Here is a 56,614-nt window from a genome sequence, read left to right as displayed (position 1 = left end):
GTATTCCGAGGTTGATCCGGACCAAATCAGTGGTCACCAGATTTCCATCAACAACGACGCCGGGAGTCACGAACATCTTCCGGCCCCAGTCAGTCATGTCCTTGTACTCAAAATTGCAGACATCAGGATCCTGGAAGGCGCCCCAGCAGCCGAGCAGGGTGCGGCGCAGGCCCACTTGCTCGTAACCCGGCAGGGCCTCGTAGAAAAAGTCGAAGAGGTCATCATGCATCGGCACAACCTTCTTCATAAACTCCACGTAGCGCATCAATCGGGTGATGTAGTCGGTCATGAGCTGGATGGTCGCCACTGTGCCGACGCCACCGGGGTACAGCGTTGACGGGTGGACGTGGCGTCCCTCCATCAGGCAGAACATCTCACGCGTGAGGCGACTGACCTGCAAGGCCTCCCGGTAGAACTCGCCGGTGAACGGGTTCAGCGAGCGCATGATGTCCGCGATCGTCCGGTAGCCGTGGTCAGGTTCGTGCGGGGCGCGGGTGTTCTCCGCCTTCGCCAATACGCCGGGGTTGGTTTCGGAGACCATCTTTTCGCAGTAGTCCACGCCGACGAGGTTCTCCTGGAAGATGTTGTGGTCGAACATGTACTCGGCCGCTTCGCCCAGGTTCACAATCCACTCGCCCAAATTCGGGGGTTTCACGCCGTAGGCCATGTTCTGGGCATAGCAGGAGCAGGTGGCATGGTTGTCGCCGCAGATGCCGCAGATCCGGCTGGTAATGAAGTGGGCATCGCGAGGATCCTTGCCCTTCATGAACAAGGAGTAGCCGCGGAAGATCGAAGACGTGCTGCGGCACTCAACAACCTGGTTGTTTTCGAAATCAATCTTGGTGTAGATGCCGAGGCTGCCGACGATCCGGGTGATCGGGTCCCACGCCATCTCCACAAGGTTTTCGCCTGTGCTGCTCTGGGAAGGCGTTGGAATAGTGGAGGTCATTTTCTTCGCCTTGTCTGGAAGGGTCCGGTCGGTTACCAAGTGCGCCGGGCACCGGTCAAGAGTTCACGTCCGGGCGCGCGCCACTTGGGTTCCTTGTCCAGTGTGTTGGCCGTGATGCCGCGCAGCGCCTTGATCGCCGCACCGTAGGGACGCACGGCATTGGTTGAAAGCTTGCCGCCGGGCGGCTCGTCCATGAACGGCATGAACTTGTCCGGGAATCCCGGCATCGTGCATCCGATACAGATACCGCCGACGTTCGGGCAGCCGCCGAGACCGTTCATCCACCCTCGTTTGGGGACATTGCACTTGACCACGGGCCCCCAGCAGCCGAGCTTGACGATGCACTTCGGCGACCCGTACTCCGTGGCGAAGTCGGCCTGCTCGTAGTAGCCGGCGCGGTCGCAGCCTTCATGGACCGTCTTGCCGAACAACCACGTGGGGCGCAGCGCCTCGTCCAACGGAATCGGCGGTGCCTGTCCGGTAGCTTGGTAAAGCAGATACGTGATGGTTTCCGAGAGGTTGTCCGGCTGGATGGGGCAACCCGGGACGCAGACGATCGGAATATCTGCCTTGGATTTCCAGTCGTACCCCAGATAGTCAGGCACGCCCATGGCCCCGGTCGGATTGCCGGCCATCGCATGGATACCGCCGTAGGTGGCGCAGGTACCGGCCGCGATGATCGCGGTGGCTTTCGGTGCAAGCCGGTCCAGCCATTCGCTGGTGGTGATCGGCTGCCCGGTCTCCAAATCGTTGCCGAAGCCGCACCAGTAGCCTCCGGGATCGTGGAGCTGCTCGTTCGGGATGGAGCCTTCGACCACCAGGACGAACGGCTCCAGTTCACCGCGGTCCGCCTTACGGAACCACTCGAGGAAATCGTCGGCCCCTTCCTGGGGCCCGCACTGGAAGTCGATCAGCGGCCAGTGCATCGCGATGTTGGGCAACCCGGGCAGCGCGCCGAGCGCGATCTCCTCGACGCTGGGCTGGGTGGCCGCCGTCAGCGCGACCGAATCGCCGTCACAGCTGAGCCCCGCGTTGATCCACAGCACGTGGATGAGAGCTTCTTCAGCCTGCAAGGATGTTTCGGTAGGCATCATTGCCTCCTTCAGAGCCCGCAAAGAGCTCAGTGAGCGTCGGTTGTCAGGGACCCGGTCAGGGTTTCCGGCTCGGGTGTTTCTCCTTCGAGCCACTGATACCAGCGGGACAGTCCCTCGCCGGTGGTGGCCGAAACGACCATAAATTCGGTGCGCGGATTCTTCTGGCGGATGCGCTCCAGGCACGCGCTGATGTCGAAATCCACGTACGGCAACAAGTCCGACTTATTAACAATCACCAAGTCGGCTGCCATGAACATCTGCGGGTACTTCTGCGGTTTGTCATCACCTTCCGTCACCGAAATGATCACCACCTTGGCGGCTTCGCCCAGGTCGAAGAGCGCCGGACAAACGAGGTTTCCGACGTTCTCGATGAACACCGTCGACTCCATAGCCGGATCCAGGGCATCCAGTCCTCGGCGGAGCATGTTGGCATCAAGGTGGCAACCGGCTCCCGTGTTGATCTGGATGACAGGCCGTCCGAGTGCGCGGATGCGGTCGGCATCCAGCGACGTTTCCTGGTCGCCTTCGATGACGCCGGCCTGCAGCCGGTCGCCGAGATCCTGAAGCGTGCGGACCAGCAGCGTGGTCTTGCCTGCGCCGGGCGAGCTCATCACGTTCAGAGCGCGGATGCTCCTCCCCTCCAACCAGCCGCGGTTTCGGGCAGCCAGCAGGTCGTTCTTGGCGAGCAGATCCTGCTCCAGCACAATGGTTTGCGGGCCGCCGTCAGCATGCTCATGGTCATGGGTATGGGGACGAGCATGGTCATGGGGATGGATGTGGTGATGCGGATGCTCGTGGCCGGCCGCCCCGATCTCGACGCCCGCTACCCGCGTGTTCTCAGCGTCGCCGCAGCCACACGTAGTACACATCTATGCCACCTCCACTGAGGTCACCATCAGTTCACGGCCTCCGAGGACTTCCACGTCGGCACTGCCGCAGGGGCACAACAGAATCAGATCTTCCAGCGGGAAATCGCGCTTACAGTCACGGCACCGACCCAGGCCCCGGGGCTCATCAATAGTGAGCTGCGCTCCGGCGAGCGTTGTGCCGGCGGAGGCGACTTCGAAGCAGAAACGCATAGCGTCAGGCAGCACACCCGAGAGCGTCCCGATGCGAAGGCTCACGAGGGTGACCTGCCGATCACCTGTTCGGTCCAGAACGGCGTCGATGAGGCTTTCCGTAAGTGAGAGCTCGTGCATAGTCTGCCACCTCGTGCACTCAAATGTAGGCGTGTAGGGGACAAAGCGCAACCGTCCGCTTGACTCATTAAAGATGCCCGTGTAGGTGCTCTCGAAGGGTCATTTAGTCCGGCACCGAGTAGCGGGCCTCGACGTTGCCCAGCTTCCAGTACGCGACCGCGGTCAGCCAAGTTGCCGCGAACAGCGCGCAGATCAGGAAGCCGAAGTTCTCCAGATTTACGGAAGCGACCCAGGCAACAGGACCACTATGGAGCTGCATTCTCTCGGCCAGCAGCCCCATGAGTCCTACTCCCCCGACGAGGAAGGCCACCATGACTGACGTGCCGGTGACCATGAGGTTGTAATACACCTTCCGGACGGGGCGTGCGTACGCCCACTGGTAGGCCCGGTGCATGAAGATGCCATCGAGCGTGTCGAACAAAGTCATGCCTGCGGTGAACAGGATCGGCAGCACCAGAACTACATACCAGGGTGCGGCCAGGGCGGCGCTGCCGCCGATCACAAACAGCCCAATCGTGGTTGCCGTGTCGAATCCCAGCCCGAACATCAAACCGATGGGATACATCTTCCAAGGCCGGTCGATCTGCCGGGCCAGCGGCCCCAATACCCGGTTAAGGAGGCCGCGGTTTTGCAGCAGGTCGTCCATTTCAGCCTCGTTGTATTCGCCACTCCTGAGCTGACGGAATACGCGGGCGATCCCGATGAACGAATACAGGTTCAGTGAACCGATCAGTAGCAGGAATAGTCCGGAGACGATGACACCCCAGGCTCCGGTGATGGAAGCGAGCAACGACCCGCTGTCGGAAATCTGGTCGGCCAGCAGATTCAGGCCGGCGGCCAGCAGCGTCACTGCAACGATGACGACGGTCGAATGTCCCAAGGCGAACCAGAAACCTACGGAAACCGGCCGGCCGCCCTCCCCCACCAGCTTGCGTGTGGTGTTGTCCACCGCCGCAATGTGGTCGGCGTCGAATGCGTGGCGCGCCCCCAGAATGAAAGCCGTAAAGGCCAGTCCGAGGCCAAAAGGTGCCCGGTCGGCCAGTTCGTACTGCCCTGGCAGTACGACGGCGAAGAACATGCCCCACCCGGCGAGCATCAGGAAGGCAATCACCAGGGCCATGCCCAAGATAGTGCGCCGGCTGCTTGGCGCCTGTCTTTGGAGGTGACGTTTCACGATTTCCTGCCACTCTAACCGCATGCCGGCTTGGTCTAGGGAACATCAATCGAGCACCTCCGCCCAGAATGAGACGACGTATCTTCCATGTCAAGAGCTGGTAGTTTGCCGGGGAAGGTGCACCGATGCTCCTTGACGAGCTCGGAACCTCCAGTATCGTGATTGCCATCGACAAGCACCCAGGACTTGGAGTACCGATGGCCGTTCGCGTTGACCTCAACATCTCGCTCGACGGGTTCGCGACAACGACGGATCAAACCCCCGAGAACCCGATGGGCGAAGACTGGTCGCGCCTGGTCGACGCGTACGTAGCGACCCGGACCTTCCGCGAACGCGTCTTACACGACACTTCAGGCAAGGGCACGACGGGCGTGGACGACGAGTATGCGAAGGCGTACTTCGCTGACGTCGGCGCAGAGATCATGGGCGCGGGAATGTTCGGCCTGCACAACTTCCCTGATGACCCGGACTGGCGAGGCTGGTGGGATGATGAGCCCCCTTTCCGGGTCCCGGTTTTCGTTCTCACGCACAGCGCACCACGGCCGCCAATCGAAATGACCGGCGGCACGACGTTCCACTTCCTCTCCGCAACGCCGCAGGAGGCGCTCGACCGCGCACTGGAAGCTGCCGGCAGCCAAGACGTACGCGTGGGCGGCGGAGCAACCGTCGCGCGCGACTTCCTCAAGGCCGGACTCGTCGACCAGCTCCACGTCGCGATCGCGCCGATCATCCTGGGCAGCGGTATCCGCCTCTGGGACGACCTGCGCGGATTGGAGTCCGGCTACGACGTCACCGCCGAGACGGCCGAGAGCGGCACAGTCCACCTGACATTCCGGCGCTAGGATACAACCTGCCGCACCGGCGTTCGTTGGCGATGTGATGGCACCTCGTGAATACAGGCATCTCCTATCCGCTTGCGGATAGGTGCAATGAGCTCTTGTGCGAGTAAATCCCAAGGCGGAGAGACGAAAATGAAGCATGGTCGCGCCCGAAACACCGACACGCACTCCGAAGAGCAAATTGGAGCGTATGTCCGACCACGCCATCTGGTGGGTGCCCGTGGTGGCCCTGTTGCCTGCAAATATCCTGCTCCCGAATGCGGATTTTGGCACCCGAATCCTTTTCAGCCTCGTGGTAATCAGCCTCGTCGAGGCCCTGCTGTTCCTCGGAGTAAGGCGCGACAAACTCAGGCGCTTGGCCACGGACATCGAAGAACTCGGAATCATTGAATGCCTTATCCGCTTCCCGCATGCTGTGCCCGGGTCACTTCGCGACCGGTGGGCACCCGGGTCTGCTCAGCTCAAACCAAACATCATTGTTTTCAGAGAGGGCAACGTCATTGAACCGTTTGGCTTGGACCACGTCATCGGGGCGCCCCGAGTTCTCAAAGTCCAGTCATTCCCCGAGCACCGTGTGCTGCCTCGGCAGAGGCGAAAAGAGCTCCGAAGAAACCGACGGGTGGTGAGTATTCAGACCAGCGACGGTGAAGTGGAACTGGCAGCGGATGAGATGAGCTTGGAGTCCTTGGAGCGACTCGTCTACGGAAACGAACCATAGCGACGAGCCATCGTCGAGCAGCCGGTCGATTGGCAGTCAGCCCGCCGCCTATCACCTCCGGCCTGTCCCACACCCTGCTGCGCAGTCGTTCCAACAAGACGGTCGCGGCGTCGCCTCAACGAGGCAGGTACCGCAGATACGCGGTGCCGTTCTCGAAGATTCTGTGCTCAGCGAGGCCCAGGTCGAGCTTCACGTCGTCAGGCAGCGCGCGCAGACCGCCGCCCACCATCTTCGGAACCACGAAGAACCGGAAGTCGTCAACCAGGCCCGCACGGATCGCGTCCGCCGCAACGGTGGGCCCGAAGATTTCAACTACCCCCTTCGCCCGCTCCACGACGCGCTGCAGCTCGACCAAGCTCAGGTCCGGCACGATGCGGGCCCGGTCCGAAGTGAGCTGTTGGCCCGTCATTGTCGACGACGCCACGACCTTGTCGATGTCCCGCCAGCGCCTGGCGAACTCCCGCTCGGCCACGGGACGGTCCTCGGCGTCCTGGTAGGTGTCCCAGTACCCCATCAATGCATAGGTCCTCCGCCCGAGCACCTCCGTGGACACCTCGGCCAGGCGTTCGAGGTGGACAGCAAACACCGCCTCGGTCGGAGCCGTCCACTGGAAGTCGCCGTCGGCGTCGGCGACGTAGCCGTCGATGGACACGGTAGCCACGTAGGCGAGGGTTCCCATCGCCGTTCCGTCCCTCGTTAGTTCTTCTTCAGTTCCTCAGCGAGCATCACGATGATGCCGCTGGGGCCGCGGACGTACGTGAGCTTGTAGACGTCCTGATAGGTCGCCACCCCGCGAAGCGGCCGGCAGCCGTGTTTCGCGGCTATCTCAAGGGCCTTAGCCAAATCATCGACTGAGAATGCGACGCGGTGCATGCCAATCTCGTTAGGTCGAGTGGGCATCGACTCGATCGCTTCGGGGTGGATGTATTCGAAGAGCTCGAGTCGACCGTGACCGTCTGGGGTCTGGAGCATCGCGATATTGGCATGGTTGCCATCGAGTCCGACGGCGGTGTCGGTCCACTCACCACTGACCGTGTCGCGGCCGACAACTGTCAAACCGAGGTCTGTGAAAAAGGCGATCGCTGCTTCGATGTCTCGGACGGCGATACCAACGTTCTCAAGTTTGATGGCCATGCGCGCCATGCTAGCGAGCCGAGAGTTTTGAAAGAAGCCCCTCCGCCGCCCGCCGCGTCAATAGACGCTCTTCCGCCCGGCGGGAGCGCCCAGCGGCTGCCGGGAAAACCATTGAAATAACACAAACGCACTCCTAAAGTCATTTACAGAGAAGGATGAGAGGGATCATGGGCGACCATAAACAAGGCGACCCGAACACCTCGGACACCGATGCTACGGCTGGCCCCCAGGGCCAAGTGGAGAAGTTCCAGGATCCTGGACTACCTGCCCACCGCCCGCGCCTGGCCGACAAGGATCCCCGGGCCGCCAAGCGTGCCGAACGCCAGGTTGCGATTCTCTTCGCAATTTCCGTGATCGGTACCCTGCTTTTCTTCGTCGGGTACTTTGCCATCCCGTTGGGTGAGTCCACTGCGATTTCCACGCTGCGCCTGCAAAACGTACTGCTCGGCATGGGCATCGCGTTCTCGATGCTCGGCATCGGCGTCGGCATTATCCACTGGGCGAAGACCCTGATGCCGGACCATGAAATGGTCGAGGAGCGCCACGAGGTCAGCACCGAAGAGGACCGTCGGGACGCGGAGCAAATCATCGGCCAAGTCCTTGAGGAGTCCGGCATCAAGCGCCGGCCGCTGATCCGCAACACCCTCATCGGTGCCGGGGTGCTGGCCATCCTGCCGGCCATCGGCATCTTCCGCGACCTGTCCAAGAACCTCGATCCGGCCATCCTGGGACACACACTGTGGTCCAAGGGCGTCCGCCTCACCCGCGACCCTGAGGGCACGCCGATCAAGGCCTCGGACGTGACCTTCGGCGCTATCTTCCATGTCATCCCCGAAGGCCTGAACGAACTGTCCGAAGGCAAGCTCGTCGAAAAAGCCAAGTCGGTGGTCCTGCTCGTCCGTCTGAACCCGGCGGATCTGCATCCCAGTCCCGGCCGGGAGGACTGGGCCTACGACGGCATCGTTGCCTATTCCAAGATCTGCACGCACGTCGGCTGCCCGGTGGCCCTGTACGAGCAGCACACCCACCACCTGCTTTGCCCCTGCCACCAGTCCACCTTCGACGTGACGCAGCAATGCAAGGTGATTTTCGGCCCGGCATTTCGACCACTGCCGCAACTGCCGATCACCGTGAACAGCGAGGGCTACCTAGTCGCCCGGAGCGACTTCCATGAACCTGTCGGACCGAGCTTCTGGGAGCGTGCTCTGCTATGAGCACGACATCATCTGAAACCTAGTCCTGAGAGAACCCGCGTGGAGGTATTGCGGACTTCGTCGACGCGCGCACGGGCGGGCGACGATGTCGCGTGGCAGTTGCGGCACAATAATCGTGTGGACGACCTGCTTGTGCCCCCGGGACCCGGCGCTCCCCGCGGCCTCCGGGTGCCGGCGGGAGAACTGGTAGAGCAGTTCTCGCGAGCCTCCGGCCCTGGCGGCCAGAGCGTCAACACCGCCGATTCACGTGTGCAGCTCAGTCTGGACCTACGTACGACAACGGCACTGAGCGAGGTCCAACGCGAACGCGCCATCGGCCGGCTCGCCGAGAGAATCGCGGGCACGGTGCTTACCATCAGCGCCTCCGAGTACCGTTCCCAGCGGCGTAACCGGACTGCTGCGAGACAACGCCTCGCCGCACTCCTGCGAGACGCAGTGGTTCCCCCAGTCGTCCGGCGATCGAGCAGGCCCACGAGTGGCTCACGACGTCGTCGGCTCGAGGAAAAACGTAGGCGCTCCGAGACGAAGCGCAACCGCATGCGCCCAGGGCACGATTGATCTGCCTGTTTGCCGGGATCGGCGGGCTCTCGAGGTTAAAGCCCTCGGCAAATTCGATAGCCGCTTACAAAGGGCTGACCCTGCTGCCAGAGTCGTCGAGCCGTCTTCTATTCGTAGAACTCGAAGCGCGGCTCGCCCTCGACACCGGCCCGCTGCATCGTTTCTTTCAGCTGCGGGAGGCGTGTGAAGTCGCGGGCTTTGTCAACGGAATCGAAGTAGTGAAGCACGAGAACGTTGTCCGGGTCATCAACCATTCGGTGCACGGACTCGCTGGTTACCTCGGCAGATTCCTGCATGTCTGCCACGGAATCGTAGACCTCACGCCAGGAGTCGTAGTCGGCAACGCGGTGCTTTATGAGTAAGAGTGCCATGTGCGAGCTCCAAGGTTTAGATCGGGTTTAGGCGCCCTCCACGGGAGTGGGGGCCGCTGGACAAGACTCAAACTACGCCTAAGCGTTCATGCCGCGGTAGGGGCTTAAGGCGAGCTTCCGCCGCTGCGGCGTCGAGGGTGCTGTTCTCGGGCACTGGATGCTTTTTTGATACTCATGCTGTCTTTTGGGGAACCTGTCTTGCAGCCTTGGCTGTTTCCGGCCGGTACTGATCGCGGAAAGCGCGTCGAATTGCGGCGCCCTGCGCTGGGCGCAACGCACCGCCAGCCCCGGCCGATGTCGCTGACGCACGTCTAATTGGCAACCGGCGCGTCGTCAGACATCTTGGGGATGATCCTCCAGTAGAGCCTCCAGCGGCGGCTTGGCGGCGAGCATCAGCAGACCGGAAACCAGGGTTCCCAACGCTCCTACCCACAGGGCAGCCGCACCGGTTCCCGCCCCTGTTGCCACAACGGTGAACAGTGCTCCGCCAAGGATGGTCCCGGGCTGGCTCATGGCGCCGATGAACGAGGTGCCGGTGGCCCGGCAGCTCACGGGATAGCACTCCGCCATGAAGTACTGGATCGCCGCGTAAGGGCCGACCAGGAAGAACAGTCCTGCACCGTAGGTCAGAATGATCATCCCTGAATTGGCGGCCAAGGGACTGAGCATGATGCTAAAGCAGATGCCCGAGATGATCCAGCCGATGACGATAGTCGGCTTGCGGCCGATCTTGTCCCCGAGCCAGCCGTGGAAGACGTAGCCGAAGTAGGCCAGGCCATTGATGACGATCAGCAGCCAGAACGCCGTGGTTAGCTCCACGCCCTTGGCGTTCTTCAGAACGGAGGTTCCGAGGATGCTGAAGATCGCGATGCCAAAGAAGTTGATGATCCAGGCCAGCGAGAGAACGATGGTGTTTCGGCGCAGGTGCGGCGCCCAGATGCGCTTCAGGGGTGCCGTGGAGGAGTGCTCCACCCCGTACGCGTGGGCCAGGGCGTGGGCCTCGTCGCTCTGTCCGTGCTTCTCGAGCTGCGTAAGGCGGTGGTGCAGTTCGAACTGCGGGGTTTCCCTCAGCTTCTTTGCTATGACCCACATGATGATGGCCGCGGGGACACAAGCCATCAGATACAGGGGCCGCCAGCCGAAGGAGGGCAGGAAGACCAGAGCCAGCGTACTGGCCAGCAGGAAACCCAGCGGCCAGCCGCCCTGAATGAAGGAATAGTGGAAGCCTGGGCGCCGGCGCCTCTTCTCGTCCTCGGTAACCTGGTAAACCTCGTTCATGTAGGTTGCGTTGACTGCCTGTTCCGAAAAGCCGAGCCCGCCGAAGGACCGGATGAAGACCAGGAGTGCGTTGCTGATGAAGCCCAGGCCCGCGGGGATCAACGATGTCAGGCCCGAGACGACGGCGGTACCGCCGATGGTGGTCATCATTCCCCGGCGTCGGCCGAGGCGGTCGATCACGGGGCCGATGCCGAAACACACGATAGCGGTGCCCACGGCAATCCAGGTATTGATGGCGTAGGCTTCGGGAGCGGTCCAGCCGAACTCGTCCTGCATGGCCGGCAGCAGCGTGCCGAAAAGCCCGAAGTCAAAGACGGCGATGGTCCAGGCGAGCAGTGCCAGGACGGTGGACGTATTGGTGGTCTTCTTGGAGAAGGAAGGGAAGCGCCGCTTCTCATCCTGGGTGGGGGTACTCAGGTCAACACTGACCTCACGGGTGCTGCTCACGGGCTTGCTTCCTTTCGCGGCGAGCGGCTGATGAAGGAATCGGCGGTCTGTTCGAACGTGAGCCAACCGACGTCGTCGTGGTTGTTAGTGTTTTCGACGAGCCGTTGGAGCATGAGGCGGAAGGGCTGCCTAATGGGCCCGGGGAAGACTACGGGACGCTGGTCGGGTAGGAACCCTTGAGAAGCGCGCCGATCACGCACCAGGAACAAGGACGACACAGCGCTTCCTAGCAGTTGCTCCCCCGCAGGCGGGGGCAACAGCGGCTTCCTCGTCCTCGGGAGGGGACCGGGATGCAATGGTTCCTCCCGTTGCCAGCAGCACGCGCGCTTCGCTGGCGTTCTGAGGGATCATGGCTGCTCCCAATGCGGCTAAACAGCTGGTGCTCGGAACGGAGGCCGCTCCACGCTCTATACGTTCCCCCAGAGCCTACCGGCCCTCTTTCTCCTACCCAATCGGGTTAAGGTGGCCATTACTCTACGATGTGGTAGAGGTCACGTCAATATCACACGTCCGGCGAACTTCACTAGCGGCGGTCCGAACGTGCCCGGAGAATGCATCAGAACCGTGCACAAGACCGGCTGCACGGCGGTGCCGTTAACCGGCCTGCGGATATTGTCAGTCCCCGCCGCCCCATAACCTGGCGCGTAGGGACCGCTGTTGCGCCCTAACTTCCAGTGCTTCATCCATGCCCACCCTGCGGAAGCGGGTCTTGGTCCCCGGCGCGCTACGTGCCAGCAGATCCATGTCCGCGCTGATAACAGTGGCCACCATGGCGTAGCCGCCGCCCGAAACCGCGTCCCGGTGCAGCACAATCGGCTCCTTGCCACCCGGGATCTGGATGGATCCGACGGCGTAGCCGGCATCGACGATGTTCGACGGGTCCGACCCGGCGCCAAAGGGCTGCCGCCTGGGCTCCCATTCCACCTCCGGCCCGGAATAGCGCAGGCCCGTGCGGTCCGCCACCGGGGTGAGGGTCCAGACGGCACCAAGCAGCGTTTCCATTCCCTGTGCCGTCAGCCGGTGGTCGTACAGCCCGGGCATGACCCGGACGGAGACCTCCTTCTCGAATACCGGGCGGAGCCCGGGCTCGATCTCCTGCGGTGGTTCCCACCCGGACGGTGCGGCGCCGTTCCCGACGGGGACCAGATCACCGGCCCGCAGCGGGCGGCCGCCAAATCCGCCGATCCCACCGAGCCCGTAGGTGGAACGGCTGCCCAGGACCACCGGCACGTCAACGCCTCCGTGGACGGCAATATAGAAGCGGGTGCCGCCCTTGAGAATGCCGAAGGAGACCTCGTCGCCGGCGTCCAGTTCCAGCCGCGACCATTGTCCTCTCGCCTCGCCATTGACTTTGACATCCACCGGCGCGCCGGTGACCGCGATGACCGCCGCACTATCCGTACGGAATCTGGGGCCCATATAGGTGCACTCCAGCACAGCCTCAGCAGGGGTGTTTCCGGCCAGCGCGTTGGCCATCTCCGCAGACAGCCCGTCCATCGCGCCGCCTTGTGGGATGCCGACGTTGTAGTACCCGAAGCGGCCCTGGTCCTGGACCGTTGTGGCCAGACCCGGTTCCAGGATCTCAAATGCCATTGAGCCGCTCCAAAATCTCCCTGTTGTATTCGGCCGGTTGCTCCAACGCGCGCTGTAGATCGAACTGGACCGGCGCTTGCCGGTACTTGAAGGTGCCGGCCTCAACTTCGTCCTGGATCTTCCGGTATTCGGCCTCGTCCACGGGGCGGAACTTGACGATATCGCCGGGCCGGAAAAAGATCATGAAATCCTTGAAATCCGGCAGTGACTGAGCCGGATCGAATATCGGGGCCGCGGCGATGCCGAACATCTGATATCCGCCGGCGCCGCGGACGGAGTAGATACAGGCGAAGCACCCGCCATGCCCAACGGTCAAGGCAGGGGTGTCGGTCCGGGGACTGAGGTACTTCGGCACTTCCAACTGCTGCTCCTGCGGAACAATCTGGAACATGAAGGGCAGGCCAGCAACAAAGCCGACCATCGACACCAGCCAGGGCGAGCCGTAGTGCCGCCGGATGAATTCGTCGACCGAGGAAAGGCCGTTCTCTTGGGCGGCAAACTCGAGGTCCGTGCCCTCCGGGCGCTGGTGGTTGGTCCTGAACCGGGCAGCTGTCTCATGGGTGTAGGGATCGTTGTACCAGACAGGGATTTCCACCAGGCGGGTGTCCAGCGTGGGATGAGTCGTCCGGGTGACCGTCTCCTCAATCCGCCGTACCCTCTCCTCCAGCTCGGCGGGAGGCAGGGCATCCGGATCGAACCTGATAAGCAGCGAGGCATTTGCTGGGCAAATGTCTATGATGCCGCTAACCTTGTCCGCGCCAAGCAGGGAGGCCATGGCGTTAGACCGGAAGTTCGCGGCAAGGCTCATGGCCTCGTCGATTTCCACGAAGAGGAACTCGTCCCCGCCCCAGGTATACCGGGCGGCAGCCCCGGCGGCTGGAGCGGTCATGCCGCACCTCCCAGCAGCTCCGGCGTGGTCTCCAAGAATTTCGAATGATGCTCCACGTCCCGCAGTTCGGGCCGCTGGATCAGCGCCTGAAGCAGGGGCAGGGTGGTCTTGACTCCTTCCACATCCACTTCACCGAGCGCCCGAACGCACCGTGCGATGACTTCGTCCCGGCTGGCGTCCCAGACAATGAGCTTGGCCAGCAGTGAGTCGTAGAACGGGGCGACCACCGAGCCTGCCACGAACCCGGAGTCGATCCGCACCCCCGGCCCGCCCGGCCAGTCCAGGCGTTCCAAGGTGCCGGGGCTGGGCATAAAGCCGCTCGACGGGTCCTCCGCGTTGAGCCGGAATTCGAAGGAATGGCCCCGGAACTGGACTTGATCCTGGGACAGAGGCAACTTTCCCTCGCCAGCGACAAGCAATTGTTCGCGCACCAGGTCCAGGCCGGTGATCATCTCGGTCACCGGATGCTCCACCTGAAGGCGGGTGTTCATTTCAATGAATGCCGCCTCATGCGATTCCGGATCGTAGAGGAACTCGACCGTGCCAAGGCCCCGGTAGTGGCATTCGCGGGCCAGCTCCACCGATGATTGCTGGATCCTTTCCCGGACTGCGTCGGGCAGGGCCGGGGCAGGTGCCTCCTCGAGGATTTTCTGCTGGCGCCGCTGCATCGAACAGTCCCGGTCCCCCAGGTGGATGGCGTCCTGGCCGTCCCCGAGAACCTGCACCTCCACATGCCTGGCCCGGCCCAGGAACCGCTCAAGGTAGACATCGGCGCTGCCGAAGGCCGCCCTGGCCTCCGCCTGGGCCACCTCGACCGTTGCGACCAGGTCCTGCTCGGATGTGACCAAACGGATGCCGCGGCCGCCGCCGCCGGCCGATGCCTTGACCAGCAGGGGATACCCGATTTCCCGGCCTTCGGCGATAAGGTCCTCGCCGTGTCCGACGGCGCCCTCGCTGCCCTGCAGGATCGGCACACCCGCCCGCCGGGCTGCATCCCGCGCCCGCGCCTTGTCCCCCATCAGCTCGATGGCTTCGGGCGAAGGACCGATCCAGGTCAAACCGGCCTCAATGGCGGCGGCCGCGAAAGCCGCATTTTCGGACAGAAACCCGTAGCCCGGATGGACGGCGTCGCACCCGCTCTCCAAAGCGGCGGAAAGCACCGCGGACTGGTCCAAATAGCTCTTGGTGGCCGGGGCCGGGCCGACGATCCTGTACTCGTCGGCCAGCTGCGCCGCGTGGGACTTCTCATCCGGTTCGCTCGCCGCCACGACGGTCCCGATGCCGAGCTCCCGGGCGGAGCGTATGACACGGACCGCTATCTCGCCCCGGTTGGCAATGAACAGCCGTTCCATCGTCACCCCTCGCTGACCGTCGCTATGGCTTCCCCGGGATTCACCGTGCCACCGTCCTCAATATGGAAATGATCAATCGTGCCGGCGGCATCACTGCGGACCTCTGTGAACTGCTTCATGACTTCAACCATGCCGACGGTTTGGCCGACGTCGACATGGTCGCCTTCGTGGACGTAGGGATCCTTGTCCGGTCCGGGCTTGCGGTAGAAAATTCCGGGCAGCGGCGAGAGGATGTCAGCCACGGGGGAACCCCTTTCAGGAGGTGGTGGGATCGGCAGTGGAGTTGTGTGCCGACAGCGCTTCGCGCACCGCCGCCGCTACCTCGACGGCGTTCGGAGCATCCGAGTGCACACAGACACTTTCAAAACTGATGTTGAGCAGCGTTCCATCCACCGCTTCAACCACCCCCTCGTTCAGAACCCGGCGCACGCGATTCCCTGCCGCCGCCGGATTGGTGGGTTCGGGGCGGCGCTGGATCAGCAGTTCACCCCCGGGTCCATAGTTCAAGTCAACGTACAGTTCCCCGACGAAGGGAACGCCGAATTGGTCGCATACCTTCTGGTGCTCAGTTCCCGCCAGACCGTAGAAAGGAACGCTGTACAGGGCTGATACCCTCGCCGCGGCCTCCATGAGCCCGGGGTCGCGGGCAAGCATGCCGTAAAGCGAGCCATGCGGCTTGATGTGATTCAACTCCAGGCCGTACTGCTTCAAAAACGCCGTCAGCGCCCCGACCTGATACAGGAGCAGTGTCTCCACCTCCGCACCGGTCAGCCTCATCTCACGGCGGCCGAATCCCACCAGGTCCGGCAGTCCCGGATGGGCCCCGATCTTCACGCTGTGTTGGCCGGCAGCCTCCACGCTGGCGGCCATTGTGTCCGGATCCCCTGAATGGAAACCGCAAGCAACGTTGGCCACGTCGATGATGTCCATGAGTTGAGCGTCGTTGCCAAAGGAATGCAGGCCCAGGGATTCGCCCAAGTCCGAGTTAATCGTCAGACGTCGACCCGCTGTCACAGATTGCGGCATGGCACCCACCCTATGGGCCTGCTTGTCCGGCTTGGAAGTAGGCAGGCGCCCAACATCGGGCCTGCCCAACTGGGCAGCGCGCACATATGCTTGAGGCAGGTGCAACCAAAGGAATCCTCGTGATCGTGGCTGACTTACTAGCGGACGCTGCCCTCCAGTTGCGCCTCCATACGCCGTCCTCCCCCGGTCGGCTTGATCGCAGAATCAGCTGGTGCGCACCGACGGAGATCATGGATCCCACGCCGCTCCTTACCCCGCACGTCCTCCTGCTCACCAACGGCATCGGCATGAACATCGAGGACGACCGGACCTGGTCCGCCTACGTCGAGCGGCTTGCCGGTGTTCCCGTTGCGGCTATTGCCTTCGGAACGGGAACCGCCCATCACTTCCTACCGCCAGGCTTGGTCGAGGCGGCCACCTGCTTCGACGTTCCACTCTTGGAAATACCCCACTTTGTCTCCTTCCTGCAGGTCCATCGCCACATCACGAATGTGCTGCAGGCCGAACATTTCACCGTACGGACCCGGTCATGGGAACTCGCGGAAGCGTGCTCCCGGCATGCTGCCACAGCATCTCCTGTGCGCAGGATGCTCGGCGAGGTTAGAAAGGCAGTCGGGGGTTCGGTGGCGATAATCGACGGCGGCGGTTCCGTCATCGCCCAATCGCCCGGCACTTCCCATTGGACCGACGAGGACCTGCGCCGGGCTGCAACCGATGATGACGATGACCGCCGTGTCCCGCTCCCGATGGGTGGCGGCGACTCGTTCCAGGTTGTCGTTCGCGGCAGTACCCGGGACGAACCCCTGGCTTCCCTGCTGGCGCCGGCGGCCTCCATCATGGCGGTGCAGCTCAGAAGTGCCCTACAAACGGCGTCCCACCGGCAACCCCAGCTGCAATCGCTCCTCGCACAGGCCGCCGACTGGCAGGAGATACCGGGGCAGGAATTCGCCCGCACCTTCCGCTCGACCGGTCTGGACGACAAACGCCCGACGCTCGCGGTAGTGGCAGCGCTGGCCGAAGACGGCCTGGCGAATGTCTGGAAGATACGCCTGATGCTTCAGGAGGCATTCGAGGAGCTTCGGATCATTGTCTTGGACGGCACTGTCGTCGCGTTAGCCCAGCGGCCAACCCCGGACCTGCTTCAGGCCGCCAGGGGCGGGAGCCTGGCATCGTCACTGACGGAGAACTTCCGATTACTGGCCCGGGATCAGGCAGTGGTCCTCAAGGGTCCGTGTGAGAGCCTGGACGAGTTGCGCCTAGGTATCTGCGCTGCAACCGAGCTGGTACACCACGTAACGGAGCCGGTAACGGCCCCCGAACTCAGTATCGATGCCCTGTTGGCCGCGGCTGCCGGCCACGGAGCACTCGCCGGCGCCCGCAAGCTCCTCTCGCCTCTCGTGGCCCACGACCGCAAACATTCAGGACACCTTTTGGACACGCTCAAAACGTATCTGGACAGCGACTGCCAGCCATCACGGGCATGCGAGAAACTCTTCATCCATCGGAACACCCTCGCTCAGCGGCTGCGGAAGCTTGAGTCCCTGCTCCGGCTGCATCTGGACACACTCGAAGGACAGATGACCTGCCTTATGGCGGTACGCCTAACCGAAGGCCAAAGCGCGCGATCCAAGGAGGAGGCCAAGACCGGCGTTCAGCCGCTGGCGAGCAACGGAACTGCAACCTCGGGACATCGCCGGGGATCTTCGCCTGGGCTCTGATCCGCCCGGTGGCAGGACCAGGCACCGCGGACGCTATGCGCAGCCGCCCTCTTGGCAGCATGGTCAGGACGCTGTATCTTGCTGGGACCTGCGGCCATAGGTCGCAAACACCCAAATAACCGCCGGTACGGCAACAACCGTTCAGATAGGCGTAGACATGAGCTCGTTTACACTCGTTCGCCAGGGCGTTCTGGCCGACGCCCTCGTCCCCAGCACTGCCCTGGCCAACACCGCGCTGGTGGTCGGCGGTGCCGGCTTGACCGCTGTGATGGCACAGCTGGCCGTGCCGCTGTGGCCGGTCCCGATCACCGGCCAGACCCTGGCCGTGCTGCTGGTCGGCAGCACCCTGGGCCCGGTCCGCGGGATGCTGGCGATGGCGCTGTACTGGGTGGCCGGTGTCGCCGGCATGCCGGTGTTTTCCGAGGCTTCGTCCGGCCTGGCCGCTGCGGTCGGCCCGACCGGCGGCTACCTGGTGGGCTTTGTTGCCGCCGCGGGCCTGACCGGCTGGCTGGCCAAGCGCAACTGGGACAAGAAGTTCCTGGGCGCCACGGTCTCCTTCCTCGCCGGCACCGTGATCACCTTCGTCTTCGGCATGGCTTGGCTGTCCATCTCGCTGGGCGCCGATCTGCAGCAGACACTCGAGTGGGGCCTGTACCCGTTCATCATCGGCGGCATCGTGAAGTCCCTGATCGCGGCCGCCGCGATGCCCGCCGCCTGGAAGCTGGCCGCCCGGCTGCCCAAGGACTCGTCCCGCGCCTAACGGTTAGCGGCAGGCCCAGCGCCCGCCGGTTCCTGACATCTTCACAGCACGACGCCGGTGGCATCCTACGCCCTCCGGTCGATACCCCGGTCAGCGGCTCGCTTGCTTGCCACCTCGCCAGTGAAGTCAGGGACGGACGACCCCGGGGCCCCGGCCGGGCTCGTCGTCGTCGCCTTCTTCGAGGAGCAGTCCGCGCTGGTCGAGCACGTACAACAAGATGAAGGCCGGCACGATCATCAGCACGGCGAGACCGGCCGCGACCAGCACGGCCGTGATCGTGCCCGACGGCGCAGCAGCCGCCGAGACCGTGAGCGTTTCGGGCAGCAGGTAGTTCCACTGTGCGACGCCCCAGGCCAGCACGAGGGCGCCGGCCGCGGTGATCGCAGCAAGCCGCGCTCCGCGGCGGGGTCGGCCGCGGAGCAGGAAAAGCGCGCCGAGCCCGGCGACCGCCGAGATGATCACCAGCGGCAGGGCGCGTGAGGTGAGTCCTCCGAAGACGTAGCTGGCTTCGCTGCGTACGACGAAGAGACCAACCAGCGCGACGGCTCCAGCCACGGCCCCAGCGGCCACGGCGCGGACGCGGAAGTAGCCGACGATCGCCTCGTCGGAGAGGCGGCGGGCATCCCAGGTGAGCAGTACCGCGGCGACGTAGGCCGTCACGGATACGGCGAGCAGACCCATGGCGACCGATGTCGGGTTGACCCAGCTGTGCAGCGGATCGCCCGCCCGGCCGCCGGCCGGAACCCGGCCGGATGCGATGCCTCCGGCGATGGCGCCGAAGCAGTAGGGCACCAGCACCGAGGAGACTGCGAAGATGGCGCCGAAGCTGCGGCGGGCTCGCTGCCGAAACACCGCCTTCCCGAAGGCGAAGCCGGCACCGCGTAGGACGATGCCGAGGGCCGCCAGGGTGAGGGGAACGAACATGGTCAAGGTGATCGAGGCGTAGGCCTCGGAGAAACACGTCCAGAGCACGACGAAGATGAAGATCAGCCACACGTGGTTCGCTTCCCACACGGGCCCGATCGAGTGGTCGATTACCTCGCGCGGCCGCGCCCCGCGCTGCGCGCCACCGGCAGTCAGGTCCCAGAAGCCGGCACCGAAGTCAGCGCCGCCGAAGATCGCGTAGATGGTGATGGCGGCGAACAAGAGCAGGGCTGCGGCGGTGTCCATGGGCGGCCCCTAGGTCTCTTTCACCGGTTTGCGCGGTCCGTACGGGGAGTCGGTCTCGTCGAATCGTCGTGCCTCGCGGTAGCGACGACTCATCCCGCGCAGGACGAGGATTGTGGTGGCGCCCAGTCCGATATAGAGGATCGTGACCGCGATGAAGGTGATCCAAACTCCGGTGTTGGTGGTCGCGGCGTCCTCCACCCGCATCTTGTTGTAGACAATCCACGGCTGTCGGCCGACCTCGCTCACGGTCCAGCCCGCCTCCATCGTCAGCACGGCGAGGGGCCCGGCGGCGACGGCGCAGCGCAGGAACCACTTGCTGCGAGGCATGTCGCGTCGGAAGATCCACGATGCCCAGTACCACAGCGTCAGCAGGAACAGGGCAGTGCCGACGCCGACCATGATGTCCCAAGCGAGATGGACGACGTTCACCTGGCGGTTCGTCGGCCGCTCGTTGGCGGGTACAGTGTCGAGTCCCTGCACGACGGTCGCCCGGCCAGTGCGGGGGTCCGACAACCACGAGGCGAGCCCGGGAATGGGGACCCCGCCAACCACTTCTCCTTCTGAATTGAGATGGCCGAGCAGCGTCTCGGGTACGTCACTGCTGGTCGTCGGCACCATCTCGATGGCGGCGAACTTGACCGGTTGGTTGCTATAAACCCAGCGAGCTAGGCCGTCACCGACCCCCATCTGCACCGGGACGGCGATGGCGGCCACAGTGAAGGCGATGAGAAAGCCGAGCCTGTGGTAGCGGTCCCGCCGCCCGCGCAGCATCGCCATCGCGTAGACCATGGCCACCAGGAAGCCGCCGACCAGATAGGCCGCAATCACCATGTGCGCCGCCATCAACGGCATCGCCCCGTTGAAGATCACCCCCAGCGGGTCCACCGCCACGACGTTCCCGCCGGTGTCCAGTGTGACCCCTTCGGGTGAGTTCATCCACGCGTTGGCAGCCACCACGGAAACGCTGCCGAAGATGCCGGCGACGGCGATCGGGACACCGGTCCAGAAGTGGGTCCAGGGCTTAAGTCGACGCCAGCCGAAGATGTAGATCGAGATGAAAACGGCCTCAAGAAAGAAGAAGAGACCCTCGAACGCGAAAGGCACGCCGAACGCCTCGCCCCAGTGACCCATGAACTGAGGCCACAGCAGGCCGAACTCGAAGGTGAGGACCGTCCCGGTGACGGCGCCCACTGCGAAGGTGACCGCCATGTACTTCGACCAGCGCTGCGCGAGCCGGATGGCGTCAGCGTCGGCCCGCCTGATGCCTCGATAGTTGGCGATCAGCGCCATCATCGACCAGGACACGCCAAGTGGCACCAAGATGATGTGGAAGGCCAGCGTGAACGCCATCTGGGCTCGAGCCCACGGAACCGGGTTCACCTCCATCATCGGGATGAGGGCGTCCTCGAACAGCGTCATGCCGCACCCCTGCCCGCGAGATTTCCAAGGCGTTCGGTGGGGTGGTCACCGACCCGCAAAGCATTGGCGAGTGCAGTCAGGGACGGGTTCACGGCGCCGATGCCGGGGAAGAAGCTGGTGTCGACGACGTAGAGGTTGTCCGGGTCGTGGGCTTCGCAGTTCACGAGGGCGCTGGAGGCGTGGTCTCCACCGAAAGCGCCTGCTTGGTGCGCGTTTGCGCCGATCCGCATGCGTGCTGGTCGTCTGTCATGCCGGAGCCTCCTAGGAGCGGGTTCTCGGTCTACCGATGCTGCCTCTAGGCGTTGATGCTGGCCCCCGGGGTGGGTCCCCGTCATCACCCAAAAAGGGTGATGACGGGGCCCGGGAGGCGGTGATTGGCTCTGAAAGAAGCCGGTCTGCGTCAGCTCCGGCATGGAGCCCACGAGCAGATTCATGTTGCCGGTAGAGGGTCGATCACTCGAGGAGATGCCATGTCAGCAGCGATGGATGGCCGAACCGCGCCTAGGCCTGACCAGCCGAGTAGTAGCGTTGGTCAGCGTCCCGCCGATGTGTTCGTTGTGTTCGGGATCACCGGCGACCTGGCCAGGGTGATGACGTTCAGATCGTTGTACCGCCTGGAGCTTCGGGGGTTGTTGCAGTGCCCGATCGTCGGGGTGGCCGTCGATGATTGGACGGTAGACCAGTTGGTGGAACGGGCCCGGATGTCGATCGAGGGAACCGGGGAGGTGATCGACGCCGCCGTCTTCGACCGATTCGCGGCCCGGCTGTCCTATGTGCAAGGCGATTTCGGCGACGCGGCGACCTATGAGCGGGTCGCCGAGGCGATCAAGGGCGCCGACAGTCCTGTGTTCTATCTCGAAATCCCACCCTTCCTGTTCGGCACAGTCGTCAAGGGCTTGGCCCGCGCTGGCTTGACCTCGACGGCGCGGGTGGTGGTTGAGAAGCCGTTCGGGCATGACCGAGCCTCGGCGCGCGCCCTGGCCGAGGAGTTGCACCAGTACCTCGACGAGTCACAGTTGTACCGGATCGACCACTACCTGGGGAAGATGGGCTTGGAGGAGATCATTTACCTGCGGTTCGCCAACACGATGCTTGAGCCGATCTGGAATCGGAACTATGTCGAATGCGTGCAGATCACGATGGCCGAGGACTTCGGCGTCGAGGACCGTGGCCACTTCTACGATCCCGTTGGTGCGTTGCGCGATGTGGTGGTCAACCACCTCATGCAGGTCGTGTCCGCGGCCGCAATGGAGCCACCGTCTGGAGGTGATCCACAAACCCTCAAGGACTCGCAGGTTGCTTTGTTCCGCGCGGTTTCCGAGGCAAATCCTGTCCACTACGTCCGCGGCCAGTACGAGGGTTACCGGAGCATCAACGGCGTGGCCTCGGATTCGACGACGGAGACTTACGCCGCGTTGCGGCTCGACATCGACAATTGGCGCTGGTCGGGGGTGCCGTTCTTCATTCGGACCGGCAAGAAGCTGACGGTCACTCAGACCGAGCTTCGGCTGATGTTCAAGCACCCGCCCCGGCTTGGCTTCGACTTCGGATCCGATCGCCGACCAGAGCCCAACCAGATCGTCATCAAGCTTGATCCTTCGACCGGCGTCAGGCTCAAGGTCGAGGCTCTACGTGCGGACACGGTCGGCCCCGGCGCCATCGATCTCGACATGGAGTTCGCCGATGAAGGGGGCGAAGGGCCGACTCCGTATGAGGTGTTGCTCCAGGCTGCGATGGTCGGGAAGAGCACGCGGTTTACCCGCCAGGACGCGGTCGAGGAGACGTAGCGGATCATGCAGCCACTCCTGGATGCGCCGCCCCCGGTGCACAGCTACACACCCGGGTCTTGGGGTCCGACAGCCGCAGATGAACTGACTGCCGACTACGTCGATTGGCACCGGCCGTGGGTGGTGTCATGAGTCCCGGCGCTCCGCGGCAGGCCACCGAGCAGAGCGCGGCCGTCCTATCGAACTGCCTGCCATACGGGCGCCCTCATCGCGCCCGTGCGGTCACCAGGACGTGGACCCGCAAAGCCTTTCGCTACGAGATCGAATAGAAGCGCTAGGTTGTCATCTTGTTCGCCAGTTCGTGCTTCTCCGGGGTTACCTCCGCCGGCAGGTGTGACCTGACATTGTTGTCAAACCAGGCGTCGTGCTGCGTGGCAGCCTCCCAAATTTCCACAACAATCATTCCGTCTTCGCTCTCGTAGGCGTAATGGGCGTTGAATCCGGGGGTGCCCATGAGTTTGTCCCCAAGAGCTCCTGCGATGTCTTCGTACTGTTGGCGGGTCAGACCGGGCACAAGACTTTGGACCAGAACAGTCATGGCGGACTCCTTCATAGGCGACTGCCGGCCGGGCGGACGGATCCCACGGACAGGGCCGGCACAGCCGAAGCCTACGCCGCTAGCGGCGGCTGCGACAGGGCTGAGTGGTGCCCCGCGGGGCTGAGCTGGCACCGTCATGCACAGGGGTCACCACCCGTCGGATGGCACTTTGGTGCTCGTCCAGCCGCCCGTTTCAGGAACCGCACCGCTGCTGGCCGCGTCCGTAAGCGTTTGGGCCGCCGCGCCTGTATGCATCTGGCCCAGGCCCATAACCAGATTCGTGTAGGGGCGCCTTCGTGACGCTTGGTGTCCGCAGTTGCAGTGGCGCTCAATGCAACTGCAAGCGTTCTCTAGTTGAAATTCACTTCACGGCCTAGGGTGAGCGGGTAAGGACCTTCGGAAGGGGACTGCATGTTTACCCTGCGCATAGAACATCCTGTTAGAGACTTCCGGATGTGGAGACAGGCGTTCGACAGAGATGTGCTGGGCCGTGGGGCTTCGGGGGTCAGGTCCTACAAGATCTCCCGGCCCCTAAATGAGAACAACCACGTGCTCCTGGATCTCGATTTCGATACGCAGGAGGCCGCCGCAGAATTCCTGTCCCGGCTGAAAACAGACCTTTGGGAGGGCAGCCCCATATCCCAGGCCGTGACTGGGGAGCCCAAAACTCAAATGATCGAGACCGTTGCCAACGAGACATCCACTGTCCCCTAATCCCGAAAGCGGAGCGGACGCTGCTCAACGACTGCGGCGAGACGGGGAACCGCCCCGCTGCCCCACACGACGGTGCGCGCAGGGGAGACGCTGACCCCACCCAACCTGGACAGGGTTCCCGCCCACGTCCGCGGCCGTTCCGACGCCCCAGAAGCGGAATGTTGAAAATCTGCGGACGAACTTGCCAGCGGTTTTATGAGGCGTCTGCAGGTCGGCGTAGCCACTCTTCCATCTGCGGCAAGCCTGCGAAAACTGGGGTCGAAGGAGTCCGGGCCTTTGACGCGATCGAAATCGCTGAACTACCAGCTGAGGAAAATAATCAAGGACCGCGGCACTTTCCCTCGGATATCGCGCCCGGGAATGTGCTCAGGCAGGCGACGCCCCTCCCGACACCAGCCGGATCGAAGATTGTTGACAATAGGAAGATGTGACCTTCATCATGGGACGCATGACTTCCCTGAGCCCTCTCTTGAAGCAAGCGACCCCACTAGTGGTCGATCACGCCTTGGGCAGTTGGATCCACGCGACTGATGGAAAGTCCTACCTTGATTTCACCACCGGCATTGGTGTGACGAGCACGGGCCATTGCCATCCGCGGGTAGTGGAGGCCGCCCGCGATCAGGTGGGAAAGATCATCCACGCGCAGTACACCACCGTGATGCACAAGCCCTTGCTGGCACTGACCGAGAAGCTTGGTGAGGTACTGCCCGCAGGCTTGGATTCGCTGTTTTACGTCAATTCCGGATCGGAGGCGGTCGAGGCTGCAATTCGTTTGGCCAGAATGGCCACCGGCCGGCCAAACATTGTAGTGTTCCAGGGCGGTTTCCATGGTCGGACGGTTGCGGCGGCGTCGCTGACCACTGCCGGAACGAAGTTCTCTGCAGGGTTCTCCCCGCTAATGTCCGGAGTGCACATGTCTGCCTTCCCGTATGCCTACCGGTACGGCTGGGATGAGGTGGCCTCAGTGGAATTCGCATTGAAGGAACTGGATTACCTGCTCCAGACCCGCACCGCGCCCAACGATACTGCAGCGTTCCTCATCGAACCGGCCCTCGGTGAGGGTGGCTACCTGCCCACCCCGCCGGCGTTCCAAGAGGGACTGCGCGAACGGGCCGACCAACACGGCATCCAGCTGATCTTCGACGAAGTCCAGACGGGCGTGGGCCGGATGGGAACGTTCTGGGGACACGAGCACTCCACCGCCACCCCGGACATCCTCATCACTGCCAAGGGCATAGCCTCCGGTTTTCCGATCTCCGCAATCGCCGCTTCCATCGAACTGATGTCCAAGGGCTGGCCCGGTTCCCAGGGCGGAACCTACGGCGGGAATGCGGTATCTGCCGCCGCCGGTGTCGCCACCCTCGATGTCATCCGTGACGAAGGGCTGGTGGAGAATTCACGGATCCGCGGCGAACAGCTCCAGGCTGGCCTCAAAGAAATTCAGGCCCGCTTCCCCATTATTGGCGACGTCCGCGGCAAGGGCCTGATGCAAGGCATTGAATTTACCGCCGAAGACCGCACCCCCGACACCGCCACCGCAGCAGCAGTCCAGCAGGCCACCACCAACCACGGCCTGCTTACCCTCACCTGCGGCCCTGCAGGCAACGTCGTCCGCCTCATCCCCGCCCTCATCGTCACCGCCGAAGAAATCACCACCGGCCTCGAACGCTTCGAAAACGCCATCGCCACCGCCACCAGGTCCGTTTCCGCGAATTAAGCCCACCATGACGGATGCTTTTCGCTCCCCCGCAGGCCCAGCAACGGGCCGGACAGGCGCACCCGATGCCGGCCTCCCTGCCGTGCTTGCCCGCCTGGCATCAGCGGGCGTGGCTTACGACAGCTCGCCACGCCGCTGCGGCGTGACCGGAAACTTCGGTTTCGAAAAGGAACTCTTTGACGTCAGCTTGCTGGTGGGCGAGCAAGCACTGGCCCCGGCCCTGCGCCAGACCGATTCCTCTTCGGTGATCCTTTCGGACGGATTCTCCTGTTCCATGCAAGTGAAGCAGCTTGATGGCTCCAGGCCGGGTCGTCACCTGGCCCAGCTACTAGACCCCGGCGAATATGCGGCATTGGATTTTCAACCTTAGCGCCGGCCACCCCCTTGCAACCCAGAAAAGGATCACTCATGAGCCTTCAGTCAGCAGCCTCCCGAACTTCGCAAAAGGCGCTTGACGCCGTCGCAAAGGTCAGCACGAACCTCTACATTGACGGAGAGTGGGCCGAAGCATCTTCCGGCGCCCGGTTCGATGTCATCAATCCTGCCACCGAGGAAGTCATCGCCAGCGTGGCCGACGGGGGCCCAGACGACGCACGCCGTGCAATCGAAACCGCAGGCCGGGTCCAGAAACAGTGGGCAAAAACCCCGCCCCGCGAGCGCAGCGAAATCCTGCGTCGGGCCTTCGACCTGATCATGGCCCGCCAAGACGAACTCGCTTTGATTATGACCACGGAGATGGGCAAGCCCTTTGCCGAGTCTAAAGGCGAGGTGGCGTACGCCGCCGAGTTCTTCCGCTGGTTTTCAGAGGAAGCTGTCCGCATTGACGGAGATTTGACCACCACCGGCGACGGCAAGAACCGCATCCTCGTCTCGAAGGAGCCCGTAGGACCCTGCGTCTTGGTGACACCGTGGAACTTTCCGCTGGCTATGGGCACCCGGAAGATCGGCCCTGCCATAGCGGCCGGCTGCACTATGGTCTTCAAACCTGCCAACCTCACTCCCCTGTCTTCGCTGGCACTGGCGGACGTTCTGGCGGAGGCTGGCCTTCCCAAGGGTGTTTTGAATGTGGTTACGACCTCCAGAGCCTCCGATGTGGTCACCCCATGGATGGAAAGCGGCATTGCCCGAAAGGTTAGCTTCACCGGGTCTACCGGCGTGGGCATCCGCTTACTGGAGCAAGCTGCCAAAAATGTCATGCGTTCTTCCATGGAACTGGGTGGGAATGCTCCTCTCATTGTTTTTGAAGACGCGGACTTGGACCGCGCCGTTGAGGGGGCTTTCGCTGCCAAGATGCGAAACATGGGTGAAGCCTGCACCGCCGCCAACCGAATTTTCGTCCAGCGCACCGTCGCCGCTGACTTCTCTGTCCGCCTCGCGCAGCGACTGAGCGCCCTAAAGGTCGGCGACGGGGCAGTGAGCGGCACGGAGGTCGGCCCCCTCGTGGAGGAAAAGGCTCTCAACAAGGTCCAGGAGCTCGTAGATGACGCCGTTTCCAAGGGTGCCAATGTGGTTTGCGGCGGCTTCCGCCCAGAGGGCAGCGGCTACTTCTACTCCCCGACCGTGCTTTCCGACGTCAGCCCCGACGCGGCGCTGATGAGCGAAGAAATTTTCGGTCCGGTGGCGCCCGTCATCCCCTTCGACACCGAAGACGAGGTGGTGCGGTTGGCGAACGATACCCCTTGGGGCCTTGTCAGCTTTGTGTTCACCCAGGACCTGGACCGTGCCTTCCGCGTCGGTGAGGATCTGGAGTCGGGCATGGTCGGCCTCAACACAGGCATCGTTTCCAACCCAGCGGCGCCGTTCGGTGGCATCAAGGCCTCCGGTCTGGGCCGCGAAGGCGGACGCGTGGGCTTGGACGAATTTTTGGAGATCAAGTACATGGCCATCCCCCGGGTTTAGGGAGTGGGGCCGAACCCAACCTGTTCTCACCAGGCCAACCCAGCTGATGGCTCCATCATTTCCGGGAGGAGATGTGGAAAGTGATGAAACCCTAGTCCAAAAGTAAGGAAGACTCACACTCCGACGCTTATTCGACGCCGGACGGAACTACGCCCTTTTCTCCGGCATGCATTGCCTCCTGGGTGGCAGCTTATTGTGCTTATAGACGACATGGCTCGCCTTTGCAGGAAGCGTCAGCAAACGCAAGGGAAACTAAGGGATCAGCCGCATCAGCGCGTCCTCCATGTGCTCGGCCATAAGCTTCTCAGCGAGGTCTGAATCTCCCTTGGAGATAGCTTCCGCGATGCCTTTATGCTCGGCTATGCGCTTGTCTGCCGTAGCGTACGTACTTTTCAGGGCGTTGAGGCACATCCGAGTCTCCGTCAGCAGAGTGTCGTGCATCTTCTTCAGCCGAGGGCTGCCGGCGAGCTCAACCAAGAGGGCATGGAAGCTCATGTCCGCTTCGGTCATAGCTTCGCCGTTGGGGCTTTCCACCGCATCCTCCATGGCCTGCACGGCTTTCAATAGCTGGGCCCCGCTGTCCTCCGGGTTCGTGCTGGCTACACGACGGATTGCGGCTGCTTCAACCGCGGTTCGGGCCAGGTATATATCCCGGAAATCGTCCTCGTCCATGCTGACGACAAAGAGGCCTCTGTTCCGATAACTGACGAGAAGCCCTTCCTGGGTGAGTCGCTGCATGGCCTCCCGCAGGGGCCCTCGGCTGACTCCTAGTTCTTTAGCAAGCTCGGCTTCACCAAGTTGGATGCCTGGAGCGAAGTCGCCTCGGGCGATTGCATGACGGATACGGCGGGCAATAATGGCTGGCGTAGGCTCCTGCACTATTGGGTCAAGCACTCCCCTTTTCATCCTGATCTCCATCCTTGCTGCAATGAGCTTGACTAACTTTTCTGGTTGAGCTGAATAAGCTTCGCTGTGTGTGTCACATGTCTTAAGTCGACAATCTCATAATTTACCGCTTTGCCGGTAGCCCACACCTCCGTCTCGTGCCGGGTCGGGCACGAGACGGACATCCTTGGCAGTAGTTGGGGACCTCCTAGTCCGGGCGCACGTTGGCAGATTCTGCAGAACCGGTCTTAGCCCCAGCGCAAGCTAAATGACAAAGACGCATGACTCCCGTACCTGCCACTGCAACTCATCGTCGTCCCCCACCACCGGGCCACCTTCTGGTGCGCCTCGCAACCGATCTGGCTGGGCGAACACGCCCTGATGGGCACCGCGCTGCCGTAGCTACTGAGCCCAAGCAAGGCAAGCAAACAGCGAGCGAAAAGTGTTGATGTGATCCAGCTCGCGGACTATGCTGGCACCACGGCTGCAGATTGTGAACAAAAGGCAATCGACCGAATGTGCATCTGCGGCGCGGCCTTCGGCTATCGGCGCTGGGAGAAACAGATGAAGCTGAACAGGAAAGCCAATACCATCGGAGCGCTCGCACTGGCGGCCACCCTGGCGGTAACCGGGTGCGGGGCAATGGGCGGCTCCGGGAACGGTCAGACAGGGGAGGCCTCGGGCACCGGTTCCGGGCAGAACTGGAGTACGCCGGCCCTCAATACGGCCCTGAACGGCAAGACGACGGAAACCACCTATACGCCCATCGCAAACGACAAAATTACCAAGAAGTGGAAAATCTGCGTCCTGTTCCCTCATATGAAGGATTCCTACTGGGCTGCCACGAACTACGGGACCCTGACCGAGGCACAGAGGGACAACGTCGAGTACAGCATGTTCGAGGCTGGAGGCTATACCAACCTCGACAAGCAGCTGAGCCAGATGCAGGACTGCATCAACGGCGGCTATGACGCGATCATTCTCGGCGCCATCAACGCAACGGGCGTATGTCCCCAGGTGGCTGCCGCGCTGGAAAAGAAGATTCCGGTGGTGGACTTCATTAACGGGACGGACTGCCCCGAGTCCAAGGACAATCCGCTCTTCTCGCACGCGCTCGTGAGCTTCCACGATCTGGCAGTGACGACGGCCGAGTACATCATCGATGACACCAAAGGGTCACCCGCCCTGGTTGGCTTCTTCCCCGGGCCGGAAGGCGCCGGATGGTCCGATGCAGCAGTCAAAGGTTTCCAGGACACCATCAAGGGAACCAACGTCAAGATCGTGGAGATGCGGCGCGCCGATCCAGGCTTGGAGATTCAGCAGAACCTCATTGAAGACACTCTCAAGGTCCATCCTGAGATAACCCACATCGTCGGAGTTGATATTGCTGCCGAAGCCGGGGTGAACGCGGTGCGGAACGCCAATATGACGGGAAAAGTTGACGTTTACGCCTTCGACATTATCCCGCCTGTGTACGACGCGATCGTGGCCGGGGACGCCGTAGGTTCGCCAACGGACTTCACCACCATCCAGGGACGCATGGCTGTTGATCAAGCCGTCCGCATGCTGGAGGGCGAGAAGCTGCAGGCGCCCACCTCCGGACCTGTGCCCAAGATGATTGTTCAGGACAACGCCGCCGACGTGCCCTACAACGAGATGTTCGCGCCGCGTGACTTCAAGACGGTGACGAGCTGGACGCCGAGTAGCTGATTCATTCAAGCGGGTTCAGGCCCCGCGCGTGTTCCCGTTTCCTGGGCACTCGCATCGGAAGGGAGTGAAGCTGGCATTGGAACAGCATTCGATCGTTGCACTCAGCAATATCGTCAAGACGTTCGGGCCCGTGAGGGCACTCAAAGGGATGTCACTCGACCTTTACCCCAGCGAAGTACACATCCTGCTGGGCGAGAACGGCGCCGGAAAATCAACGCTGGTGAACATCCTCCTCGGCAACTACCAGCCCGACGGCGGAACGATCACCGTCCGGGGCTCGGACGTTACCCACCACTCTCCAGCAAATGCCCGCAAACTGGGCATCAACGTCGTGCTGCAGGATTTCAGCTTGGCCCCGACGCTGTCCGTGACCGAGAATCTGTTCCTTGGCCGTGAGTTGAAAACCTTCGGGTTCGTGAACCGAGTAAAGATGCGGGCCATTGCCCGGGAAAAGGTCGGTCAGCTGGGGGCAGCGATAGACCCGGACGCGGAGGTTGGGACGCTGCCCAGGGCTGAACAGCAGCTAGTGGAGATCACCAAAGGGCTGCTCGGGACGCCGGGCATCCTCCTTCTCGACGAGCCCACGGCTGCCATCAGTGAGCGGGAAGCGGACCGGCTGTTCAAGATCATCGACCAACTCCGAGACGAAGGCTGGGCGCTTCTCTACATCACTCACCGGATGGAGGAAGTCCGGCGCCTCGGAGACCGGGTCACCGTGATGCGGGACGGCACGTTCATTTCGACCCATACCCTCGAGGAGGTCTCGGAAGAGCAGCTGATTACCGACATGGTCGGCCGGGAACTCGCGGCCGTCTATCCGGAAAAGGCCGAAACCGCGGGGGAACCCCTGCTGGCGATAGAGGACGTATCTACAGCGGACGGAAAGGTCAGCCAGGCATCCCTGCGGGTGTGCCAGGGTGAAATTGTTGCCGTAGCCGGGCTTGTGGGATCGGGGAAAAGTGAACTCGCCAAGGCCGTCTTCGGTCTCATCCCCTTGTCCGGCGGCTCCGTCTCCGTCAGCGGAAGAACATTCACCAAGCCAAACCCTCGCCAGATGATCCAGTCGGGTATCGGCTTCATGCCTGAGGACCGCAGGCGGGAAGCTCTCGCGCTTGATCTCAGCGTGCAGGAGAACGTTGCGCTCGAAGTCAACCGGACCAAGAAGTACAGCACCTTGGGCCTTCTCCACGGAGCAAAGATTCGTTCCCTCGCGCAGGCGCTGGCCGAACGACTCGATATCCGGCCGCGTTCGGTTACTGCGTTGGCCCGGGCACTGTCTGGCGGCAATCAGCAGAAGGTCGTTCTGGCGCGCGCCCTGACCCGGGACCGGAAGGTTTTCGTGGTGGCCGAGCCTACTTCGGGCGTGGACGTTGGGGCCCGCCAGGAGATTTACGCCAACCTGCGCAAACTGTGCAACGACGGCGCCGGCGTCCTCATGGTCTCATCCGACCTCGAGGAGGTCGTGGGACTCGCCGACCGGGTGTATGTGATGAACGGCGGGCGCGTGCAGGCGGAGCTCGTGGGCGATCAAATCACAAACGAAGCCGTTGTCGCTGGTGCCTTCGGGCATGCAGTAGGCGCGCAAGCTTAAGGACTGGCATGTCAACAACCGAAGTGAAAAACCCGGCCACCGCCGTCGGCGGTGCAAAGAAAGTAAACCACCAGTATTGGCTCAGGTTCTTCAGCAGCGTCGGACCGCTTCCGCCGCTGCTGATCGTGATGGTGCTCGTCTTTGCCTTGGCGAATAACCGTTTCCTGGAGCCCGACAATCTGCTTTCCGTCTCCCAACAATCCGTCACGCTGCTGCTGATTTCCCTAGGGCAGATGCTCGTACTGGTAACTGGAGGATTTGATCTGTCCGTCGGGGCAACCGTCGCGCTGTCTTCCATTGTGTCTGCCACGATGATGCAGAAAGTCTACGGCGGCATACCGGCATTCTCCGGCCAGTCAATGATCATGGGTTTCGTCGTCTGCATCGCGGTCGGACTCGTCGTCGGGATGGCCAACGGCCTCGGGGTCGCCTTCCTGAAGGTCAACCCGTTCATCGTGACACTTGCCACCGCCACCATCGTCACAGGCATCACGCTCGTCTACAGCGGCGGAGCCACCGTATCCGGCCTGCCAAGGGAGTACATAGTCGGCCTTGGGTCGGGCTTCACCATGGGCATACCCAACCTGGTTCTCGTAGCACTACCGATCGTGGCAATTGTTTTCGTTGCACTGAGATGGACAACCTTCGGCCGCCACCTGTATGCCATCGGCGGGAATGCACTGGCAGCGAAAACCGCGGGCATCCAGGTGCGGCGGAACCTGATTGCCACCTACGTCATCTGCGCCATCCTGTCCTCCATTGCGGCCTACCTCCTGACGGCCCGCAGCGGCTCGGGGCAACCGACCTTTGGAGGCGCCTTTGCCCTTCAATCCATCACCGCTGCCGTCATCGGCGGGGCTTCGCTCCAAGGCGGCCGCGGCGGCGTCGGCGGCACTGTCCTGGGCGTCGTCTTCATCATGCTGCTGGGCAACGGAATGAACTTCATGCGGCTCGATACCAACATGCAGAGCATCGCCTTGGGGTTAGCGCTCGTTCTCGCGGTCCTTGCAGACCGTTTCCGCGCCTCGGCCAAGGCGCGCCTTATCGCCAAGGGAGTCAGATCATGACCGCGCCCGTTTTTGAATCCCTCATGGTCACCAACCGGGGTGAGATCGCCCGGCGGATTATCCGCACAGCGAATGCCATGGGAGTGCGGACCATCGCCGTCTGCTCGGACGTGGACACAGAACTGCCCTTCGTGAAGGAAGCATCGGAATTCGTCTCCCTTGGTCCGGCCAATCCGGCCGAATCCTACCTGAACGTCGACAAACTGATGGACGCTGCCCGAACCGTCCGGGCTTCGGCCATCCACCCGGGCTACGGTTTCCTCGCCGAAAATTCCGGCTTCGCCCGGCGAGTCATCGAGGGCGGCATCGCGTGGGTGGGGCCTTCGCCGGAATCGATGGATATGGTGGCGGACAAGATCAACGCCAGAAACCTGATGCAGGCCGCCGGCGTGCCGGTGGCGACAGGATCAGCCGAACCGGTAAGCGACGCCGCAGAGGCAGTCAAGATCGCCAATGCTGTCGGTTATCCGGTCATTGTTAAACCATCCGGAGGCGGCGGCGGCATCGGAATGATTGTTGCCGGCAATGACGAAGACCTGAAGGCAGCTTTCGATACTGCACGGTCGCGTGCAGAGCGCTTTTTTGGGGACTCGCGGATCCTCATTGAACAGTTCATTCAGCACGCCCGCCACGTCGAGGTCCAGATCCTCGGGCTTACCGACGGCAGGGTCATAGCGCTCGGGGAGCGAGACTGCTCGGTTCAGCGCCGCCACCAGAAGGTCGCCGAGGAGTCGCCGTCTCCGGGAATCACACCGGAACTTAGGTCCCGGATGCTGGACGGCGCGGTAAGGGCGGGGACAGCTGTCGGGTACCGCAATGCCGGTACCGTCGAATGTCTGGTGGATCCGGTGCGGCAGACCTTCGTTTTCCTGGAGATGAACACCCGGCTGCAAGTGGAGCACCCTGTTACCGAAGCCGTCTTTTCCCTCGACCTTGTCGAGGAACAACTCCGCGTCGCCGCCGGCCAGAACGTTAGCTTCGACGCCGGCAACCTTAAATCGACAGGACATGCCATAGAGATGCGCATCTATGCCGAAGACCCCAAACGCTTCCTGCCATCGCCCGGGCGTATCAGTGAGTGGACGGAACCAACAGGAGAAGGTGTCCGGGTCGACAGCGGTTATGCAGCCGGCAATACCGTGACCACGGCCTACGATCCACTCCTGGCAAAGCTCATCGTGAGGGGGCAGGGCCGGGAAGAAGCACTCGCACGCGCCCGGTCCGCCGTCGCAGCGTTCCACGTATCGGGGCTGAAAACCAATCTCCCCTTTTTCCAGATGCTTCTGAACGATCCTGCCTTCAAGTCAGGCCGCTACAGCACCGGCATCGTGGCCGATGTGCAGAACCGGGCTGCCGAGTCGAAGGCAAAGGATGAGACAAGTCAGGAGGAGCACGCAAGATGAAGCCTTACGAGGTCTCCCACCGGCACCTCTCGGAACAGTGGGCAGGGGTACCATCCGCGCTTTACGAGCAACGGGCGGCTACTGACGGCAAACCCTCGGTCACGTACCGGCTGGCCGGTGACAGTTATCTCCTGGTTGAGTTCGGTGACATGGAATTTGACCTGAACCTCAACTTCTTTGTCCACAACATTAACAGCGAGTTGGACCAGTCCCGCCCTCCCGGACTGGTTGAAACATCCCCAGGTTTCCGTTCGATACTGCTCTCCTATGACCCGGCAGAAACAAACGTCGCAAACCTGGTTCTGGCACTGGACGATACCTACGACAATGCAGCCGCGACGGAAAACATGGTCCTTCCCAGCCGAAGAGTTAATCTTCCTGCTGCGTTTCACGATTCGACGTCCAGAGCAGCTGTTGCCCGTTACGTCCGCAGCATCCGTTCGGACGCCCCCAACTGCGTGAACGACAACAACGTCGATTACACGATCACCTACAACGGGCTTCGGGACGTTGACGAGCTGATTGAAATCGTCACAGGGACGGACCTCTGGGTCGGATTCATCGGGTTCTTCCCTGGACTACCCTTCACTTTCCCGTTGGATCCGAGGAAGGTCCTCTTCGCTCCCAAATACAACCCGACACGTACGTGGACAGCGGAAGGAGCCATCGGTCTCGGCGGACCGTGCTACTCCATCTACCCCGTGGAATCTCCGGGCGGATACCAATTGCTCGGCAGGACGCTGCCCGTGTACGACATCCAGCAGCGCAATCCAGCTTTCGCCCAGTCACCTCTGCTGCTGCGCCCATGCGACCGGATCAGATTCCATGCCGTTTCCGAGCAGGAACTCTCGGATTCCTTCGAAACCGTCCATCGGGGCGAATACGTCTACGACATCCAGGACGAAGACTTTGACGTCGCCACCTATAACATTTGGTGCGCCTCGCTCGTCGCCGAAGCTGCAGACTTTACCACCAAGCGGGATACCGCTGCTGCGGCAACCGCCGTCCCGTGAGGAGTCACCGATGTCCATTGAAGTTGTTCAACCCGGGATCCAGACAACCGTCCAGGACTGGCCCGGGCGAATCGGAATGCTCTCACGCGGTTATTTTCCCGCCGGCCCGATGGATGATTTCGCCTTCCGGCTCGGCAATGTCGCAGTCGGCAACAGCCCCGACGCTGCCGGTTTGGAAATCACATTAGGCAAGACCAAATTCCGGTTCCGGTCCCCCGCCACCGTGGCAGTAACCGGCGCCGCCGGCCAAGTGACGGTCGACGGCAGCCCGGTGCCACAGTGGGCCGCTGTCAGCGTTCCCGCGGGTGCCGAACTGAAAATTGGCCTGGCGACATCCGGGTTCAGATTCTATCTGGCCGTTAGAGGTGGAATCGATGTCCCCCAAATCCTCGGTTCCCGGTCCACCTACACCATGGGTTCGCTAGGAGGAGTTGAAGGGCGGGCGCTTGTCAAAGGAGATGTCCTGGACATCGGAAACTCGGGTGCCTCACCTATAGCGGAACTGCCTCAGGAACAAATCCCCGCCTATCGGCATGACTGGGAACTGGAAGTCGTGCCAGGGCCATTTGCCACGCCTGAGTTCGTCACGGAAGCGGACGTTGAGGACTTCTTTGCACGGTCCTGGACCGTTGACCAGAATTCAAACCGTACCGGTATCCGGCTGGACCCGGCGAGGCTGCAATGGGCCCGGTCCGACGGCGGTATTGCCGGCGGACATCCATCCAATATCCTAGACACCGGCTACCCTCTCGGCGGAATCAACCTCAACGGCGACACTCCCGTGATCCTCGGACCTGACGGGCCCACTTCCGGCGGCTTTGTCGTATTCGGAGTCGTACCTAAGGCGAGCCTATGGAAGACCGGCCAAATGCGGCCGGGGACCGACACGATCCGGTTCAAGCCAATTTCCATCGATAACGCATACGCATTGGACGAGGAACGTTCCACGCTCATGTCTGCAGCAGCAGGAGGGACCGAACAATGAACCCAGCCATCGAAATCAACTGCGACATGGGAGAAGGTTACGGCCGCTGGCGCTTCGCGCCGGACGAAGAATTCATGCCCTATATCAGCGCCGCTAACATCGCCTGTGGCTTCCATGCCGGGGATCCGAGAATAATGCGCCGCACGGTCCGGGCGGCAGTCGACCAAGGCCTCCAGATCGGAGCGCACGTCTCGCTGCCGGACCTTCTGGGCTTCGGACGACGACGAATAGCTGTCTCAGCGGAAGAGCTTCAGGACTACACGCTGTATCAAATAGGCGCCCTGAAAGGCTTCGTTGAGGCCGAAGGGTCGAAACTTTCGCATGTGAAACCGCACGGGGTCATGTATTTGATGTCGCTGGAGGACGAAGAGCTGGCCGAAGCTGTCATCGCCGCCGTCGCGGAAATAGACAGCTCGCTCCCTCTCTATTGTTTCGACAAGCGCCACACGGAGCTCGCCGCCCGTTACGGCGTCCGGCTAGTCCAGGAAGGATTTGTCGACCTCGGCTACGACGACGCGGGCAACCTTCTCATCGAGCGGGAAAAGCAGGCTTGGGACCCTGCGCTTGTGTCCTCACGCGCGATCAGGTTTGTGAGGGAAGGGAAAGTAGCCACAGTGTCGGGGCGAGACCTCGACATCACCCCGGAAAGCATCTGTCTGCACGGGGACGCACCGAACTCGGTGGAGGTTATCCGCACCGTTTGGCAGTCCCTGCAGGACGCGGGCATATCTGTGCGCCCGTTGACGGAAGGCGAAAACCTGGCGACGGAATCGGGCTAATCCTTGTGCGTATCGAACTGGCACCCGGAAGGATTGGAGCAACGAGTTGAGTGAGCCGGTACTGGAGCCGATCCTCATCGACGGAACAGTGGACACCATTGTTAACCGGCTGCGGGGCGCTATCGAAAAAGGCGCCTACTCGCCCGGCCAACAGCTGCGCGAAACCAGTCTTGCCCGGCAGCTGAACGTCAGCCGTTCGCCGGTGCGCGAAGCAATGCAGCGGCTCATACAGGAAGGTCTCCTGCACCGGATACGTAACCGCGGAGTTTTCGTCTTAGAACTATCCGAGGCAGATATGGATGACATATCCGTCGCACGTCAATCCGTTGAAAAGACAGCAGCAGAGGAGCTGGCGAAGAATCCAAGGAAGCAGATCTTCGACGAACTTCACAGCATCATTGCCGACATGACATCAGCCTCGGAAAGCGGACGGCCCTGGTCGGACCTGGTCGACTTGGACCTGGCGTTCCACACGGTCTTGGTCGGGAGCCTCGGCAACAAACGTCTCTCGGTCTTCTACCAAACCCTCCTCACCGAAACGCGCCTGTCGCTGATGATGCTGGAGAAGTCGTATCCCCATCCAAAAGAGATAGCGGCCGAACACCAGGAACTCCTCGCAAACCTGAAAGGAGGAAACATCGCGGACCTGGACGAGCAAATCAAACAACACATGGACCACACGGGCCAGCGCCGCCGATTCATGATGAACACATCGCCTTAAAAGCCCGGTTTTCCGAGGAGGAACGCAAGTTGAGTGAAGTACGGTCGGATCTGGCGGCAAACGTCTGGAAAATTCTCGTGACGCCCGGAGCGTCCGTGGAGGAAGACGAAACCATTATGATCCTCGAATCCATGAAGATGGAGATTCCAGTTGAAGCGCCCGAATCCGGCGTTGTCGCGAACATCTCCGTGTCCGAAGGGGATGTTGTCGCGGAAGGACAACTACTCGCCGTCCTCGATTAACCGGGCGGGCAAACACACACTCCGGCACGCCCACGTCCAACTTCGCCTGAACTGGCTGAATCCGCCCATCAAGCAAACGAGGCCTAACTCGGGGCACCCCACGAGGCACAGGGCAGTCCGGAGGCGACTTTACAAGGAACTGCTCTATTGGCCTGCCTAGGAGAACAAACAAATGGCTACCGAAGCAACCGTTCTTACCCCAACAAACCGTCCCAAGCGCTCGGGCGAGTCACTATGGAGTGCCCAGGCGCACATGCCCTCCGTCCTGCAACGCCGCATCGTCATTACCGAAGGAAGCGGCGCGTACCTCACGACCTCGGACGGACACCGCCTGCTCGACGCCACCGCTGGGCTGTGGCACGCAAATATAGGCCACGGCAGGGAATCAGTGGCGAAAGCGGCTTATGACCAGATGTGCAAACTGGAGACTTACCATGTATTCGGTCGGTTCTCGAACGACGTAGCACTCTCCCTGGCGGACCGGCTCGTGGCTATGGGTCCGATCCCGGCCGCCAAAATGATTTTCAACAGTGGCGGGTCGGACTCCGTCGACCTGGCCTGCAAGATTGCTCGGCGTCACTGGCAGCTTGAAGGCATGCCGGACAAAAGAACCATCCTCAGCCGTACCTACTCATACCACGGGCTCCATGCCTTCGGTACGAGTATCGCCGGGCTCGACTTCAATCGGGAAGGCTACGGCTCGGATTCGCTCGTTCCCGAGACTGCCCTGGTTCCCACAAACGATATTGAAGGCGTTCGGACCGTCGTCGACGAAATCGGCCCCGAGAATATTGCAGCCATTATCACCGAACCAATCATAGGCACCGGAGGGGTGATTCCGCCTGCCACGGGATATCTTGAAGGTCTGCAGAAAATCGCTCAAAAAAATGACATTCTTTTGATCGTTGATGAAGTCATCACCGGATTCGGCCGGACTGGCTCCATGTTCGCCTCCCAAAGGTTCCATCTCGAGCCCGACATGATTCTGCTCGCCAAGGGAGTCACATCCGGTTACGCCCCGCTGGGCGGCGTCCTTGTCTCCGACCGGATTTGGGGACGGTTCTATCGAGGGCAGGACGCCCCCGTCCTGAGGCACGGCATGACCTATTCAGGCCACGCAACAGCTTGCGCAGTTGCACACGCAAACCTCGACATCCTCGAGAACGAACAACTCGTTCTCCGGGCCCTGGAACTTGAATCCGTCCTCGATAAGGCCCTTGCCCCTCTTGCCTCGCATCCTCTCGTGCAGGAAGTCCGCAGCGGCGTTGGATTTCTCGCCGGCGTCCAGCTCGCACCCGAGGCAGACGCCGAGGCTGTAGCCAACTCCTGCATAGACAACGGCGTCGTCGTGCGGCCGCTGCGCGGCAACACGCTCCAAATCAGCCCCCCATTCGTTGTGGAAGACGAGGATATTCACCTGATCGCGAAGACTATCGGGCAGGTCCTGGACGCAGGCACTAGTACTCCCCCGCCGGCATCGTCTGGGCAGGCGTAGACAAACAAGACAAGGAGATTTACCGCCCAGATAATGCTCGTCATGAGGGAGGCCCTCTCCAAAGCCCCGCCGCATCCGGATACCGGCGGGAGAAAGTCGAGCAGTTCTCCCGGTCCTCTGGCCCTGGCAGTCAGAGCGTCAACACCGCCGACTCACGTGTGCAACCCAGACCTGGCCACGACAACAGCGCCAAACGAGGTCCAACGCGAACACGCGCTCGACCGGCTCCAGTGGTTAGCGGTCGCGCTCGGGTTCGACTAGCACCCGGATCGTGTCGGGGCGTACGCCGTCGAATTTCATGGCATCGGCCGCGGCTTCGGACTCCATCATTCGCTGGAACGTGTCCAAGTCCGGGACTTCTACAATCAGCCCAACGTGGTTGGTTTTCTCCACGAAGGTCCGAACGGTCATGCCCAACGGTCCGAAAAGTTCCTGGCGCCGCGGTGAGCTGAGCCAGTGGTCAACAGCCGCCTTATTTCTCGAAAGGCTGCCAGAAAACCGCCAAGATCGCTCGGGATGGTCTTCGATCGAATTGGGAGGCGCCACCATCCGGCACCGATGCCGCGGGCATCTGGACTTTGCGCGGTTCCCGGCGATCTGGGCCCCGTATCACTTTGGGTCGTGTTCGTTCAGTTAGGGCCGCCGGGACCAGCCGTCGTCGGCAGGCGAAAGCTGACTCGCACTATCAAACTTGAACGCGCGACTGGAACGGACCGGGAGTATGGTTCAGTCATGCTCCCCTTGGAGAACTTCGTCGCCTTCGCAGCCACGGCGGCGGTCATCATCCTGATTCCCGGTCCCAGTGTGCTCTTCACGATCGGACGGTCCATCGCCTTCGGCCGCCGGGCGGGAGTCCTCAGCGTCGCAGGCAACTCTCTCGGGATCATCCCCGCCATCCTTGCTGTCGCCTTTGGTGTCGGCGCGATCGTCGCGGCCTCAGTCATCGCGTTCACCGTCCTCAAAATCGCTGGTGGTCTTTACCTCGTCTGGCTTGGCATCCAGGCCATCCGGCACCGCCACGCGCGCGTATCAGGAACGTCGGGCGTCCCATCATCCTCTTGGAAGCTGCTGCGCCAAGGTTTCATCGTCGGTTTCACCAACCCCAAAACCCTCGCGTTCTTCCTCGCAGTGCTGCCGCAATTCGTCGACCCCGCCGCGGGCGCGGTGTGGGCGCAATTGCTCCTTCTCGGGCTGACTTTTCAGGGAATCGCGCTCGTCTGCGACAGCGCATGGGCACTGGCCGCGGGCACCGCTCGAGCATGGTTCGCCAAATCACCACGACGAATCTCCATTCTTTCCGGCGCCGGCGGCGGGATGATGATCGGACTTGGCGGCGCACTCGCACTCACCGGCTCCAAGAGTTGATGGACGGGGCATCACAGGCTGCGGGGTTGTGCAGCGTCATTAACCGATCGCTTCATGGCTTCGTTCAAGCCCCCAGAGGTCAGCACGATTGCCGGACATAGTACGACAACCTCCACCTTGGACATTCGTCCCCTGATCGTCGTGTTAGCTGTGCGCCGTGACTCATCGAGCACATCGACGGCACCAAACAGGCCTGCTACCGAGGCGTGAGCTCTAAACAAAATCCGGTGAGCGGGCTTCAAAAGCCAAGCCGCCCTGAAAGTCATGTTCGAAGTTTTCACGACGGAATGTCTGGGACCTGAGAGCAGACGCAATCCCAGTCCAGGACCGAGCCTCCGTCGGCGGAACTCACCCCGGGTTGCACGTGGCCCTCCCCTGCTCCGCTAATCGTTGCCCTCAACCGGCCGGCGCTTCAAAATAGCGGTTGAACAAACTCGAGGGCAGGAGGGAGTCCATGATCGACCGCAAAACGCTTCGCCTCTCGGCAGTCCTGCTGGCAGCAGGCTTCGTCCTATACGTGGTGGTGGGCCTGCTCCACCCCGACGGACCGGCCAACAACCACCGGGCTGTATTTGCCGAATACGCCGGCAGCGCCAACTGGACCGCCGTGCACCTCGGCCAGTTCTTCGGCATGGCGGTGGTCACCGCCGGACTGCTTGTCCTCTACTTCGCCCTAGACGCCGGAGCCGGCGGCGCGTCGTGGGCGGCACGGCTCGGCACCGTCTCGGCGGCGGTGGCGCTGGCGCTCTACGGCGTCCTGCAGGCGGTGGACGGGGTTGCCCTCAAACAGGCCGTTGATGCCTGGGCCGGCGCCCCGGAAGCGCAGAAGGCGGCCCGCTTCGGCAGCGCTGAGGCCATCCGGTGGCTGGAGTGGGGCGTCAGGAGCTACCAGAGCTTCATGTTGGGCCTCGCCTTGATCCTGCTCGGCAGCGCGGCAGCTTGGGCGGCGAGACTGCCAAGAACCCTTGGCCTGCTGATGGGGCTGTCCGGCCTTGCCTACCTCGTGCAGGGCTGGGTGCTCGGCTCCGAGGGATTCGCCGAAACCAACACGTTCGCGATCCTGGCCGGCTACGTCCTCATGCTGGCGTGGATCGTTTGGCTTGCCGCGGCCGCCTGGCGGACAAAGGAATCCGTCCAGCCGCCTGCACGGTAGGCGGTGTTGGTGGACCATCGGACCGTATCTGTATGGCCAGGAGGGCATTCATCCCCGCCTGGCCCGGGATTTGGGACCTAGCCTGAACCAACCAAGTACTACTAGGCGCACGCATAACGGCGCGCCTCAGCCCAGGACTTCGTCGACATAGCACCAGCGCCACGACTCACCCGGTTCGACGCTTCGCATGACCGGGTGACCCGTGGTGCTGTGGTGCCGGGCCGCATGCAGGCCGGGGGACGAATCGCAGCACCCGACGTTGCCGCATTCCAGGCACAGGCGCAGGTGGACCGGAGTGGTTCCTTCGGTGAGGCAGTCGAGGCACTGCGGGTCGGCCGGAACCGGCCGGTCCGGTGCCGGGCCCAGATGCCCGCAGCCGGCCGCCACCTCCTGCGGGACGGCCAGGAACGCCCCGTGGCGGGTGCCGCACTCGCCGATCGCGGCGTCGAGCATCGATTCTTCAACGTCCAACCGCTCCAGCACCTCATCCACCACCTCGGCAGGGTAGGCACCCGTTCCGCGAAGTTCCAGGACTTTGGCCCGTTCGGCGTCCAGCATGGCCACCCGCAGCTGCGCATAGCGGTGGCTGGGGGTGCGGATTTCGGTTTCCGGCCGGCCCAGCCGCTCCCAGGCTGCCAAGCCGCGCTCCTGGGTGCGGCGCTGCAGCATGGCCAGGACTTCCGGCGGATCCTCAGGCACAGCGGCCGTGCGCAGCTTTTCCAGTCCTGCGGCCACGGTCTGCTGGAGCATCGAGGCCTGGGTCAGCGCGTCCTCCCCGGGGTCCGGACCATGCAGTCCCAGCCGGCGTACCAGCCAGGGCAGACTGAATCCCTGCAGAACCAAGGTTCCGCCCACTACGGTCAGGGCGGCGAGGACGAGGACCTGGCGGTGGGGTATGTCTTGCGGCAGGACCAAAGCCGCAGCCAGGGTCACCACGCCGCGCATCCCGGCCCACGAGACAACGGCAGGTACCTGCCAGCCCGGAACTGGGTCCGATCGCCTGATCCGCGGGACCAGGCGCGGGAGGTAAATGGCGGGAAATACCCAGACCGGGCGCAGGACCAGTACTGCCACGAGCACCACCGCGCAGGTCCACCAGGCGCGCCCGATGCCGAGCGGGTCAGCGTTCGCGGCATCAATGATCGACCGCACCTGCAGCCCGATCAGCAGGAAAACGGAATTTTCCAGCAGGAACTGTACGGTGGCCCAGTTGCTGCGCTGGCTCAACCGGGATGCACCGCCGGGCATGGCGGGACTTCGGGTGCCGATGATCAGTCCGGCGACGACGACCGCCAGGACGCCGGAGGCATGGATTGCCTCGGCCGGGATGAACGCCACGAAGGGAGCGGCCAGCGACATTGAGGTATTGATGGCTACATTGCGCACCCTCCTGCGGATCTGCAGCAGCAGCCAGGCAGCAGCCGCTCCGGCCGCTGCTCCGCCGGCCACCGCGAGCAGGAACTCCAGCCCGATCTGCAGCAGGGTGACGCTGCCGGCTATCGCGGCGATCGAGGCCCGGAGTAGGACCAGTGCTGTTGCATCGTTGACTAGCGACTCGCCCTCAAGGATGTTCACGATCCGCCGCGGCATGCCCACCCGCCGGGCGATGGACGTGGCGGCCACGGCGTCAGGTGGAGCGACCACGGCGCCGAGGGCAAACGCGGCCGGCAGCGGGACGTCGGGCAGCAGCCACCAGACCACCAGTCCGGTGGTGACGGTAGCGAAGATCACGTAGCCTACCGAGAGAAGTCCGATCGACCGCTTGTTGGCCTGGAACTCCACCACCGAGGTGCGCAGTGCTGCCGCATAGAGCAAAGGCGGCAGGATCCCGATCAGGACGATGTCCGGGATCAGGACCACGGTTGGAATAAAGGGCAGATAGGATCCCGCAACGCCGGTCAGCACCAGCAGGAGCGGGACGGAGACTTTCAACCGGCGGCCGAGCGCGCTGACCGCGCAAACCACCGCCACCAGGGCCAGCAGACCGACGGCGACGTCCATGAACCTATTCTGGCAGGATGCTCCGGTCAGTGGTGCGTGCGTAGCAATTTCGCGGCCGGGTGCGCCAGCGAGGCTCCGCCGCCGTCGGCCGCGCAGAGCCCCTTGACAGCGAAGGAATGGTCGCCGCCTTTTGCCAAGCGCGCGTCGCGTTGGGCCCAATCCGCCCCGCCCGGGCCTCAAGCAGTGGAGAGCGCCAGGGGCACCGAAACGCTGGTCCTGCGGGGCGCACTTGCAGCCAAGCCGTCCCGGCAACACGTGTCGCGTTAGCCCGGTGCCCAGAGCTTGTCGGCGGTCGAAAAATTCAGGAGCTTCCGTTGAATTCACTTGGATGGGCACTCCTGTGCAGCCCAGGGAACGATAGCGTGGGCGCATGGCCGAAATTGAAGGACTTGCCGACCTCCTGACTGCACTGAACGCCGGGGAGACGATCCCCGGCGGTTCGCCGCACCATGAGGCTATGCACGCCGCGAGTCAGGAGGCGCTGCGCATCACCGCCGAGCTCAACGGACGGTACCACTCCCCCGGCGAGGTGCGGGCCTTAATAAGGGAGTTGACCGGGCACGAGATCCCCGAGTCCTTCCAACTCTTCCCGCCGTTCAGCGCTGATTTTGGCAAAAACATCCATGTCGGTGCGGATGTGTTCGTGAACAGCGGCTGCCGTTTTCAGGACCAGGGCGGCATCGAAATCGGCGATGGGTCCCTCATCGGCCACAATGCCGTGATCACGACTTTGAACCACGACATGTTGCCGAGCCGACGAGCCGACATGCATCCGGCCCGCGTCGTGATCGGCCTGGGCGTGTGGTTCGGAGCCAACGTGACGGTGTTACCCGGCGTAACGGTCGGCGATGGAGCAGTAGTGGGCGCGGGGGCGGTCGTCACAAAGGACGTGCCTGCGGGGGCAGTGGTCGTTGGGGTGCCAGCAAAGCAGGTGGGCACGGTGCCGGAAGGCTAATCCTTGGCCGGAAAGTAACTGTTCTGCAGGTTCAGCCAGACCTGACAGTGGATCCCAAAGCAGCGCCGCGGGCGTAGCGCGGTGTCTGCGGTTATGCGCCTCATTGCCAGTTAGCCTCATTGCATATCGGTGTGCGCAGGCAAAACGTCATGCTCAGACAGCAAACGGAGATTTACGGGCCGTTATGCTCCCCGCTTCTTGGGAGGTCGCAGCGCGTCCGTAACTCGCTTCTTCAGTCAGCCTGAGTGAAAGACGTGTTGACCATGCTCGTAGACATCAACCGGCCCGTCATCAGAAACCTTGATCGCCAGACCACAAATGCTCGCGTTCCACGCCGCTGTGCTCCTTGCGCCAGGAAACCGCTCGAGATCCTGACGACCCGCCGCCGCAAGAGCGGCAGGGCTTGGTTCAGTAATCATGCTTGCAACGTCGAGGATCCTACCGTGGTCATCCAAAAGAACGGCACCATCAATACCGGAGGCCGCCTGCAGAACCCTGATGGACGCCGGATCACCCAGGACACCGCCCGACACGGACGACCGGAGGGTGCGCGCAACTCGATCCGGGTTCGCATGGTCAGGAACGATCTCGGACGGATCTACGCCGGCGTCCAAGAACACAAAGAGCGACCCGCGACGCTCGTATCTGCATCCCGCCACAAGCTGTAGCGCGTGCTCGGCAATATCAGCGCCTAGACGGGCTTCCAATAAGCGCCTCAGCACGCCCCAGTCCTGAAACAGCCAAGTGCCCTGAGAATTGATGAAGGTCACTCCTGTCGACAGTGCGAAGTGGATATCGCCGGACCGCGACGCAGAGAGGATCGACGTGCCCGGCCGGAGAAATCCGTACAAACCTTTCAGACCCTCAGCCGGGGCCAGAACCACGGAATCTTCCCATTCCCCCGAAGTGTCAGCGAAGCCTTGGGCAGCACCGCTTTGACCACCGGCGACAAGTGCAAATTTGCCGTTTTGCAGGAATGGCTTTAGCCAGCTCTCTCTGAGGAGCGATTGCTCGAACGAAAGCGGTTGATGAAACGGATGGAATCGCGCATTCGCGCGTTTCGCGAAAGTGGGCAAATGCTTGACCAGCACCACGTTCCCCGTGAACCGAGAACCTTCATATGTTTGGCGCGCAGCCGCCTCGAAGATCCTAATCCATCGGAGAAGCGGCGTGGCGGAGAATGGCGACAAGCGAGCCGCGGCCCGCAAGAACTGTGTCGCTGCCAACGCACTCCATAAATCCTGTGCCACCGATACATCACCTACAACCTGAAGGTCCGATCGGAAAACCGACAAAACTCTCTTGATCAGACGGATTTCATTCGGCGAAACCAGCCGACCGGCCGGGAGGCCGATAGTGACTCTCTCTCGATGATCAGTCGAAGCAACCCACGCCTCATGACGACCATCAACCACTTGCGCGAAGCCCACGCGCTCTGCGCTCGGCGGCGCGTTTTCGGTGCGTTCAATGGACCAACCTTGGACAACCTCGTTAAGCAAGTTAGCCAATTCGGCAGCAAGGTCGTGGGTAGTCAAAACCGGCATGTGGCAACCGTGGATTGTCGACGCGCCCGATCATAATCTTTAGCGTCGAGACTGCGACGATCCAATGGGGACCTCCGTCGTTGCCTTGCGCTCGTTAGGCGCGTCGTGCAGCTTCTATCGGAACGAAGTAGCCAAATCCTCCGCGGCCAACCTGGGTGATGCCGTGCTTTTCACACTACTCCCCTCAGGAGACGTTAGAGCGCAAACCTGAATTGAACCAGGTTACGTAACCGAATAACCCGCTTATAAAGGCGCTTGATTTCGGCGTAGCGAATGCAGGAGAGCGGAAACGGCGGCAGCGCATTCTTTTGAGGATGGGGCTGACAAGCGAATAGCTCACCCCCGCGTGCTTGAAGGGTTCCTTGAAGGGTTCCGCCAGTGTTCTCTCTGCCTTTTCGGCGCGCGACCCTGTGCAGTTCACACCGCCGTCGAGCGGGTGGTTAGGCTGGGTGGATGGCGACAGTTATTCTCGTGCGGCACGGCCGCACCACAGCCAACGCCACTGGACTGCTGGCCGGTCGGGCAGGCGGCGTCTGCCTGGACCAGGTCGGGCGCGACCAGGCGGCCCTGACCGGAGACCGGCTCGCGGCCGTGCCCGTAGTCGGGGTGGTGTCGAGCCCTCTGGAGCGTTGTCGGCAGACCGCCCAATTCATCCTCGATCGCCAGGCTGGCTCGCCGTACGCGCCGATCGATCTCGATCTCACCGAGTGCGATTACGGCGAGTGGCAAGGCCGCACGATCAGTGATCTCGCGACCGAGGAATTGTGGCCGGTTGTGCAGTCGCAACCGTCCGCCGTCGTCTTTCCCGGCGGTGAATCCCTAGCCTCGATGCAGGCTCGGTCGGTGGCAGCGATTCGACGCCACGATGCAGCCTTTGAGACGGAGCACGGGCCAGGGGCCGTGTGGGTGGCGGTGAGTCACGGTGACATCATCAAGGCAGTCCTCGCCGACGCGCTTGGCATGCACCTGGACCTGTTCCAGCGTATCAACGTGGGCCCCGGGTCCGTATCGATCGTGAGTTACGGCGTTAGTCGACCAAGCGTCTACGCGACCAACACCGACGCCGGTGACCTGTCGTGGCTGTCGAACGGCATCCGTTCTGCCGATGCGCCGGTGGGCGGCGGTGCAGGACAGCAGGGGCCATGATGAACCTCATGTGCCTAAAATACTGACATGCCTACACGTGTTCACGAGTTTGCCTGGCCTGATCGGGTTGTCGTTGGCACCATAGGCCTTCCGGGGGCGCGTACGTTCTATCTGCAGGTCCGTGCGGGGACGCAGATCGTGAGCATCGCCCTGGAGAAGCAGCAGTCGGCTCTGCTGGCAGAGAAGATCGACGAAATTCTTGACCAGCTCATGGCCGTCGAGGGCAACCCCTTCAGCGTTCCCACGAGTACTCCCATTGAACTCGTTGACAATGACCAGCTCGAGGCAGTTCAGGAGCAGTTTCGCACCGGCTCCATGAGCTTAGGTTGGGACCCGACGACGGCGCAGGTCGTGATAGAGGCCTACGCCATCACCGATGTCGATGTCGACGACGACGAACCGCTTGATGAGGGCGGGACTGACGCGGCCGAAATGCTGCTGGTGCGAATGCCGGTCGGCACCGCCCGCGCATTCGCCAAGCGCACCCGTGAGATCGTGGCCGCCGGACGCCCCACGTGCCCGCTCTGCGGTTACCCCATAGACGCTGAGGGGCACATCTGTACCCTTCCCGAGGCCTGATGCCAGCGCCGGATCTGGTGACCGCCAAGCTGACGCTCACCGGCCGCATCACGACGGCTTCAAACGCGACATTTCTGGGCAGCATCGGCGACTTGGTGGTCGTCTATAAGCCGATAGCAGGGGAAAGTCCGCTGTGGGATTTTCCCCGCGGCACCCTAACTCACCGGGAGGTGGCCGCCTATCTGGTCTCGCAGGCCTTCGGCTGGGACATCGTGCCGCACACCTGGCTGCGCGATGGTCCGCTGGGCGAAGGAATGGTGCAGCTCTGGCAGGAGCAAGACCCCGCCCAAAGCGCCGTGGACCTGGTCGCGGCGGACCAGGTGCCGGAGACGGGCTGGAGACACGTTCTTAAGGGTCGGGATGAGAACGGACAAACGGTCGCCCTCGTTCACGAAGACTCGCCGGCGCTTAGACGCATGGCAGTGTTCGATATCATCGTCAACAACGCCGACCGCAAAGGTGACCACATTCTTGCCATGACGGATGGACACCGGCACGGCGTTGATCATGGGCTGACCTTTCACCGTGACAACAAGTTGCGCACGGTGCTGTGGGGATGGCTGGGAGACGCTCTAACCGCCGAGGAATGCGACGGCATAGACCGTGTCAGCGAAGGACTGCACGGCGGGCTGGGCCGAAACCTGGCGGACCTGCTCGGCGCCGAAGAAATCGCATCGCTCGCCGCGCGCTGTGCCAGATTGCGCTTGGCAGGGCGGTTTCCGGCACCGAGCGGTGAGATGTCTGCGGTGCCCTGGCCGCTGTTCTAATTCGTTATGCAGCAAAATGCGGGCGGCATCAACTGAACGGCTGAACGGCTGCGCACGAAAAAGAGGGCTACCTCCCGGGATGATGGGAGGTAGCCCTCTGGCTGTCGCGGCTAATTAGTCGTCCTGGCCATCCTGCTCGTCGGCAGGCTTAGCGGCCTTCCACTCAGCCTTCTCGGCGGCCTTGGCGGCCTTCCATTCAGCCTTGCCCTGGGCCTTTACGGCCTTCCAGTCGGCCTGTCCCTGAGCCTTTGCCGTCTTCCACGCGGCGTCAGACTCAGCCTTCACGGCCTTCCACTCGTGGGTCGGCTCCACCGGTGCGGGAGCGGGCTCCTCGATCACCGGCTCCTCCACTACGGGCTCAGGAGCGGGCTCTTCCTCAACCGGTGCCTCGTCACCGGGTTCCGGTGCAGGCTCCTCGGCCACCGGCTCTTCACCCTCGCCTGGGGCTTCGCCCTCGGCCGGGCCCTCACCGCCCGGTGCAGGCTCCTCGACCGGCTCCTCGGCCGGCTCATCACCCGGGGCTTCACCCTCAATCGGCTCCTCGCCCGGCTCTTCCGCGGGAACCTGATCCGTGCCCTCGTCGATGGCCGGTTCGATCTGCTCGACCAAGCCCGGGGTGATGGTCACGTTCTCGGCCGTGATGGAGACGACCGGGTCCTGCGTCTCGTCAGTCGGAGCAGCCGAAGCTGCCCCGGCGCCCGTAGCCGTTACCAGTCCCGTTACGGCTACAGCTGCAGCCATCTGCTTTGCCCTGGATTTCGCGATCGATGACATTTGCTACTCCAATCTCTAGCGGATGTTGCAACTTAACCGTTACATCACCGCTATCCGGCCTCGCAACCGGTCTCCCCCGATTTGGGAGTAAGATGGCTGGAATTTGCACGAGGGGTAGCCACCCCAGTCGATCTGGGGCACACTCTGGCATCGCCTCCTGGCACCGCGCCGCACACAACCAGGCATGACGAAAAATTTCAACGAAACGATGTTGTCCGCCACGGCAACGGCAAGTTCGCCGTCCAGCACAAGGCAGAGAGCCCGGCGGTGAGCATAGACTCCACCGTCCCCTCCCCGGCCGAATAGGTGCGCCAGCTCGATTCATGGTCCCGCATGCGGGCACACGACATGCTGAACTGAACGCCCAGCGGGACGAAGGCAACGCGCGGACGTCTTATCTGCGAGCGTGGTTCCGTGAGGGGGTTCCAGTCTTCGTTCTGCAAACTTCACCAACGATTGCATTGCATCGTGGACAGACCCCGCTAAGGTCTCGCGTAGCGTCTACTGCAATATCCGTAGTCCGACCGCCCTCGACACCTCCTAACCGACAAGGAGCCAACATGCGCAGCTCGACAGCAGCGATTTGGCGGACCGTCCATTCCGAGAGGCGCCGGCTCGCCGCGGATCTCTCCGAAGTACGCGACGAACAGTGGACACTCCCCTCCCTCTGCCCGGGATGGGATATCCACGACGTCCTCGCGCACCTCGTCGACACGGCACGAACGGGCCGGCTCGCTTTCGTCCGTGACCTCTTGGCGGCCCGCATGGACTTTGACCGGGCCAACGAGAATGGCATCGCCCGAGAGAAGCGGCAGGATCCGCAAGGCACAATCCGCGCGCTAGGCGAAGCTGCAGACCTCACCCGGACGCCGCCAGCGAACCTCGCTACACGTCTGGTCGAGGCCTTCGTTCACGGCGAAGATATTCGTCGGCCTTTGGGCATTTCCGGAACCTACCCACAACGTGCTGTCGCCCAGGCCTTGTCCTACCAACTGCGCACCCCTGTCTCCTTCGGAGGCGGACGTGAGCGTGCGGCAGGCCTCCGGTTGATCGACTCAAAGACCGGCTCGTCCTGGGGGCAGGGAGACGAGGTCGAGGCCGACTCCATCGACCTGCTACTCGCGGTTTCCGGGCGCCAAATAGCCAGGGAGAACTTCAGGGGAAGCGGTTCGTCCCGACTGGTCGAGGCCGCAGCAGACGAGCACTCAGCGCAAGGGTCGCGGAGCCGATGAGAAGTGGACGGAGCGATACAGCCAGGTCGCAGAACGACCGCCTATGGGCACTGGCACATGCCTAGCGCGAGGCTCTGGCTGAAGACCTGTCTGGTCTCGGCGCGGAGCAATGGCGGCACCACACTTTGTGCGGGCATTGGGATGTCGAGCAGGTCGTTGCCCATCTCACGGCGGCGGCCAGCTTGAACCAGTGGCAGTGGCTTCGCAGCATGGTCGGCGCGCGCTTCCGTCCCGACGTGCACAACCAACGCCGTCTGGCCGAACACCGAGGCAAAACGCCTGCAGAAACACTGCGCCACTTCCGCGCCGTCATGAGAAGCACGGCGGCACCCTCGGGGCACACCCCGGCCTACCTTGGCGAGGTCGTCGTGCACGCCCAGGATATCCGCCGGCCGCTGGGGCTTCACAGGGTGCCGAGCATTGAGGCCCTGACGCCTGTGGCCGATTTCTTCGCCCGACGCGACTTCACCGTTGCCAGCCATACGCACGTTGCAGGCCTAGCGCTCGGTGCCGACGACGGGCCGTTCGCCACCGGGAGCGGCCCTCTGGTCACCGGTTCTACGCTCGCCCTAGTGATGTGCATGGCGGGCCGCGAAGCCTATCTGGAAGAGCTGGACGGCCCGGGTGCAAAAATCCTTCGGTCGCGCCTCCAGGACAGAGCCGAAACCGGACGCTAGCCAATGACACGATGGCGCGGTTGGCTGCCGTTCCCGCGATCCTGACCCGGCGTCGCCCCCGCGTATGCCGCAGCTTACGATGCATCGATTGGTCTTCGATGATCCAGTCGCGCACAGGCTCGCCGACGACGAAACCCGTATCCAGTGGGAATCGGCGCAGGTCAGAGGACCTTCTTCACCACGCTGGACTTCAGTTGCATCCGCCCAAACCCGGGAACGGTCGCATCGATGTCGTGATCGCCCACCCCGTCCTCAATCAGTCGGATGCCGCGCACCTTCGTGCCGACCTTCACGACACCGCCACCGGCGCCCTTGACCTTGAGGTCCTTGACGATCGTGACCGTGTCACCATCGGCGAGCACATTGCCAACGGCATCCTTGATCGAAGCCTTCTCAGGCGTGGCCTCGGCCAGGTCTTTTGACCATTCGTGCCCGCACATCGGGCACACCCACAAGGCGCCCTGCTCGTACGTGAACGCCTCGTTACACTCCGGGCAAGCCGGCAGACCGTCAGACATTGAAACGGAACTCAACCACGTTCCGTAGCCGAATAACCTTTTCGACGATCATTCTCTGTCCGGTGCCCACGGAGTTGGACTGCCGCCTCACGGTCGATGTCCGCGATCCCTTCGCCTCTTCGAGCGAGCTCAGCCTCTGTGTGAGACGGCCGGTGCGTCGTGGTGGGATCGTAGAGGTGGTCGCCGACATTGCTGAACTAGCAGGTCCTAGACGCCGATAACAGCGCATTCGACAGCTGATGCTGAGCGTCCCCTTCTCATCAGGTTCGCTTTCCCAGGTTTGGTCCGGTGTTAGGAGCGGGTGAATGCCAGTATGCCGGCTGCCATTCTGGTTGCCGCTCCGTGCTGGACGATGTGCGGCTTGCCCTGTATTTCCAAGAAGCGGCCGTGCGCAGCGACGGCTGCCAGTTTTTGGCACCAGGACCGGGGCGCCACCGGATCGCGTGAGCCGCGGACTACCAGAACGGGCTGGGCGATCCGGCTCACCCTCGCTTCCAGATCGTAGGACATCATCACCGGAAGTTCGGTCAGGTACCAGCGTATGCCGGAGCGCACGTAGTCGGTGAACACGATGGCATTGCCCGCCGGGCTTTCCGTGAGCGAGTTGGCTCCCAGGGCGAGGGCTTGGAGTAAAACGTTTCGGCGGGCTGAATCGACGACGGGGCCGATCAGCACAACGTGCGAGACCAGGTCAGGCCGTATCAGGGCAAGTTCGGTGGCAAACTGCGTGCCCATGGAGTGCCCGACCACCACGACCGGTCCGGTGCCCAGCTCTACGAGGGTGCCAGCGATGACAGCAGCATACTCCGCGACGGACATCTGCCGGTCCGGCTTCGCCGCGACACCGAATCCAGGTAGGTCGAAGGAATGGACTTCTCCGTGTCCCGCCAGGACCCGCTGCAGCCTGCGGTAGTAGCGGTGGGACATGCCGATACCATGCAGCAGCACGAAAACCGGGTTGCCCGACGTAGCGTGCGGCCCGGCCAAAGAGTACACATGAACGTCCCAAGGGCCGGTGGTCACGATCCTTGCCGTTATTTTCGCGTCCGCGTCCCCACCCGGGGTTCTACGCGGGCCGCGCCTTCCAGCCGCGGCTGGAGTTTCTGCGCTTTCGGGATCCATCAGGTCACTTTACGGGAACGGGCAGACCGGGCCTGCAGATCGGACACCACTTATTCCGGACTTACCGTACACAAGCCTTCGAAGCTATTCCACTAGCGGACTCTTCGCGGGCCTCCGACAGCGGGAGGGACGATGGAAGCGGCGCTGGAGTCAAGCAGTCGGCTTCAGCCCTTGACCCTGCTGCCCTGCAACGCTCGGGCTTGCCCGTATCCCTGGACAGCGCACGTTCGCTGTCACGGCCGGTCCCGGTCATCAGGACCGCGGAGTACCCGGGACCCGTGAAGGTTCATCCAACAGGAAAGCCGCGCAGATTCAGGCGCGGCCGCGTGTGGCGGGGCGGCTTGAGCAACCTGCTTAGCCGAGAATTGGGAGGGCCGACGGTGCGCTCTCCACTTTGACGAAGGTGCCAGCGTCTACGGACTTCACTTCACCGTCGATCTGATAGGGCAGGGGCTTGAGCGTGGTGAACTCGTAGCTGCTTACGCTTGGCTGGTCCCCGAGCCCCTGGGTGGTGGCGCGCAGGGCCTTCAGCAGGACCCGCCACTTGGGCATGTGCGGGAAAATGACCACTTCGAATTTTCCATCCGAGAGCTGGTCGTCGGCCTCGCTGAGCGTGGCGTACTTCGCCATTTCGGCGATGTTGGCGAAGACGATGCTGTCGAACTTCCGGCGCTTGCCGTCGGACTGGCGTATCTCGAAGGGCTGAAACTTCGAAAACGTCCGCGCGACGGACACCATCTCCTTGAGGGCGCCTTTGCTCCCCTTTTCCAGATCGATCGCCATCACCGGCGTCAGGCCGAATCCGACGTAGGAGTGGGCGTATTCGTCCGGGTCGTCCGGCCCCTTCCCGGTGTGGATGCGCAGCAAGTCGATGTGCCGCACACGGCCCTGGGCGATCGCTTCTGCCAGGGGCATCGTTCCCGTGGTCCGGTGGTGGTCGTTCGCGTTTCCTGCCGCCATGACAGCACAAACGGCGTTGGGGTTGCCGGCCTGCATGACGCCGTTGACCACTTCGTTGTACCCGCCGTCACCACTGACGGACACCACAAGAACATCTCGGCCTCCGGCAGCCGCCTCGCGGCCCAACGATATGGCATGGCCCGCATGACTGGTGGGCTGCAGCCTGATCTCCGGGGTGTAGGACAATAGTTCCCCCAGCTCGTCGCGGAGCAACTCCGCCAGCTTGGGCGCGTCACCCGTACTATTCGGATTAAAGATGATGACGATCGATTCAAAGGTTGATGCAGCATCCATCACGCACTCCGGCATTCAATTGGCGGATACCCGGGCTGACGCCCGCTCCCTTGGCAAACACCATGCTAGCTCGAAGTCCACTGCACCGCCTTTGCAGCGGCCTGCATTGCCTCCCATCATGAACCGGCCTCGCATCCCTACCGCCAGCAGCAGGCGACAGGGAACCGGAGAACATCATTCGAGCCGGAATATGAATGAAGTAGATGCACCGTTTGCTCGACCGCTTCCAGCAGTTGGAACGTCAACCTCCGTGACCTCGCCGCTGACATCTGCCAAGGCCGCGCCATACCCCACTTCACGGATAACGGAGCAGGCCTTAAGGTGCCCGGGAATGCTCCCCCCGCAGCGCCACGATGCCGGCTGTGCGGATGAGCCCTTATCTCATTTCATGCTTGTTTCGGGCTGGCAACGCTCCTCTTCCCTTAGGCACTGACGGTCATCTTCGCCTCCCGGCGGCTGCAGCGGGCAGCCCCTTCTGACGGAATCGTTCACCTGAGACAAAAGGTGTGCGTCAGCTGCGTTTTCCGGATTCCCGTTCCGTCCCAGTGGCGGGCGCTGCCCTGCGGGCGGCGATGAACGGCTTCCACCGTACCCGGGCCAGGCCCTTCCCCCCGGGCGGGCCGGACCCAGCGTCCGCCGGTTCGGCCCAGACCTGGATGACGGCCCAGGTTACCGCGGCAAGCGGCACGGCCAGCACTGCACCGATGATTCCGGCGAGGATGACACCGGCGGCCAGGGCCAGGAGGATGACCAGGCCGTGCAGGCGCAGCGACCTCCCCATCACGATTGGTTGCAGGACGTGGCCGTCGAGCTGGTTGATGCCAATGACGATCGCCACGACAATCAGTGCCACAACTGGGCCGTTGGCAACCAGCGCAATCAGAGCGGCAAGGATGCCTGCTACCGTCGCCCCGACCATCGGGATGAAGGCGCCGAGGAAGACAATGACGGCCAGCGGAAGGGCCAACGGCACCTGGAGGATGAACAGCGCCGTGCCGATGACCACAGCCTCGATCAGGGCGATAATCGCTGTACCCCGCACGTACTGACCCAGCACGACGAGAGCCCTGGCCCCGGAGCTGCGAAGCCTGCGCTGTCGCTCACCGTGGAAGGGCCGGAGGAAGAAATCCCAGATCCGTCCGCCGTCCTTCAGAAAGTAGAAGAGCACGACGGCGCCCAGCAGGACACCCGTAATGACCTCGGCCGCCGTCGAAACCCCGGCAAGAGCCCCGGCCCCGAACTGGCTGCTGCTGGCAAACCCGGCCACCGCGTCGCTGCCCCTGTCGATCATTGCCTGGTCGATGGGCAGCGGACCGGAAACCATGAATTTTTGGAGCTCCTCGAATCCATCGGCGGTGGCGGTGACCAGCTCGTCCCATTCGCTGCGCACGGCGAAAACGATGCCGGTGACAATGCCCCCCAGCACGACGACGGCGGCCAGGAACGTAATCCAAGTCGCCAACGCACCGGGGAGCCCCTTGCTGCGCAGGAAAGCGACCACCGGGTTGAGCGCCGCAGCCAGGATGAGCGCCACCATGAGCGGGACTACGATGAGCTTGAGCTGTATCAGCCCGTACACGGCAACGGACACCGCGATCAGGAGCAAAATGAACTGCGCGGCACGGGTCCCGGCCCGGCCGAATCCGTCGGCCCATAATCCCCGGGCCTGAACGGTGCCGGAGGTGGACGAGGTTGTTGTCATGGAAACCATCCCCTTATCTGTCTGCTGTACAGGTATTCTCAGGATGCGCCTTCCCGGGCGGCAGGCCGCAAGAACGGCACACTTCTGGGGTTCGCTGCTACCCCGGAACCATGCGGCACGGACACCGTCCGGAACCGGCCTCCGTCCCCCCGGACCGGCTCACCGCGTTCCTGGCCGGCGAGTGTGAGAGGGGCCGGTAACTCCGTCGCCAGTCAGCAGGGACAAAATTAGTATGGACAACTCCAGCTCTGGTACGAATAGCCTGCACTGCAGGACGCCGGACCCCCGGGGAATCATGTCAAGATGCCCGCTTGGAGCGATTCGTAGAGTCATTTGATTTTGCCCGGATCGCGGGCAGGGGTTGGTGCCTTGTTTGG

At 62.7% G+C, this 56,614-nt stretch carries 56 protein-coding genes (1 of these 56 running past the window's edge); 29 read left to right on the top strand and 27 right to left on the bottom strand.

Annotation, left to right across the window (positions count from 1 at the left end; all coding sequences use genetic code 11):
* From AC5RW2_RS08220 to AC5RW2_RS08200, 5 genes are all read right to left on the bottom strand, one after another.
* A protein-coding gene (locus AC5RW2_RS08220) for a nickel-dependent hydrogenase large subunit (protein ID WP_493949646.1) crosses the window boundary here: on the bottom strand, positions 1–949 show its 5' portion. Its footprint begins 842 nt before the window's first position; the window shows 949 of its 1,791 coding nt (coding positions 1–949); it begins with the start codon at positions 947–949; its stop codon lies off the left edge, out of view.
* Between the two features lie 32 nt (positions 950–981).
* On the bottom strand, positions 982–2,040 hold the full coding sequence (locus tag AC5RW2_RS08215) for an NADH-quinone oxidoreductase subunit B family protein (protein ID WP_493941573.1): 1,059 nt from the start codon (positions 2,038–2,040) through the stop codon (positions 982–984).
* A 29-nt stretch (positions 2,041–2,069) separates the two neighbouring features.
* Positions 2,070–2,912 carry a hydrogenase nickel incorporation protein HypB gene (hypB, locus tag AC5RW2_RS08210; RefSeq protein ID WP_493962977.1) on the bottom strand — a complete coding sequence of 281 codons (843 nt, stop codon included), beginning with the start codon at positions 2,910–2,912 and terminating at the stop codon, positions 2,070–2,072.
* Entirely contained in the window at positions 2,913–3,242 is a 330-nt protein-coding gene (locus AC5RW2_RS08205) for a hydrogenase maturation nickel metallochaperone HypA/HybF (RefSeq protein WP_493962978.1), read from the bottom strand.
* Positions 3,243–3,345: 103 nt separating this feature from the next.
* A complete protein-coding gene (locus AC5RW2_RS08200; protein ID WP_493962979.1) occupies positions 3,346–4,362 on the bottom strand; it encodes a HoxN/HupN/NixA family nickel/cobalt transporter in 1,017 nt (338 codons plus the stop codon).
* A gap of 251 nt (positions 4,363–4,613) precedes the next feature.
* Here AC5RW2_RS08200 and AC5RW2_RS08195 point away from each other — a divergent pair, with 251 nt between their 5' ends.
* Positions 4,614–5,258 (top strand): dihydrofolate reductase family protein, encoded by a 645-nt coding sequence (locus AC5RW2_RS08195; protein WP_493950084.1) that lies wholly within the window; start codon positions 4,614–4,616, stop codon positions 5,256–5,258.
* Between the two features lie 187 nt (positions 5,259–5,445).
* Positions 5,446–5,973, top strand: coding sequence for a hypothetical protein (locus AC5RW2_RS08190; protein WP_493962980.1), 528 nt, complete (start codon positions 5,446–5,448; stop codon positions 5,971–5,973).
* 115 nt (positions 5,974–6,088) lie between these two features.
* Here AC5RW2_RS08190 and AC5RW2_RS08185 read toward each other — a convergent pair whose 3' ends face one another.
* On the bottom strand, positions 6,089–6,652 hold the full coding sequence (locus tag AC5RW2_RS08185; protein ID WP_493962981.1) for a dihydrofolate reductase family protein: 564 nt from the start codon (positions 6,650–6,652) through the stop codon (positions 6,089–6,091).
* A gap of 17 nt (positions 6,653–6,669) precedes the next feature.
* Complete coding sequence (locus AC5RW2_RS08180; protein ID WP_493962982.1) at positions 6,670–7,107, bottom strand: VOC family protein; 438 nt, start codon at positions 7,105–7,107, stop codon at positions 6,670–6,672.
* Positions 7,108–7,274: 167 nt separating this feature from the next.
* Between AC5RW2_RS08180 and qcrA the strand changes: the two genes are divergently transcribed.
* Entirely contained in the window at positions 7,275–8,321 is a 1,047-nt protein-coding gene (gene qcrA / locus AC5RW2_RS08175; RefSeq protein WP_493962983.1) for a cytochrome bc1 complex Rieske iron-sulfur subunit, read from the top strand.
* A 117-nt stretch (positions 8,322–8,438) separates the two neighbouring features.
* Positions 8,439–8,879: an alternative ribosome rescue aminoacyl-tRNA hydrolase ArfB gene (arfB, locus tag AC5RW2_RS08170; RefSeq protein ID WP_493949637.1), complete on the top strand. Its 441-nt coding sequence runs from the start codon at positions 8,439–8,441 to the stop codon at positions 8,877–8,879.
* 107 nt (positions 8,880–8,986) lie between these two features.
* On the opposite strand, the gene AC5RW2_RS08165 is transcribed toward arfB, so the two are convergent.
* The 7 genes from AC5RW2_RS08165 to pxpA form a co-directional block, all read right to left on the bottom strand.
* Positions 8,987–9,250: a hypothetical protein gene (locus AC5RW2_RS08165; protein WP_493962984.1), complete on the bottom strand. Its 264-nt coding sequence runs from the start codon at positions 9,248–9,250 to the stop codon at positions 8,987–8,989.
* A 333-nt stretch (positions 9,251–9,583) separates the two neighbouring features.
* The gene (locus AC5RW2_RS08160) at positions 9,584–10,975 is read right to left on the bottom strand and encodes an MFS transporter (protein ID WP_493962985.1); all 1,392 of its coding nucleotides are present in this window, start codon (positions 10,973–10,975) and stop codon (positions 9,584–9,586) included.
* Positions 10,976–11,590: 615 nt separating this feature from the next.
* Complete coding sequence (locus tag AC5RW2_RS08155; RefSeq protein WP_493962986.1) at positions 11,591–12,568, bottom strand: 5-oxoprolinase subunit C family protein; 978 nt, start codon at positions 12,566–12,568, stop codon at positions 11,591–11,593.
* Positions 12,558–13,457: a 5-oxoprolinase subunit B family protein gene (locus AC5RW2_RS08150; RefSeq protein WP_493962987.1), complete on the bottom strand. Its 900-nt coding sequence runs from the start codon at positions 13,455–13,457 to the stop codon at positions 12,558–12,560. Before AC5RW2_RS08150 ends, AC5RW2_RS08155 begins: the two co-directional genes overlap by 11 nt.
* A complete protein-coding gene (locus AC5RW2_RS08145) occupies positions 13,454–14,809 on the bottom strand; it encodes an acetyl-CoA carboxylase biotin carboxylase subunit (protein ID WP_493962988.1) in 1,356 nt (451 codons plus the stop codon). The genes AC5RW2_RS08150 and AC5RW2_RS08145 overlap by 4 nt, the downstream gene beginning before the upstream one ends.
* Positions 14,810–14,811: 2 nt before the next feature.
* The gene (locus AC5RW2_RS08140) at positions 14,812–15,051 is read right to left on the bottom strand and encodes an acetyl-CoA carboxylase (RefSeq protein WP_493949631.1); all 240 of its coding nucleotides are present in this window, start codon (positions 15,049–15,051) and stop codon (positions 14,812–14,814) included.
* Between the two features lie 13 nt (positions 15,052–15,064).
* Entirely contained in the window at positions 15,065–15,835 is a 771-nt protein-coding gene (pxpA, locus tag AC5RW2_RS08135) for a 5-oxoprolinase subunit PxpA (RefSeq protein ID WP_493962989.1), read from the bottom strand.
* Between the two features lie 86 nt (positions 15,836–15,921).
* Between pxpA and AC5RW2_RS08130 the strand changes: the two genes are divergently transcribed.
* A complete protein-coding gene (locus tag AC5RW2_RS08130; RefSeq protein WP_493962990.1) occupies positions 15,922–17,553 on the top strand; it encodes a PucR family transcriptional regulator in 1,632 nt (543 codons plus the stop codon).
* A gap of 157 nt (positions 17,554–17,710) precedes the next feature.
* Positions 17,711–18,313 carry a biotin transporter BioY gene (locus AC5RW2_RS08125; protein ID WP_493949628.1) on the top strand — a complete coding sequence of 201 codons (603 nt, stop codon included), beginning with the start codon at positions 17,711–17,713 and terminating at the stop codon, positions 18,311–18,313.
* Between the two features lie 126 nt (positions 18,314–18,439).
* Here the strand turns inward: AC5RW2_RS08125 and AC5RW2_RS08120 are convergent, their stop codons facing one another.
* Genes AC5RW2_RS08120 through AC5RW2_RS08110 form a run of 3 tightly spaced genes read right to left on the bottom strand, consistent with a single transcriptional unit; the run spans position 18,440 to position 21,132 of the window.
* A complete protein-coding gene (locus AC5RW2_RS08120; protein ID WP_493962991.1) occupies positions 18,440–19,483 on the bottom strand; it encodes a cytochrome d ubiquinol oxidase subunit II in 1,044 nt (347 codons plus the stop codon).
* A 9-nt stretch (positions 19,484–19,492) separates the two neighbouring features.
* Entirely contained in the window at positions 19,493–20,902 is a 1,410-nt protein-coding gene (locus AC5RW2_RS08115; RefSeq protein ID WP_493962992.1) for a cytochrome ubiquinol oxidase subunit I, read from the bottom strand.
* Positions 20,899–21,132 carry a GMC oxidoreductase gene (locus AC5RW2_RS08110; protein WP_493949625.1) on the bottom strand — a complete coding sequence of 78 codons (234 nt, stop codon included), beginning with the start codon at positions 21,130–21,132 and terminating at the stop codon, positions 20,899–20,901. Before AC5RW2_RS08110 ends, AC5RW2_RS08115 begins: the two co-directional genes overlap by 4 nt.
* Positions 21,133–21,372: 240 nt before the next feature.
* On the opposite strand from AC5RW2_RS08110, the gene zwf reads away from it, so the two are divergent.
* Entirely contained in the window at positions 21,373–22,689 is a 1,317-nt protein-coding gene (gene zwf / locus AC5RW2_RS08105) for a glucose-6-phosphate dehydrogenase (RefSeq protein WP_493962993.1), read from the top strand.
* 274 nt (positions 22,690–22,963) lie between these two features.
* Here the strand turns inward: zwf and AC5RW2_RS08100 are convergent, their stop codons facing one another.
* Complete coding sequence (locus AC5RW2_RS08100; protein WP_493949623.1) at positions 22,964–23,227, bottom strand: hypothetical protein; 264 nt, start codon at positions 23,225–23,227, stop codon at positions 22,964–22,966.
* 411 nt (positions 23,228–23,638) lie between these two features.
* Here AC5RW2_RS08100 and AC5RW2_RS08095 point away from each other — a divergent pair, with 411 nt between their 5' ends.
* From AC5RW2_RS08095 to AC5RW2_RS08080, 4 genes are all read left to right on the top strand, one after another.
* Entirely contained in the window at positions 23,639–23,941 is a 303-nt protein-coding gene (locus AC5RW2_RS08095) for a hypothetical protein (RefSeq protein WP_493949622.1), read from the top strand.
* Positions 23,942–24,389: 448 nt separating this feature from the next.
* Positions 24,390–25,658 carry an aspartate aminotransferase family protein gene (locus AC5RW2_RS08090; RefSeq protein ID WP_493949621.1) on the top strand — a complete coding sequence of 423 codons (1,269 nt, stop codon included), beginning with the start codon at positions 24,390–24,392 and terminating at the stop codon, positions 25,656–25,658.
* A gap of 109 nt (positions 25,659–25,767) precedes the next feature.
* A complete protein-coding gene (locus AC5RW2_RS08085; protein ID WP_493962994.1) occupies positions 25,768–26,028 on the top strand; it encodes a hypothetical protein in 261 nt (86 codons plus the stop codon).
* A gap of 38 nt (positions 26,029–26,066) precedes the next feature.
* On the top strand, positions 26,067–27,557 hold the full coding sequence (locus AC5RW2_RS08080; protein WP_493962995.1) for an NAD-dependent succinate-semialdehyde dehydrogenase: 1,491 nt from the start codon (positions 26,067–26,069) through the stop codon (positions 27,555–27,557).
* Between the two features lie 252 nt (positions 27,558–27,809).
* Here the strand turns inward: AC5RW2_RS08080 and AC5RW2_RS08075 are convergent, their stop codons facing one another.
* On the bottom strand, positions 27,810–28,463 hold the full coding sequence (locus AC5RW2_RS08075; RefSeq protein ID WP_493950083.1) for a GntR family transcriptional regulator: 654 nt from the start codon (positions 28,461–28,463) through the stop codon (positions 27,810–27,812).
* A 429-nt stretch (positions 28,464–28,892) separates the two neighbouring features.
* Here AC5RW2_RS08075 and torT point away from each other — a divergent pair, with 429 nt between their 5' ends.
* The 10 genes from torT to AC5RW2_RS08025 all read left to right on the top strand — a co-directional run bounded on the left by torT (position 28,893) and on the right by AC5RW2_RS08025 (position 39,448).
* Entirely contained in the window at positions 28,893–30,152 is a 1,260-nt protein-coding gene (gene torT / locus AC5RW2_RS08070) for a TMAO reductase system periplasmic protein TorT (RefSeq protein ID WP_493949618.1), read from the top strand.
* Between the two features lie 64 nt (positions 30,153–30,216).
* Positions 30,217–31,743: a sugar ABC transporter ATP-binding protein gene (locus AC5RW2_RS08065; protein ID WP_493949617.1), complete on the top strand. Its 1,527-nt coding sequence runs from the start codon at positions 30,217–30,219 to the stop codon at positions 31,741–31,743.
* Between the two features lie 23 nt (positions 31,744–31,766).
* A complete protein-coding gene (locus tag AC5RW2_RS08060) occupies positions 31,767–32,810 on the top strand; it encodes an ABC transporter permease (RefSeq protein ID WP_493962996.1) in 1,044 nt (347 codons plus the stop codon).
* Positions 32,807–34,213, top strand: coding sequence for an acetyl-CoA carboxylase biotin carboxylase subunit (locus AC5RW2_RS08055; protein WP_493962997.1), 1,407 nt, complete (start codon positions 32,807–32,809; stop codon positions 34,211–34,213). Before AC5RW2_RS08060 ends, AC5RW2_RS08055 begins: the two co-directional genes overlap by 4 nt.
* Positions 34,210–35,226, top strand: a complete 1,017-nt coding sequence (locus tag AC5RW2_RS08050) for a carboxyltransferase domain-containing protein (RefSeq protein WP_493962998.1) — start codon at positions 34,210–34,212, stop codon at positions 35,224–35,226. Before AC5RW2_RS08055 ends, AC5RW2_RS08050 begins: the two co-directional genes overlap by 4 nt.
* A gap of 10 nt (positions 35,227–35,236) precedes the next feature.
* A complete protein-coding gene (locus AC5RW2_RS08045) occupies positions 35,237–36,211 on the top strand; it encodes a 5-oxoprolinase/urea amidolyase family protein (RefSeq protein WP_493949613.1) in 975 nt (324 codons plus the stop codon).
* The gene (locus tag AC5RW2_RS08040; RefSeq protein WP_493949612.1) at positions 36,208–36,990 is read left to right on the top strand and encodes a LamB/YcsF family protein; all 783 of its coding nucleotides are present in this window, start codon (positions 36,208–36,210) and stop codon (positions 36,988–36,990) included. The genes AC5RW2_RS08045 and AC5RW2_RS08040 overlap by 4 nt, the downstream gene beginning before the upstream one ends.
* Positions 36,991–37,036: 46 nt before the next feature.
* Positions 37,037–37,711 carry a GntR family transcriptional regulator gene (locus AC5RW2_RS08035; RefSeq protein ID WP_493949611.1) on the top strand — a complete coding sequence of 225 codons (675 nt, stop codon included), beginning with the start codon at positions 37,037–37,039 and terminating at the stop codon, positions 37,709–37,711.
* A gap of 29 nt (positions 37,712–37,740) precedes the next feature.
* A complete protein-coding gene (locus AC5RW2_RS08030; protein WP_493962999.1) occupies positions 37,741–37,953 on the top strand; it encodes a biotin/lipoyl-binding carrier protein in 213 nt (70 codons plus the stop codon).
* Between the two features lie 172 nt (positions 37,954–38,125).
* Positions 38,126–39,448: an aminotransferase family protein gene (locus AC5RW2_RS08025; protein ID WP_493949610.1), complete on the top strand. Its 1,323-nt coding sequence runs from the start codon at positions 38,126–38,128 to the stop codon at positions 39,446–39,448.
* A gap of 234 nt (positions 39,449–39,682) precedes the next feature.
* Here the strand turns inward: AC5RW2_RS08025 and AC5RW2_RS08020 are convergent, their stop codons facing one another.
* Positions 39,683–39,859, bottom strand: a complete 177-nt coding sequence (locus tag AC5RW2_RS08020; RefSeq protein WP_493963000.1) for a hypothetical protein — start codon at positions 39,857–39,859, stop codon at positions 39,683–39,685.
* Between the two features lie 321 nt (positions 39,860–40,180).
* On the opposite strand from AC5RW2_RS08020, the gene AC5RW2_RS08015 reads away from it, so the two are divergent.
* Both AC5RW2_RS08015 and AC5RW2_RS08010 read left to right on the top strand, forming a co-directional pair.
* Positions 40,181–40,813, top strand: coding sequence for a LysE family translocator (locus tag AC5RW2_RS08015; protein ID WP_493949609.1), 633 nt, complete (start codon positions 40,181–40,183; stop codon positions 40,811–40,813).
* A 454-nt stretch (positions 40,814–41,267) separates the two neighbouring features.
* Complete coding sequence (locus AC5RW2_RS08010; protein WP_493963001.1) at positions 41,268–41,966, top strand: hypothetical protein; 699 nt, start codon at positions 41,268–41,270, stop codon at positions 41,964–41,966.
* A gap of 126 nt (positions 41,967–42,092) precedes the next feature.
* Here AC5RW2_RS08010 and AC5RW2_RS08005 read toward each other — a convergent pair whose 3' ends face one another.
* On the bottom strand, positions 42,093–43,967 hold the full coding sequence (locus tag AC5RW2_RS08005) for a Na+/H+ antiporter (RefSeq protein ID WP_493949607.1): 1,875 nt from the start codon (positions 43,965–43,967) through the stop codon (positions 42,093–42,095).
* A gap of 370 nt (positions 43,968–44,337) precedes the next feature.
* Between AC5RW2_RS08005 and AC5RW2_RS08000 the strand changes: the two genes are divergently transcribed.
* Entirely contained in the window at positions 44,338–44,922 is a 585-nt protein-coding gene (locus AC5RW2_RS08000; protein WP_493963002.1) for a DapH/DapD/GlmU-related protein, read from the top strand.
* Between the two features lie 236 nt (positions 44,923–45,158).
* On the opposite strand, the gene AC5RW2_RS07995 is transcribed toward AC5RW2_RS08000, so the two are convergent.
* Entirely contained in the window at positions 45,159–46,466 is a 1,308-nt protein-coding gene (locus AC5RW2_RS07995) for a hypothetical protein (protein WP_493963003.1), read from the bottom strand.
* Between the two features lie 453 nt (positions 46,467–46,919).
* Here AC5RW2_RS07995 and AC5RW2_RS07990 point away from each other — a divergent pair, with 453 nt between their 5' ends.
* Genes AC5RW2_RS07990 through AC5RW2_RS07980 form a run of 3 tightly spaced genes read left to right on the top strand, consistent with a single transcriptional unit; the run spans position 46,920 to position 48,958 of the window.
* On the top strand, positions 46,920–47,612 hold the full coding sequence (locus AC5RW2_RS07990; protein WP_493949604.1) for an MSMEG_4193 family putative phosphomutase: 693 nt from the start codon (positions 46,920–46,922) through the stop codon (positions 47,610–47,612).
* Between the two features lie 27 nt (positions 47,613–47,639).
* Positions 47,640–48,191, top strand: coding sequence for a DUF3090 domain-containing protein (locus tag AC5RW2_RS07985; RefSeq protein WP_493963004.1), 552 nt, complete (start codon positions 47,640–47,642; stop codon positions 48,189–48,191).
* Positions 48,191–48,958: an SCO1664 family protein gene (locus tag AC5RW2_RS07980; protein ID WP_493963005.1), complete on the top strand. Its 768-nt coding sequence runs from the start codon at positions 48,191–48,193 to the stop codon at positions 48,956–48,958. The genes AC5RW2_RS07985 and AC5RW2_RS07980 overlap by 1 nt, the downstream gene beginning before the upstream one ends.
* Before the next feature lie 114 nt (positions 48,959–49,072).
* Here AC5RW2_RS07980 and AC5RW2_RS07975 read toward each other — a convergent pair whose 3' ends face one another.
* A complete protein-coding gene (locus tag AC5RW2_RS07975) occupies positions 49,073–49,699 on the bottom strand; it encodes a hypothetical protein (protein WP_493963006.1) in 627 nt (208 codons plus the stop codon).
* Positions 49,700–50,292: 593 nt separating this feature from the next.
* Between AC5RW2_RS07975 and AC5RW2_RS07970 the strand changes: the two genes are divergently transcribed.
* Positions 50,293–50,964: a maleylpyruvate isomerase family mycothiol-dependent enzyme gene (locus AC5RW2_RS07970; RefSeq protein ID WP_493963007.1), complete on the top strand. Its 672-nt coding sequence runs from the start codon at positions 50,293–50,295 to the stop codon at positions 50,962–50,964.
* Between the two features lie 74 nt (positions 50,965–51,038).
* On the top strand, positions 51,039–51,641 hold the full coding sequence (locus AC5RW2_RS07965; RefSeq protein ID WP_493963157.1) for a maleylpyruvate isomerase family mycothiol-dependent enzyme: 603 nt from the start codon (positions 51,039–51,041) through the stop codon (positions 51,639–51,641).
* A 161-nt stretch (positions 51,642–51,802) separates the two neighbouring features.
* On the opposite strand, the gene AC5RW2_RS07960 is transcribed toward AC5RW2_RS07965, so the two are convergent.
* The 4 genes from AC5RW2_RS07960 to AC5RW2_RS07945 form a co-directional block, all read right to left on the bottom strand.
* On the bottom strand, positions 51,803–52,159 hold the full coding sequence (locus tag AC5RW2_RS07960) for a zinc ribbon domain-containing protein YjdM (RefSeq protein WP_493963008.1): 357 nt from the start codon (positions 52,157–52,159) through the stop codon (positions 51,803–51,805).
* Between the two features lie 291 nt (positions 52,160–52,450).
* Positions 52,451–53,182: an alpha/beta fold hydrolase gene (locus tag AC5RW2_RS07955; protein WP_493963009.1), complete on the bottom strand. Its 732-nt coding sequence runs from the start codon at positions 53,180–53,182 to the stop codon at positions 52,451–52,453.
* Between the two features lie 453 nt (positions 53,183–53,635).
* Positions 53,636–54,535, bottom strand: coding sequence for a diacylglycerol/lipid kinase family protein (locus tag AC5RW2_RS07950; RefSeq protein ID WP_493963010.1), 900 nt, complete (start codon positions 54,533–54,535; stop codon positions 53,636–53,638).
* Between the two features lie 511 nt (positions 54,536–55,046).
* Positions 55,047–56,237: an AI-2E family transporter gene (locus AC5RW2_RS07945; protein WP_493963011.1), complete on the bottom strand. Its 1,191-nt coding sequence runs from the start codon at positions 56,235–56,237 to the stop codon at positions 55,047–55,049.
* Positions 56,238–56,614 lie beyond the last annotated feature (377 nt).

The organism is Arthrobacter sp. B0316-1-20 (assembly GCF_059091865.1).
This window is presented reverse-complemented; position numbering and strand designations above follow the sequence as displayed.

Bases quoted from the DNA above. Each gene is read 5' to 3' on its own strand.
- AC5RW2_RS08215 (WP_493941573.1), bottom strand. From the start codon at position 2,040: ATGCCTACCGAAACATCCTTGCAGGCTGAAGAAGCTCTCATCCACGTG.
- hypB (WP_493962977.1), bottom strand. From the start codon at position 2,912: ATGTGTACTACGTGTGGCTGCGGCGACGCTGAGAACACGCGGGTAGCG.
- AC5RW2_RS08205 (WP_493962978.1), bottom strand. From the start codon at position 3,242: ATGCACGAGCTCTCACTTACGGAAAGCCTCATCGACGCCGTTCTGGAC.
- AC5RW2_RS08200 (WP_493962979.1), bottom strand. From the start codon at position 4,362: ATGGCCCTGGTGATTGCCTTCCTGATGCTCGCCGGGTGGGGCATGTTC.
- AC5RW2_RS08195 (WP_493950084.1), top strand. From the start codon at position 4,614: ATGGCCGTTCGCGTTGACCTCAACATCTCGCTCGACGGGTTCGCGACA.
- AC5RW2_RS08190 (WP_493962980.1), top strand. From the start codon at position 5,446: ATGTCCGACCACGCCATCTGGTGGGTGCCCGTGGTGGCCCTGTTGCCT.
- AC5RW2_RS08185 (WP_493962981.1), bottom strand. From the start codon at position 6,652: ATGGGAACCCTCGCCTACGTGGCTACCGTGTCCATCGACGGCTACGTC.
- AC5RW2_RS08180 (WP_493962982.1), bottom strand. From the start codon at position 7,107: ATGGCCATCAAACTTGAGAACGTTGGTATCGCCGTCCGAGACATCGAA.
- qcrA (WP_493962983.1), top strand. From the start codon at position 7,275: ATGGGCGACCATAAACAAGGCGACCCGAACACCTCGGACACCGATGCT.
- AC5RW2_RS08165 (WP_493962984.1), bottom strand. From the start codon at position 9,250: ATGGCACTCTTACTCATAAAGCACCGCGTTGCCGACTACGACTCCTGG.
- AC5RW2_RS08155 (WP_493962986.1), bottom strand. From the start codon at position 12,568: ATGGCATTTGAGATCCTGGAACCGGGTCTGGCCACAACGGTCCAGGAC.
- AC5RW2_RS08150 (WP_493962987.1), bottom strand. From the start codon at position 13,457: ATGACCGCTCCAGCCGCCGGGGCTGCCGCCCGGTATACCTGGGGCGGG.
- AC5RW2_RS08145 (WP_493962988.1), bottom strand. From the start codon at position 14,809: ATGGAACGGCTGTTCATTGCCAACCGGGGCGAGATAGCGGTCCGTGTC.
- pxpA (WP_493962989.1), bottom strand. From the start codon at position 15,835: ATGCCGCAATCTGTGACAGCGGGTCGACGTCTGACGATTAACTCGGAC.
- AC5RW2_RS08130 (WP_493962990.1), top strand. From the start codon at position 15,922: ATGCTTGAGGCAGGTGCAACCAAAGGAATCCTCGTGATCGTGGCTGAC.
- AC5RW2_RS08125 (WP_493949628.1), top strand. From the start codon at position 17,711: ATGAGCTCGTTTACACTCGTTCGCCAGGGCGTTCTGGCCGACGCCCTC.
- AC5RW2_RS08120 (WP_493962991.1), bottom strand. From the start codon at position 19,483: ATGGACACCGCCGCAGCCCTGCTCTTGTTCGCCGCCATCACCATCTAC.
- AC5RW2_RS08115 (WP_493962992.1), bottom strand. From the start codon at position 20,902: ATGACGCTGTTCGAGGACGCCCTCATCCCGATGATGGAGGTGAACCCG.
- AC5RW2_RS08110 (WP_493949625.1), bottom strand. From the start codon at position 21,132: ATGCGGATCGGCGCAAACGCGCACCAAGCAGGCGCTTTCGGTGGAGAC.
- zwf (WP_493962993.1), top strand. From the start codon at position 21,373: ATGTCAGCAGCGATGGATGGCCGAACCGCGCCTAGGCCTGACCAGCCG.
- AC5RW2_RS08100 (WP_493949623.1), bottom strand. From the start codon at position 23,227: ATGACTGTTCTGGTCCAAAGTCTTGTGCCCGGTCTGACCCGCCAACAG.
- AC5RW2_RS08095 (WP_493949622.1), top strand. From the start codon at position 23,639: ATGTTTACCCTGCGCATAGAACATCCTGTTAGAGACTTCCGGATGTGG.
- AC5RW2_RS08090 (WP_493949621.1), top strand. From the start codon at position 24,390: ATGACTTCCCTGAGCCCTCTCTTGAAGCAAGCGACCCCACTAGTGGTC.
- AC5RW2_RS08080 (WP_493962995.1), top strand. From the start codon at position 26,067: ATGAGCCTTCAGTCAGCAGCCTCCCGAACTTCGCAAAAGGCGCTTGAC.
- AC5RW2_RS08075 (WP_493950083.1), bottom strand. From the start codon at position 28,463: ATGAAAAGGGGAGTGCTTGACCCAATAGTGCAGGAGCCTACGCCAGCC.
- AC5RW2_RS08055 (WP_493962997.1), top strand. From the start codon at position 32,807: ATGACCGCGCCCGTTTTTGAATCCCTCATGGTCACCAACCGGGGTGAG.
- AC5RW2_RS08050 (WP_493962998.1), top strand. From the start codon at position 34,210: ATGAAGCCTTACGAGGTCTCCCACCGGCACCTCTCGGAACAGTGGGCA.
- AC5RW2_RS08045 (WP_493949613.1), top strand. From the start codon at position 35,237: ATGTCCATTGAAGTTGTTCAACCCGGGATCCAGACAACCGTCCAGGAC.
- AC5RW2_RS08040 (WP_493949612.1), top strand. From the start codon at position 36,208: ATGAACCCAGCCATCGAAATCAACTGCGACATGGGAGAAGGTTACGGC.
- AC5RW2_RS08025 (WP_493949610.1), top strand. From the start codon at position 38,126: ATGGCTACCGAAGCAACCGTTCTTACCCCAACAAACCGTCCCAAGCGC.
- AC5RW2_RS08020 (WP_493963000.1), bottom strand. From the start codon at position 39,859: ATGACCGTTCGGACCTTCGTGGAGAAAACCAACCACGTTGGGCTGATT.
- AC5RW2_RS08015 (WP_493949609.1), top strand. From the start codon at position 40,181: ATGCTCCCCTTGGAGAACTTCGTCGCCTTCGCAGCCACGGCGGCGGTC.
- AC5RW2_RS08010 (WP_493963001.1), top strand. From the start codon at position 41,268: ATGATCGACCGCAAAACGCTTCGCCTCTCGGCAGTCCTGCTGGCAGCA.
- AC5RW2_RS08005 (WP_493949607.1), bottom strand. From the start codon at position 43,967: ATGGACGTCGCCGTCGGTCTGCTGGCCCTGGTGGCGGTGGTTTGCGCG.
- AC5RW2_RS08000 (WP_493963002.1), top strand. From the start codon at position 44,338: ATGGCCGAAATTGAAGGACTTGCCGACCTCCTGACTGCACTGAACGCC.
- AC5RW2_RS07995 (WP_493963003.1), bottom strand. From the start codon at position 46,466: ATGCCGGTTTTGACTACCCACGACCTTGCTGCCGAATTGGCTAACTTG.
- AC5RW2_RS07990 (WP_493949604.1), top strand. From the start codon at position 46,920: ATGGCGACAGTTATTCTCGTGCGGCACGGCCGCACCACAGCCAACGCC.
- AC5RW2_RS07985 (WP_493963004.1), top strand. From the start codon at position 47,640: ATGCCTACACGTGTTCACGAGTTTGCCTGGCCTGATCGGGTTGTCGTT.
- AC5RW2_RS07980 (WP_493963005.1), top strand. From the start codon at position 48,191: ATGCCAGCGCCGGATCTGGTGACCGCCAAGCTGACGCTCACCGGCCGC.
- AC5RW2_RS07975 (WP_493963006.1), bottom strand. From the start codon at position 49,699: ATGGCTGCAGCTGTAGCCGTAACGGGACTGGTAACGGCTACGGGCGCC.
- AC5RW2_RS07970 (WP_493963007.1), top strand. From the start codon at position 50,293: ATGCGCAGCTCGACAGCAGCGATTTGGCGGACCGTCCATTCCGAGAGG.
- AC5RW2_RS07960 (WP_493963008.1), bottom strand. From the start codon at position 52,159: ATGTCTGACGGTCTGCCGGCTTGCCCGGAGTGTAACGAGGCGTTCACG.
- AC5RW2_RS07950 (WP_493963010.1), bottom strand. From the start codon at position 54,535: ATGGATGCTGCATCAACCTTTGAATCGATCGTCATCATCTTTAATCCG.
- AC5RW2_RS07945 (WP_493963011.1), bottom strand. From the start codon at position 56,237: ATGACAACAACCTCGTCCACCTCCGGCACCGTTCAGGCCCGGGGATTA.